The sequence below is a fragment of the Mucilaginibacter gossypiicola genome (assembly GCF_900110105.1).
Classification (GTDB): domain Bacteria; phylum Bacteroidota; class Bacteroidia; order Sphingobacteriales; family Sphingobacteriaceae; genus Mucilaginibacter; species Mucilaginibacter gossypiicola.
Map to the genome: position 1 here is coordinate 1 of NZ_FOCL01000022.1, position 57,671 is coordinate 57,671.

General features: G+C 43.8%; 56 protein-coding genes (1 of these 56 running past the window's edge). 23 read left to right on the plus strand and 33 right to left on the minus strand.

Going from position 1 to position 57,671, the window contains the following annotated elements; translation table 11 throughout:
• Positions 1–295, plus strand: a 295-nt coding sequence (locus tag BMX50_RS33640) for an IS1595 family transposase (protein WP_143065332.1), incomplete at its 5' end; no start/stop codon positions are given.
• 122 nt (positions 296–417) lie between these two features.
• Here BMX50_RS33640 and BMX50_RS33645 read toward each other — a convergent pair.
• Entirely contained in the window at positions 418–1,953 is a 1,536-nt protein-coding gene (locus BMX50_RS33645; RefSeq protein ID WP_091222555.1) for a Do family serine endopeptidase, read from the minus strand.
• 192 nt (positions 1,954–2,145) lie between these two features.
• Here BMX50_RS33645 and dapF point away from each other — a divergent pair, with 192 nt between their 5' ends.
• Entirely contained in the window at positions 2,146–2,931 is a 786-nt protein-coding gene (gene dapF / locus BMX50_RS33650; protein WP_091222560.1) for a diaminopimelate epimerase, read from the plus strand.
• Positions 2,932–3,119: 188 nt separating this feature from the next.
• On the opposite strand, the gene BMX50_RS33655 is transcribed toward dapF, so the two are convergent.
• The 3 genes from BMX50_RS33655 to BMX50_RS33665 form a co-directional block, all read right to left on the minus strand.
• Entirely contained in the window at positions 3,120–3,533 is a 414-nt protein-coding gene (locus BMX50_RS33655; RefSeq protein ID WP_091222563.1) for a hypothetical protein, read from the minus strand.
• A gap of 175 nt (positions 3,534–3,708) precedes the next feature.
• On the minus strand, positions 3,709–4,587 hold the full coding sequence (locus BMX50_RS33660) for a DUF4349 domain-containing protein (RefSeq protein WP_091222567.1): 879 nt from the start codon (positions 4,585–4,587) through the stop codon (positions 3,709–3,711).
• 116 nt (positions 4,588–4,703) lie between these two features.
• Positions 4,704–5,030, minus strand: coding sequence for a nucleotide pyrophosphohydrolase (locus BMX50_RS33665; protein ID WP_091222571.1), 327 nt, complete (start codon positions 5,028–5,030; stop codon positions 4,704–4,706).
• A 141-nt stretch (positions 5,031–5,171) separates the two neighbouring features.
• On the opposite strand from BMX50_RS33665, the gene BMX50_RS33670 reads away from it, so the two are divergent.
• Positions 5,172–5,510: a hypothetical protein gene (locus tag BMX50_RS33670; RefSeq protein ID WP_091222575.1), complete on the plus strand. Its 339-nt coding sequence runs from the start codon at positions 5,172–5,174 to the stop codon at positions 5,508–5,510.
• Positions 5,511–5,567: 57 nt separating this feature from the next.
• On the opposite strand, the gene BMX50_RS33675 is transcribed toward BMX50_RS33670, so the two are convergent.
• Positions 5,568–7,991: an outer membrane beta-barrel family protein gene (locus BMX50_RS33675; protein WP_091222578.1), complete on the minus strand. Its 2,424-nt coding sequence runs from the start codon at positions 7,989–7,991 to the stop codon at positions 5,568–5,570.
• A gap of 114 nt (positions 7,992–8,105) precedes the next feature.
• Complete coding sequence (locus BMX50_RS34710; protein ID WP_167668176.1) at positions 8,106–8,279, minus strand: hypothetical protein; 174 nt, start codon at positions 8,277–8,279, stop codon at positions 8,106–8,108.
• A 169-nt stretch (positions 8,280–8,448) separates the two neighbouring features.
• On the opposite strand from BMX50_RS34710, the gene BMX50_RS33680 reads away from it, so the two are divergent.
• Positions 8,449–9,045: a Crp/Fnr family transcriptional regulator gene (locus BMX50_RS33680; RefSeq protein ID WP_091222582.1), complete on the plus strand. Its 597-nt coding sequence runs from the start codon at positions 8,449–8,451 to the stop codon at positions 9,043–9,045.
• Positions 9,046–9,159: 114 nt separating this feature from the next.
• The gene (locus BMX50_RS33685) at positions 9,160–9,747 is read left to right on the plus strand and encodes a DUF308 domain-containing protein (RefSeq protein ID WP_091222586.1); all 588 of its coding nucleotides are present in this window, start codon (positions 9,160–9,162) and stop codon (positions 9,745–9,747) included.
• A 181-nt stretch (positions 9,748–9,928) separates the two neighbouring features.
• Here BMX50_RS33685 and BMX50_RS33690 read toward each other — a convergent pair whose 3' ends face one another.
• From BMX50_RS33690 to BMX50_RS33775, 18 genes are all read right to left on the minus strand, one after another.
• Positions 9,929–10,288: an ApeI family dehydratase gene (locus tag BMX50_RS33690; protein WP_091222591.1), complete on the minus strand. Its 360-nt coding sequence runs from the start codon at positions 10,286–10,288 to the stop codon at positions 9,929–9,931.
• Entirely contained in the window at positions 10,288–10,923 is a 636-nt protein-coding gene (locus tag BMX50_RS33695; protein WP_091222594.1) for a flexirubin biosynthesis protein LolB2, read from the minus strand. Before BMX50_RS33695 ends, BMX50_RS33690 begins: the two co-directional genes overlap by 1 nt.
• Positions 10,886–11,500, minus strand: coding sequence for a flexirubin biosynthesis/transport protein LolA2 (locus tag BMX50_RS33700; RefSeq protein WP_208864858.1), 615 nt, complete (start codon positions 11,498–11,500; stop codon positions 10,886–10,888). The genes BMX50_RS33695 and BMX50_RS33700 overlap by 38 nt, the downstream gene beginning before the upstream one ends.
• A gap of 166 nt (positions 11,501–11,666) precedes the next feature.
• Positions 11,667–12,437: a polysaccharide deacetylase family protein gene (locus BMX50_RS33705; protein WP_091222601.1), complete on the minus strand. Its 771-nt coding sequence runs from the start codon at positions 12,435–12,437 to the stop codon at positions 11,667–11,669.
• Positions 12,431–13,480 (minus strand): beta-ketoacyl synthase chain length factor, encoded by a 1,050-nt coding sequence (locus BMX50_RS33710; RefSeq protein WP_091222604.1) that lies wholly within the window; start codon positions 13,478–13,480, stop codon positions 12,431–12,433. The genes BMX50_RS33705 and BMX50_RS33710 overlap by 7 nt, the downstream gene beginning before the upstream one ends.
• Positions 13,481–13,483: 3 nt before the next feature.
• The gene (locus BMX50_RS33715) at positions 13,484–14,683 is read right to left on the minus strand and encodes a beta-ketoacyl-[acyl-carrier-protein] synthase family protein (protein WP_091222608.1); all 1,200 of its coding nucleotides are present in this window, start codon (positions 14,681–14,683) and stop codon (positions 13,484–13,486) included.
• A gap of 3 nt (positions 14,684–14,686) precedes the next feature.
• Complete coding sequence (locus BMX50_RS33720) at positions 14,687–14,950, minus strand: phosphopantetheine-binding protein (protein ID WP_091222612.1); 264 nt, start codon at positions 14,948–14,950, stop codon at positions 14,687–14,689.
• 284 nt (positions 14,951–15,234) lie between these two features.
• Complete coding sequence (locus BMX50_RS33725; protein ID WP_091222615.1) at positions 15,235–15,867, minus strand: hypothetical protein; 633 nt, start codon at positions 15,865–15,867, stop codon at positions 15,235–15,237.
• A gap of 39 nt (positions 15,868–15,906) precedes the next feature.
• Entirely contained in the window at positions 15,907–17,157 is a 1,251-nt protein-coding gene (locus BMX50_RS33730) for an NAD(P)/FAD-dependent oxidoreductase (protein ID WP_091222618.1), read from the minus strand.
• Between the two features lies 1 nt (position 17,158).
• The gene (locus tag BMX50_RS33735) at positions 17,159–18,298 is read right to left on the minus strand and encodes a beta-ketoacyl synthase N-terminal-like domain-containing protein (RefSeq protein ID WP_091222621.1); all 1,140 of its coding nucleotides are present in this window, start codon (positions 18,296–18,298) and stop codon (positions 17,159–17,161) included.
• A 12-nt stretch (positions 18,299–18,310) separates the two neighbouring features.
• Positions 18,311–18,736, minus strand: a complete 426-nt coding sequence (locus BMX50_RS33740) for an acyl-CoA thioesterase (protein ID WP_208864859.1) — start codon at positions 18,734–18,736, stop codon at positions 18,311–18,313.
• A 12-nt stretch (positions 18,737–18,748) separates the two neighbouring features.
• The gene (locus tag BMX50_RS33745; protein WP_091222624.1) at positions 18,749–19,393 is read right to left on the minus strand and encodes a hypothetical protein; all 645 of its coding nucleotides are present in this window, start codon (positions 19,391–19,393) and stop codon (positions 18,749–18,751) included.
• 8 nt (positions 19,394–19,401) lie between these two features.
• Positions 19,402–19,827, minus strand: coding sequence for a hotdog family protein (locus tag BMX50_RS33750; protein WP_091222627.1), 426 nt, complete (start codon positions 19,825–19,827; stop codon positions 19,402–19,404).
• Positions 19,824–20,702, minus strand: coding sequence for an LpxL/LpxP family acyltransferase (locus tag BMX50_RS33755; RefSeq protein WP_091222630.1), 879 nt, complete (start codon positions 20,700–20,702; stop codon positions 19,824–19,826). The genes BMX50_RS33750 and BMX50_RS33755 overlap by 4 nt, the downstream gene beginning before the upstream one ends.
• On the minus strand, positions 20,702–20,959 hold the full coding sequence (locus BMX50_RS33760) for an acyl carrier protein (protein WP_091222634.1): 258 nt from the start codon (positions 20,957–20,959) through the stop codon (positions 20,702–20,704). The genes BMX50_RS33755 and BMX50_RS33760 overlap by 1 nt, the downstream gene beginning before the upstream one ends.
• A gap of 11 nt (positions 20,960–20,970) precedes the next feature.
• Positions 20,971–22,191: a beta-ketoacyl-[acyl-carrier-protein] synthase family protein gene (locus BMX50_RS33765; RefSeq protein WP_091222637.1), complete on the minus strand. Its 1,221-nt coding sequence runs from the start codon at positions 22,189–22,191 to the stop codon at positions 20,971–20,973.
• A gap of 526 nt (positions 22,192–22,717) precedes the next feature.
• Entirely contained in the window at positions 22,718–23,446 is a 729-nt protein-coding gene (fabG, locus tag BMX50_RS33770; RefSeq protein WP_091222642.1) for a flexirubin biosynthesis SDR family reductase FlxB, read from the minus strand.
• 32 nt (positions 23,447–23,478) lie between these two features.
• A complete protein-coding gene (locus BMX50_RS33775; protein WP_244281168.1) occupies positions 23,479–25,050 on the minus strand; it encodes a flexirubin biosynthesis tyrosine ammonia-lyase FlxA in 1,572 nt (523 codons plus the stop codon).
• A gap of 181 nt (positions 25,051–25,231) precedes the next feature.
• Between BMX50_RS33775 and BMX50_RS33780 the strand changes: the two genes are divergently transcribed.
• The 8 genes from BMX50_RS33780 (at position 25,232) to BMX50_RS33815 (ending at position 37,154) form a co-directional block, all read left to right on the plus strand.
• The gene (locus BMX50_RS33780) at positions 25,232–25,762 is read left to right on the plus strand and encodes a hypothetical protein (RefSeq protein ID WP_091222647.1); all 531 of its coding nucleotides are present in this window, start codon (positions 25,232–25,234) and stop codon (positions 25,760–25,762) included.
• 200 nt (positions 25,763–25,962) lie between these two features.
• Positions 25,963–27,159 (plus strand): DUF2062 domain-containing protein, encoded by a 1,197-nt coding sequence (locus BMX50_RS33785; RefSeq protein WP_091222650.1) that lies wholly within the window; start codon positions 25,963–25,965, stop codon positions 27,157–27,159.
• A 3-nt stretch (positions 27,160–27,162) separates the two neighbouring features.
• Positions 27,163–31,017, plus strand: a complete 3,855-nt coding sequence (locus tag BMX50_RS33790) for a trifunctional MMPL family transporter/lysophospholipid acyltransferase/class I SAM-dependent methyltransferase (protein WP_091222654.1) — start codon at positions 27,163–27,165, stop codon at positions 31,015–31,017.
• Complete coding sequence (locus BMX50_RS33795) at positions 31,018–32,532, plus strand: phytoene desaturase family protein (protein WP_091222657.1); 1,515 nt, start codon at positions 31,018–31,020, stop codon at positions 32,530–32,532. It abuts the gene before it with no gap.
• Positions 32,525–34,207, plus strand: a complete 1,683-nt coding sequence (locus BMX50_RS33800; RefSeq protein ID WP_091222661.1) for a C45 family autoproteolytic acyltransferase/hydrolase — start codon at positions 32,525–32,527, stop codon at positions 34,205–34,207. The genes BMX50_RS33795 and BMX50_RS33800 overlap by 8 nt, the downstream gene beginning before the upstream one ends.
• Positions 34,204–34,581: a holo-ACP synthase gene (acpS, locus tag BMX50_RS33805; protein ID WP_091222668.1), complete on the plus strand. Its 378-nt coding sequence runs from the start codon at positions 34,204–34,206 to the stop codon at positions 34,579–34,581. Before BMX50_RS33800 ends, acpS begins: the two co-directional genes overlap by 4 nt.
• Positions 34,578–35,879: a flexirubin biosynthesis putative acyl-CoA ligase FlxY gene (locus tag BMX50_RS33810; RefSeq protein ID WP_244281169.1), complete on the plus strand. Its 1,302-nt coding sequence runs from the start codon at positions 34,578–34,580 to the stop codon at positions 35,877–35,879. Before acpS ends, BMX50_RS33810 begins: the two co-directional genes overlap by 4 nt.
• A gap of 24 nt (positions 35,880–35,903) precedes the next feature.
• Positions 35,904–37,154 (plus strand): cation:proton antiporter, encoded by a 1,251-nt coding sequence (locus tag BMX50_RS33815; RefSeq protein WP_091222674.1) that lies wholly within the window; start codon positions 35,904–35,906, stop codon positions 37,152–37,154.
• Between the two features lie 216 nt (positions 37,155–37,370).
• On the opposite strand, the gene BMX50_RS33820 is transcribed toward BMX50_RS33815, so the two are convergent.
• Positions 37,371–38,063 (minus strand): Crp/Fnr family transcriptional regulator, encoded by a 693-nt coding sequence (locus tag BMX50_RS33820; RefSeq protein WP_091222678.1) that lies wholly within the window; start codon positions 38,061–38,063, stop codon positions 37,371–37,373.
• 49 nt (positions 38,064–38,112) lie between these two features.
• Positions 38,113–38,346 (minus strand): hypothetical protein, encoded by a 234-nt coding sequence (locus BMX50_RS33825; RefSeq protein WP_091222681.1) that lies wholly within the window; start codon positions 38,344–38,346, stop codon positions 38,113–38,115.
• Positions 38,347–38,514: 168 nt separating this feature from the next.
• Here BMX50_RS33825 and BMX50_RS33830 point away from each other — a divergent pair, with 168 nt between their 5' ends.
• Positions 38,515–40,371: a chloride channel protein gene (locus BMX50_RS33830; RefSeq protein ID WP_091222685.1), complete on the plus strand. Its 1,857-nt coding sequence runs from the start codon at positions 38,515–38,517 to the stop codon at positions 40,369–40,371.
• A 56-nt stretch (positions 40,372–40,427) separates the two neighbouring features.
• Here the strand turns inward: BMX50_RS33830 and BMX50_RS33835 are convergent, their stop codons facing one another.
• A complete protein-coding gene (locus BMX50_RS33835; RefSeq protein ID WP_091222689.1) occupies positions 40,428–42,695 on the minus strand; it encodes a CRTAC1 family protein in 2,268 nt (755 codons plus the stop codon).
• 277 nt (positions 42,696–42,972) lie between these two features.
• Between BMX50_RS33835 and BMX50_RS33840 the strand changes: the two genes are divergently transcribed.
• A complete protein-coding gene (locus BMX50_RS33840; protein WP_091222764.1) occupies positions 42,973–43,254 on the plus strand; it encodes a DUF4242 domain-containing protein in 282 nt (93 codons plus the stop codon).
• A 58-nt stretch (positions 43,255–43,312) separates the two neighbouring features.
• Here BMX50_RS33840 and BMX50_RS33845 read toward each other — a convergent pair whose 3' ends face one another.
• The 4 genes from BMX50_RS33845 to BMX50_RS33860 all read right to left on the minus strand — a co-directional run bounded on the left by BMX50_RS33845 (position 43,313) and on the right by BMX50_RS33860 (position 50,080).
• Positions 43,313–44,407, minus strand: coding sequence for a phosphatidylinositol-specific phospholipase C1-like protein (locus BMX50_RS33845; protein WP_091222692.1), 1,095 nt, complete (start codon positions 44,405–44,407; stop codon positions 43,313–43,315).
• A 74-nt stretch (positions 44,408–44,481) separates the two neighbouring features.
• Complete coding sequence (locus BMX50_RS33850; RefSeq protein ID WP_091222695.1) at positions 44,482–46,110, minus strand: RagB/SusD family nutrient uptake outer membrane protein; 1,629 nt, start codon at positions 46,108–46,110, stop codon at positions 44,482–44,484.
• Between the two features lie 20 nt (positions 46,111–46,130).
• Positions 46,131–49,124: a SusC/RagA family TonB-linked outer membrane protein gene (locus BMX50_RS33855; RefSeq protein WP_091222699.1), complete on the minus strand. Its 2,994-nt coding sequence runs from the start codon at positions 49,122–49,124 to the stop codon at positions 46,131–46,133.
• A 341-nt stretch (positions 49,125–49,465) separates the two neighbouring features.
• Complete coding sequence (locus tag BMX50_RS33860) at positions 49,466–50,080, minus strand: hypothetical protein (RefSeq protein WP_091222703.1); 615 nt, start codon at positions 50,078–50,080, stop codon at positions 49,466–49,468.
• Between the two features lie 336 nt (positions 50,081–50,416).
• On the opposite strand from BMX50_RS33860, the gene BMX50_RS33865 reads away from it, so the two are divergent.
• A complete protein-coding gene (locus BMX50_RS33865; RefSeq protein WP_091222707.1) occupies positions 50,417–51,580 on the plus strand; it encodes an MFS transporter in 1,164 nt (387 codons plus the stop codon).
• Between the two features lie 223 nt (positions 51,581–51,803).
• Here the strand turns inward: BMX50_RS33865 and BMX50_RS33870 are convergent, their stop codons facing one another.
• The gene (locus BMX50_RS33870) at positions 51,804–52,844 is read right to left on the minus strand and encodes a DUF4097 family beta strand repeat-containing protein (protein WP_091222711.1); all 1,041 of its coding nucleotides are present in this window, start codon (positions 52,842–52,844) and stop codon (positions 51,804–51,806) included.
• 154 nt (positions 52,845–52,998) lie between these two features.
• Positions 52,999–53,484, minus strand: a complete 486-nt coding sequence (locus BMX50_RS33875) for a peptide deformylase (RefSeq protein WP_091222715.1) — start codon at positions 53,482–53,484, stop codon at positions 52,999–53,001.
• Positions 53,485–53,677: 193 nt separating this feature from the next.
• On the opposite strand from BMX50_RS33875, the gene BMX50_RS33880 reads away from it, so the two are divergent.
• From BMX50_RS33880 to BMX50_RS33910, 7 genes are all read left to right on the plus strand, one after another.
• Positions 53,678–54,250, plus strand: coding sequence for a Crp/Fnr family transcriptional regulator (locus tag BMX50_RS33880; RefSeq protein WP_091222718.1), 573 nt, complete (start codon positions 53,678–53,680; stop codon positions 54,248–54,250).
• Between the two features lie 109 nt (positions 54,251–54,359).
• A complete protein-coding gene (locus tag BMX50_RS33885; protein ID WP_091222721.1) occupies positions 54,360–54,893 on the plus strand; it encodes a YceI family protein in 534 nt (177 codons plus the stop codon).
• Between the two features lie 29 nt (positions 54,894–54,922).
• Complete coding sequence (locus tag BMX50_RS33890) at positions 54,923–55,141, plus strand: tautomerase family protein (protein ID WP_091222767.1); 219 nt, start codon at positions 54,923–54,925, stop codon at positions 55,139–55,141.
• Between the two features lie 4 nt (positions 55,142–55,145).
• A complete protein-coding gene (locus BMX50_RS33895; RefSeq protein ID WP_091222726.1) occupies positions 55,146–55,880 on the plus strand; it encodes an SDR family NAD(P)-dependent oxidoreductase in 735 nt (244 codons plus the stop codon).
• Position 55,881: 1 nt separating this feature from the next.
• On the plus strand, positions 55,882–56,334 hold the full coding sequence (locus BMX50_RS33900; protein ID WP_091222729.1) for a nuclear transport factor 2 family protein: 453 nt from the start codon (positions 55,882–55,884) through the stop codon (positions 56,332–56,334).
• A 10-nt stretch (positions 56,335–56,344) separates the two neighbouring features.
• Positions 56,345–57,421, plus strand: coding sequence for an NAD(P)H-dependent flavin oxidoreductase (locus tag BMX50_RS33905; RefSeq protein ID WP_091222732.1), 1,077 nt, complete (start codon positions 56,345–56,347; stop codon positions 57,419–57,421).
• Positions 57,418–57,671: the beginning of an MBL fold metallo-hydrolase gene (locus BMX50_RS33910; protein WP_091222737.1), read on the plus strand. Its footprint extends 496 nt past the window's final position; 254 of the gene's 750 nt are visible here — the first part of the coding sequence; the start codon lies at positions 57,418–57,420; its stop codon lies off the right edge, out of view. Before BMX50_RS33905 ends, BMX50_RS33910 begins: the two co-directional genes overlap by 4 nt.

The window sequence follows — 57,671 nt, forward strand, 5'->3', positions numbered from 1 at the left end:
TGCTGATGCAAAAGTAGTAACAGATGGCTTTGGAGCTTATAGGGGATTGGATAAATTACATCAGGAGCACCACGTTCTAAATAAAGAGAAAGAAGAGTACGTCAAAGGAGAATACCATACAAATACTCTTGAAGGCTTTTGGACTCTCCTAAAACGTGGAATATATGGCCAATACCATAAAGTGTCTTCTGAGCATCTGCAAGCGTATCTCGATGAGTTTACCTTTAAATACAATAACAGGACAAATAAATCAAACTTCGCATTATTGATTCAACGAAGTTTGACCTTTGTCTAATGATGGGCTATTACTCTCTCAAGAGGGGAATCGCGCAAGGCTGGTGCTTTTTATAAACCCAAAAAGAAAGCCCCGATCTAAAAAAGATCAGGGCTTCCATATAAAAATCACTTAAAAAAAGCTTATTGAGCCGGGAATGCGCTGCTGAAGTGCGAACCATCAGGGTAGATACCGGCAATAATAATGTTGCCTTGTATCGGTTTTACAATTGCCCTGTCAATGTCATCAATATTGCTGATCGCTATTTTATTGATGCTGGTGATCACTACGCCTTCCGGAATTTCGGCAGCGTCAAATAAACCGCCTTCACGTACCTGGGTTACCAGTACACCGCCGTTAACATGCAGCTTGGCTTTTTCGGCAGGGGTTAAAGCGTGGAAACTTGCGCCCAATTTGTTAAACAGCTCTTCGGCCGATTTTGAGGCTGCGGTACGGTTTGATGGTGCTACGGCATCGCCTTTAAGCGTTACCGCGAAATCTTTATCCTTACCATCGCGCAGCACAGTAACGTTGATCTTATCGCCGGGCTGTAAACGGCCTACACGTTCCTGCAAATCTGATGATTCATAAACCGGGTTGCCTTCAACCTTAACAATGATATCGCCTTTGCGTAAACCTGCCTGCTCTGCGCCACCGCCCGGTACCAGGTCGTTAACATATAAACCATTGGTGGTTGTTACGTCAAGTTTCTGGGCTACATCCGGGTTAAGTTCGGTGAAAGTAACTCCTACAAAGCCACGTTTTACGGTACCGAACTTTTTGATATCGTTCAATACTTTTTTAGCCAGGTTAACCGGAATGGCGAAACCATAACCTTCGTACGAGCCGGTGTGTGAAGCGATTGCGGCGTTAATGCCTATCAGCTCGCCACGGGTGTTAACCAATGCACCACCGCTGTTACCAGGGTTAATGGCTGCATCGGTTTGAATGAACGACTCGATAGCTTTGTTCAATTTAGGTGCAGTTTGCTGACGGGTACGCCCGAACGGGTTTTCGTCCGAATTATCTTCGCTGCCAATGATACCGATATTACGGCCTTTGGCACTGATGATACCCGCTGTTACGGTTGATGTTAAGTTAAAAGGGTTGCCTACAGCTAACACCCACTCGCCAACTTTAGCCTCATCGCTGTTGCCTAATTTAACAATAGGCAGGTTGGTAGCGCTAACTTTGATCAGGGCCAGGTCGGTGCTTGGGTCGGTACCGATAACTTTGGCGCTGTAAGTATGGTGGTCATTAGTGGCAACGGTGATTTTATCGGCCTTTTCAACCACGTGGTTGTTGGTTACAATATAACCATCGGGCGAAATGATAACGCCTGAGCCTGATGCCATTTGAGGCCCCTGCGGACGTGCTCGCTGACCAAACATATCGCCAAACATTTGCTCCAGCTGATCCTGGCCGCCACCGCCACTGGCCTTACTGCTGTAAGTAGTGCGGATGTAAACCACCGCAGGGGTAGCTACGGCTGCTGCCTGGGTAAAATCCAGATCGCCGGTTGATGAAACCGGAGCCGACGGATTACTTGTAAAATATACTTTTTGTTTGTCCTCAAAGCTCATGTTGTCTGAGTACTTATTTTCGATAACCTTGTACACGCCTAAGGCCATCGCACCCCCAACAAAAGCGGTTAATAGTGTTAAACCTATCTTTTTCATTTATTATTTGCCTTTCTTATTATTAAGTTTACTTATTTTACAGATCAAATTTAATACCATATAGACGAGATAATCAATGATAAGTTATTCCGTTTTATGTTAAAATTTGTTAAATAGATCATCGTTGGCGTTTTTGATTGTTAGCATGGGTTTTGCTAATACTAAAACGCTGACATTAAACAGCATTATACAGTGAAGTTACATTTTTATAAGTACCAGGGTGCCGGAAATGATTTTATTTTGATTGATAACCGCGATAATAGCGTTGATCATCATAATCCTAAGCTGATTTCGGGCCTTTGCGATCGCCGTTTCGGTATTGGGGGCGATGGCCTTATGCTGCTGCAAAACAAAGAAGGGTACGATTTTGAGATGGTTTATTATAATGCCGACGGCCAGCCCAGCAGTATGTGCGGCAATGGTGGGCGCTGCATTGTAGCTTTTGCCAAATTTTTAGGCGTTATTGAATCCGAAACGGAATTTTTGGCCGTTGATGGCCCGCATTATGCCAAAATTTCAGACGAGGGTGATTGGGTGAGCCTGCAAATGATAGATGTAAATGATGTTAGCAAAGATGCTGAAGCCTATGTGCTTAACACCGGTTCGCCGCACTACGTAAAATTGGTTGATGGGCTTGAGCAGCGCAACGTTTACCAGGAAGGGCATGCTATCCGTAATAATGCTACTTACCGGAAAAATGGGATCAATGTGAATTTTGTTGAACCTATGGAAGAAGGCTATTTTGTACGCACCTTTGAACGCGGGGTGGAGGATGAAACCTTTGCCTGCGGTACAGGAGTAACGGCTGTTGCCCTGGCTATGGCGCAACACAATGAGCAAACAGGGCATATAACTACCCCTATAAAAGTATTAGGCGGAAATCTCAACATTCGTTTTGATTACGATGGCAAAGCTTTTACCGATATCTTTTTAGAAGGTCCTGCCGTAAAGGTTTTTGAAGGAGAGGTGGTGATTTAAGCGGGCGAGAAGCAAGACGAGAAAGAAATCAGGATGACAAGAGGCAGGAAGCAAGAAGAAGTTCTGATCAAGCCAATATAAAACTATGTCATTGCGAGCGCAGCGTGGCAATCGCATGCTATACAGAGCCGCTCTGCTTCCGTGCGATTGCCACGCTGCGCTCGCAATGACATGTCGGGTAAACGGCCTTAATGAACCGGTTTCAATAAATTAAAAAACGTCCCGTCCATAATAACATTACCGATAGCGTCAAATACGCTTTTTCTGGTGGCTTCGGCTTTCATATCTTCTGCATAAAAAATATGGTCAACGCCTAATGTTTTCAAAAATGGATCAATTTTGGAGTGCCATTTATTTTTATAACAGCAAATCTTAATGCTTTTATACGCAGGGTTTGAGCTTAAGCGACGAAGGATCTTTTCTATATCCTGAACAAGGTAATCGTAATCGAGAATTAACAGATTGGGTTTGATATCATGTATTGCCGGAAAGATGGCTGCGGAAAGTGAAATATGCTTGAAAACCTTGTTATTGGGCAATACATCAAGGCCAACTACATGTGGTGCAACCAACAGTACAACTTTAGACCGTACACGGATCATGATCAATCAATTAGGTGCTTAAAAGTAGTTCTTAAATTTCTACTTGTCAAGCATTTATTAATTAATTTAATAAGAATCCTACTCTTAAAATTAAATCTTCATAAAGTAATACCTTTTATCACTTTCGGTTTTTATAATTTCAATGCTAAATTAACTTTTGCGATAATTTTTATACCTAACTTGTAATATTTGCTTTTCTACGCCTTTTCCAACGCCTGATTAATAGCAGAAAGATGATGGTACCCATCATTAAAGGCCACAATGCTATAAGTGCGAAAAACAGGTTTTGTACAACTTCCCAACCCTCGCCAAGTGCGGTTTTAAATTTATAGGCGAAACCGTTGCCGGTGTTTACTTCGCCGGGGTGCCGGGTATAAAAGCTTATATCAAGCGAACTGTAACTAACCTGGCTGCTCAGGTAGTTAAGTTGCCCCTGCGCCGAATCAATTGTTGTACGGATACTGGCCAGCTTATCTTCTATCGCCAGCAGGTCGGTCATTTTGGTGGCTTTTGCAGCCAGCTGCAAGTAACGTTGTTCTAACTGTTTGTTATTACTGATCTCGGCACGAACGTCGATAAACTGCGTGGTTACATCACGGATGTGGATATTCTTTGAGTCGATATGATCAGTACTGGAAGTTAAGGTGCTTAAAAAAGCATCAAAATTTTTGGAGGGTATCCTGATTTTGAGGCTATACTCTTTCTGATTGGTTTCGCCGCTGTTGGTTTCATTTTCTTCGGCGAGATAACCGCCTAACTTTTTCAGAGAAGAGACAATGTTTTGCCTGGCTGCCTTCGGATCGCCGGTTTCAAAACGGATATCGCCTTCCTTGATGATCTTTTTGGCGGTGTTGGTAATAGAGGGGTTAGGTGCCGGTGGTTTATTAGCAGTACCGGCATCTTCCAGTTGATCGGCTGCTGCTATGCTTTTTTCCTCCGCGACAGGAGCAGGGGATAACACAACATCTTGTATCCTTGCTTTTTGTTCTGTATCATGCTTGCATGAGGTAAGTACGAGCAAAAAACTAATCGACAGAAAAAAATAGGTTTTCATAATAAGGCTGTTTAATTGTTTTAGATTAAACGCTTGTTGCCTTATTTAATTGTATTTAACTTGATTTTTAAGGAATTTAATTCTGTTTAATTGAAATAAATAAAATTAAATTTTATTTATTTCAATTTTTCATTGTTTTTATGCCGTTCGGCGTCACGAATACTTTTCTTCTGCATGTTTTTTTCCAGGGCTTCGGTAAGGTCGATGCCGGTTTGGTTTGCCAGGCAAATGAGCACAAAAAGTACATCGGCCATTTCATCAGCAAGATTAACCTCGGTATCCGATTTTTTAAACGATTGCTCGCCATACTGTCGGGCCATAATGCGGGCTACTTCGCCAACTTCTTCCATTAAAATGGCGGTGTTGGTAAGCTCGTTAAAATACCGGATTCCCATTGTTTTTATCCAGTTATCTACCAGTTGTTGCGCTTCGCTGATCTGCATAAAATAGTTTTAGTGTGGCCGAATTTCATGAAATTTTTTGAAATGAGGCGAATAGGTATCTACCGAAAACAAAATGAAAATACTTTGTAAGGTTTCATTGCCCGGCACGACAAAGGGGCAAACAACTTAAAAAAATCAAACATGAAAACCAGATCAATCATTTCAGGCGCCCTTATCGCCATTTTTGCTATCGCAGGCCTTACGGTTAATGTACAGGCAAAAACACCGGCTCCTTTGCACAATACCGTTTTACTTAGCGATACCGGCAAAATGAAAAAGGATAAGATGAGTAAAGATAAAATGAGCCATGATAAAATGGGTTCGGATAAGATGAGCCATGATAAAATGGCATCAGACAAAATGGGCGCAGATAAAATGTCAAAAGACAAGATGGGTTCGGACAAAATGAGCCACGATAAAATGTCCAAAAGTAAAATGGGTAAAGGTAAAATGGGCAAAGACAGCTCGGGTAAAATGTAACCTTGCTTTTGCTTTGTGATTGTTTAAAGGGAGCCCGCAGGAGTTCCCTTTTTGCTTTTAATGAATCCTGCCTTTCTCATCCTGGTTGCCCGTATCCTGTTTCTCCGCTTTAGCCTGGCTGTTACCAAAGCGATAGCTGATGCCCACCAGGGCATACCTGTTGATCTGGAAGTTGGTGTATTTTTGCCTTACCCCATTTACCACCGTGGTTACTGCCGATGCGCTGCTTCTGAAAACATCGTTCATCACAAATGAAACATCTACTTTCTTCTTTAAAACGGATGCTTTAAGGCCGAGGTCGAGTTTATAATAAGCATCACTTCGGCCAATGTGATCTATCTCCGGGAACTGGTACCAGAAATTTACCGCTCCCGAAAAGGATTTATCGGCATTGAAATAAATATTGTTATTGGTAGCGATATAAGCCCCGAACCCGCTGATGCCCTTTATCGCGCTGATGGCCGATTTGGCATCGGTATGATAAAAGGTGAACTGGTTGTTATTATCAAGCCAGCTCAGCAATTGCATCGAATAATTTTCGGAAATGCCCACCCGGTAAGCTTTAATAAAGTTGAGCGGCGTGGTATAAACCAGGTTGGTATCCGGTCGGGCTATAGTTACATTATTAAAACCATTGTTCGTTACATTTAAAAATATGGCTGATGTAAGCCGGTTTTTGTAAGTATCCGCTATCTCAAAATTGGTGTTGTACTCAGGCTGGAGGTAAGGGTTGCCCTCGCCATAGCTATAAGCTGTAAACAGACTTTTGAATGGATTAAGGTTCCAAAAAGTAGGCCTGTTAATCCGCCTTCCAAAATTGAGCGATAAGCTGTGATCAACTGCTGCCTGGTAACTTACCGTTGCAGAAGGGAACAGCCTGGTGTAATTGTTGATAGTGGTTTCATTGAGGGTATGCGAAAAGCCTTTGGTTTCGGTACGTTCAACCCGCAGGCCTGCCTGGTATTTCCATTTGCCATCCTCGCGGTTGATACTGCCATAAACAGATTGGGTGTTTTCGGTATAAGTAAATTCATTGCTCAGGTTCGGATCATACTTTAGCGAGTCGTTGGCCGTCTTCTTAAAATAAAAAGCATTGCTGTAATTGTTGATAAAACTTAGTTTACCGCCAAAAGCAAAACGGGCGTATTTGGTAGGGACTATAGCATCTGCTTTAAAAGTATAAATGTTGATATCCTGTTTATTGGTATCATGATAACGATTACGGCTGGCGGCATTTAATGAGCCATCGGTAAGGTAGGTGTTGCTTTCAAAGTCCGACCGGTCCGTTCGGTAATAGTTAAAATAATCGGCGTTAAGCACCAGTTTTGCGCCGGAGGTATCCAGGCTGATAGTGCCGTGCAGGTTAACCGCATTGCTGATAGCTACGGGATGATAAGTGGCATAAGTTTTCAGGGTGGAATCGATGCCTCCGGTGCTGTTATTAACGATTGGATTGTTTACATGATCCGATCCGTCATAAGTGTTTTTCCCGCCCTGATAATTTACCCCGGCAGTTACTTTTGGGCTGAACCTATAATCGGCACCGGCAACGAAATTTAAATTATGGTAGCGGTAATTACCCGTATCGGTTTGCAGCCAGGTTTGCTTAGGATAGTAAATATCAGTTTCAAAGCCTTCCAATTCATGATCATGATCAACGTTTACACTGGCATAGGCCGATAGTTTGGCCGTGTTATAGTTGATATCGCCGCTTGCATTAAGCCACCAATAGTTACTGGTACCATAAACGGAGGCCGGGCTGTGCAACCATTGCTTTTGATTGACTTGTATACTGCCCGAATAGCCTTGCTTTTTACTGTGTTTTAAAGTTATATTGATAAGCCCTGCGTTCCCTTCGGCGTCATAGGCAGCTCCGGGGTTTTTAATAACTTCAATAGTGCCAACCTGGCTTGCCGATAGCGACCGCAGATAGCGGAGCAGATCGGTACCTGCCAGTTGAACCAGCCTTTCATTTACCATTACCTTGATGCTACCTTTGCCAACAATGCTGAGGTCGTTATCGCCAACCTTTATGCCTGGCACCCTGCCAATAACCGTAAGCGCATCGGCCCCGGCTGATGTTGCACTTGTGGATACGTTGTAAACCAGTTTATCGCTTTTATTTTCAATAGAAGCTTTACTCGCGGTTACTTTTACCTCATTCAGTTGCGTGGTGTTATCCATAAGGGTAACGGATAAGGTGGTATCATGCTGAAGGCTTAATTTAAGCAGGCTTGTTTGGTAGCCGGTATAAGTGACAGTTAGGCTGTAGTAGCCTTTATCAACAGCTGTAAAACTGAATATGCCAGCCGAATCGGTTTGCACCGCCCGGGTTTGCTCGGAGTTTTGCTGTTGCAGATTAACAACGGCAAAGGCTACTGGATTTTGGGAAACGCCGGTTACTTTACCGGTAACTTTTACCTGGGCAAACAGGCTGCTATAAATTAAACTGAAAAACAGAACGTTGTAAATATGTTTCAAACCAGGAGCAGGTTGGGGTTTATAATGTTTGTAAAATAAATAAAAAACCGCCGCTAATTGTTTAGCGACGGTTCTATTTTATTTTCGGATGCGGCTCCGGAGACTGGGCTGGTATTAGACTTCGCTTTTTACGTGTTCCAATCCCCCGTTTTCGGTAACATAATATTCAGAACGCAAATGCGCGTCAGGGTTAATGTTACTGCCTTTCTTTTTACTTTTTTGTGGGCCCGACACCGCCAGGATAATGGCTGCCAGGAAGAGGGTTATCTCTATCAAACTCACTAACATGGGGAGATGTATTTATATTCTTCATGATGTTGATTGATTGGGTGATTGTTTTTTGTTCAATTTAGTTTGATTGTAAAATAAGAAAATAAAACCTGATATTATTAACCCAGGTGAAAATTGGTGTGGTTTTTTGTGCCGATATTTGAATTGATTACGCTTTGTTAACAGTATGGAATCAAAACAGGAAGTATTGAACGATTTGCTTGGCAAGTTTGCCGACCTCTCGGCCAACGATGTCAACGTTAGTCTGCCTTACTGGCGAACCCGTAAAATAGCCAAAAGCGATTTCTTTAACATGCAAAACATTGTATGTACCGATCTTGCGCTGATCACCAGGGGGCTGTTCCGCATCTACTATGTACATCCCGAAACGCAGGAAGAAAAGAATATCTACTTTTTCTCCGAGCGACAGTTCCTGGTGTCGTTCCGAAGTTTTATAAATCAGTATCCATGTGCTTATTTTATCCAGGCCATGGAAGATGCCGAGATCATATCTATCAATTACACCGATCTTCAATATCTGTATGGCACGCCAACCGGCTGGCAACGTTTTGGTCGCCTCATTGCCGAGCTGTTTTTTAACCAGTCGCAAGCCCGCACCGAGGAGTTTTTGTTCAATACGGCCGAAGAACGTTATTTAAAAATGATAACCCAGCACCCCAATATTGTAAGCCGTATCCCTGCGTATCATATTTCATCTTACCTGGGCATCAAAAACCCATCGCTCACCCGCATCAAAAAGCGGCTATCGCAGCAAAAGCCCTAAAAACGAAACTCTGCTGACAAATGCCCATCGCGGTTTTCACCTAAGTGAAAATTGCCGGCTTGTTTTGTGCGCAACTTTGCTTCATCAAACAAAACGAAATAAAAATTTAAAGTCATGTCAGCAAATAAAACATTAATCATAGAAACTTCAGCCGTGGCTAATACCGCCGCTGCATTGCGCAAACTATATTTTATAAGAGTAGCATTTTCGGTTTCCTGGGTAGTATTGGTATCCTTATTAGCTAAAACTTCATTTACGGCAGCTACCATTCTGCTTGTGATCTATCCATTGTGGGATGTTGTTGGCACTTTCCTCGATATCCGCGCTAACCAGGGCAACGGTACATCTGTAACACCTCAATATGTAAACGTTGCTATTAGTGTTATTACAACCCTGGCGGTAGCTTTTGCTATAACTAAAGGCGTGCCTGCAGCATTGATTGTATTTGGTGCCTGGGCGTTATTAACCGGACTGATCCAATTGGTATTGGGCTTAAAAAGGCGGAAAGAGTTTGGCGGCCAATGGCCAATGATATTAAGCGGCGGCCAGTCAATGCTTGCAGGTGTATCATTTATAGCCATGGCACATTCGCCCAACATGGGGATTGTGAATTTGGCAGGATATTCTGCCTTTGGCGCTTTTTATTATTTATTGGCAGCTATAAGGCTGGGAAAAAGCGCGAAGGCGGTTGTGCAGAATTAAAATATTAGATAAAGGATTGGGTGTGATTGATGAGCCCTTGGTTATGGTGAACCAGGGGCTTTTTTAATAACCATATTTATAACCATATTTATAACCATGTCATTAAGGTGTTTATGCACAGCTACGAGATTGCCACGTCGCGCCCAGCGCTTCGGCCCTGCAGCTCCTCGCAATGACATTTTTATTTAAACACCCCCTTAAACTTCAAAAACACAATTCCTTCATTTACCAGTTGTGCATCTATCTTAACCTGTTCCTCAACCATACCCAGCTTAACCTCCAATCGAACCTGTAGGTGTTGATTAGGATTGACAAAAGATAAAAACTTAATATTATCAGCCTTAACCAGTTGTAGTTTTTTATCCAGATGATCTTCAAGAACCTCTTTGATCATTTGCATCATACATACGCCGGGCACAATAGGGTTGCCCGGAAAATGCCCTTTGAAAATATCATGCGCCGGGTTAAGGGTAATGGTGGTTTTAAGCAAACTACCATCAATTTCAGGAGGGCTGAAAGTAAAAAAAGTATCCTTGAGCATTATCGTTTAAGACGTTTGAGGCCGATATTGAATTTGAAATTTTTATGGCTGATGCCAATAGTATCAGGAATGCCATTGTGAAAATCATGCATTATGGCCTGCACTACCGGCTTGCGGTCCGACGAGCGCTCCATGCGGATCAGCTCTGTTCCGGCCTTGTTGGTAATATAGTAATTGGCACCTTTTTCCTGCGGAAAAACATAATACAGGAAGCTATCATCCTGGCGCATATAGCCCGTTTCCGGGTTTTGTTTACGCATCATCACCAGTTCAAAATCTTTTTGCAGGGTGATGATCACCGGGCGCTTATCCATTTGCTTAATGATGTAATATACCTTAAAGCTACCGTCGGGTTTAAACTCAAAATCAAAGAATTTGAACCCCATCTCATTGCTGAACACCATACGCACGCTTTTATCGGGCAGGGTTTTGATCAGCAGCAGGCCGCTTAAATGATGGCCGCCAATTACATCAACCTCGGTTTTATAAAGTACATTGGTAAAATCCGGCGCGAATTTTTTGATTTCGCGTACGTTACCTTCGGCCGGTTTCAGGCTTTTGTAAACCGAAGTGCAGCTGGTCAGGATGAACAGGCAGCTACTTAATAGCAAAAAGCGCGTCCGGGATATTGGCATTGATCTCTTTATTAGTAAAATGCAAAGTGGTACTATCGCCAGATCCTTCCAGCATTTCAATGGTGTTTACGGAATAATCTTTCTTATCTACGGTGATCTCAATGGTTTTAAAAAAATCGCTCAGCTGCTTGTTAACCGGAGAAAGCGAAACGAGGTATGTGCCCTTGTTTTCATAAACAGCCGACTTAAAATCGCCACTGTTAAGGGCTGTTCCCTGGATGCAGTCCACCACAATTTTGTTGATTTGCTTGAATACTTTGTTGGAGCGGGTGGATACTTTGTTTTCCTTTTGGCCGTCCTTGATATACACATTATCCTTGTTCAGGATCATGAGGTAGCTAAAGGGTTGGGTATATTCCATTCGCAGCATATTTGGCTTGCGGTACCAGAATTTTCCTTTCGAGGTGATTTTTTCTGATAGCATGCTCAGGTTTTTATCCTGTGTGAAATCACTTTTAATGCTGTTTGTTTTTGCAGCAACTTCGGCAAATTGCTGTTTGAATTTGGTAAGATCGGATAGTTGGGTGTAGCCTGCATGCTGGGCATGGGCAGTGATAGACGAGCAAGTAATCACCATCAAAATCATTACGAATTTGAAAAGCAAGGGCCCGCGCGAATCCCCTCTTGAGAGGGGGGGAGGGGTGTGTTTATGCTTTGATAAGCCAATCGCAGAAACACACCCCTGCCAACGCTCATTGCCATCGCGCCCCCTCTCAAGAGGGGAGTTTAGTGTCGTTATTACTTTACGCATAAGCCTGTAAATTTAGCATTTTATCCAGTCGCACTATTTCGTATCCCTGTGCTTTAGCCTGTTCAATAAACAGGGGTAAAACCGAAATTGTTGCGGCCCCTGTATCATGAAACAGGAAAATAGCGCCGGGGTTTAACCGGCGGGTTATCTTACTTAACAGTTTTTGATTGTCTTTAATAACAGTATCCATCGAGCGTACGCTCCAGCCTATCGGTACCATCCTGCTTTTTACAATGGCCTTTTTCAAATTGGGATTGATCACCCCGTAAGGCGGCCTGAATAACTGCGGACTTAAATTGATGGTTTGCCTTACCAATTGGTTTGCCTTAAGGATATCATCAAGCATTTTGGCCGATGAAAACAGATCGAACCAAAAATGATGCGAAAAACTGTGGTTACCGATAATGTGCCCCTGTTCATGAATGAGCTTTAGGGTTGCCTCATTACCTGCAATCCGGTTGCCGATGCAGAAAAATGCTGCCTGGGCGTTATGCTGTTTTAAAATATCCAGTATTTGAGGCGTAGCTGCGTTTGGCCCGTCGTCGAAAGTAATGGCTATAACTTTTTTACTAGTTTTGAGCGAGCAAACCACCCGCATAAAAAAATTGGAGCCGATATAATAGCAACCGTAAAATAATATCAGCGAGTAAATAACAATAAGTGCCAGGTAACTCCACAATGATACCCCATCTGTAATATGCTGCCAGATTACTAACCCCAGCAACCCAACAAAAAGGATATTGGTGTTCCTGAAGTTTAACATGCCGAGAGCAGGATTAACGAATGGTGAATATTTTGGTAGTGATTGTAGATCAACACTTTTTTTAACGGAATTTGGTTGCTCTGCGGCACAAATGAACAAACACCGTTTTTAATTTCATGGGCAGCCAGCCACATTGCAAATGCAGATGAGGTTGGGTATTCACCGCACAGAGCCTTGTAGTTGATGGCAGGAATATTGGCAAAATCATATTGCTGCAATTGACCGTAAACTGTGTCGTTTTTTAAATCCCCGTTATTGCCTGTTATCACCAGGTCAATTTCGTTAATATCGATATGCCGGGTTAACAAAAAGGTGTTGATATGCTGTTGTATTTCGGCTATGCTGCGCGGTTTGTAAAAGCTGGATACCCCTTCAATTTTAGCCCAATCATTACCTGATGCTTCCTGGCTTAACATAAAAAATGCCGCCCCTTCACCTGCCATTGTCCCTTCACCCGGAATGTTAAGCAATTCAAAGTTTGATACCGGGAACCTGCGATATAAGCCCATCCGTTTTAAAATAGCATGGCTGTTAGCCGTGATTTCGTCAATACCTCCAACCAGTACATTAGCTGCAGTCCCCTCATACAAAAGCATCATGGCATCAAGCAGGGCGTTTTCAAACGAAGCGCCGCCGTTCACGAATGTATTGTTGTATTGATGGCATTGAAGCAACAGCGCTATCTGCGCACTGATAGTGTTATGGGTGGATTGGATAAACGGGGTAGGGGAAAGTGCGTCCTCGTTTTGCTGCACCATTTTACTAAGAAAAGTGTTGGTATCCGCTAAGCAGCCGTAAGCGGTTCCGGTAATGATGGCATCCGGCGCATTGATCCCCGCCTGGTGAAGGCAATCCATCCCTGTCGCTACTCCCATTTTAATGATGCGGCTCATGCGGCGGATGAGTTTGGGATCAATCAGAGTTTTATACTCCGGTTCGATACACGTTAGCTGTTCGCCGGTGTATTCGGCCAGCTCCGAAAGATAAGGCTGATTACCGAATGTGTTTTGAGGCGATATGTTGCTTGCTGCTTTGATGTACATCGCCTATAGTTTTGAAAATATTAATGATGAACAATTGCCGCCAAACCCGAACGAGTTGGATAACACATGTTTGATCTCCGGCTGCATTGAAAAGCGGGTTTCCGGCGTAAATGGAAAACCTTCCATCTGCTTTTCAAATCTCAGATTGGGATATAACAAACCACGCTGTACAGCCAATGCCGAAAATACGGCTTCAATGCCACCACTTGCCCCAAGGGTATGCCCGGTAAAAGCTTTGGTAGAACTCATTTTGGGAGAATACCCGGCAAATAACTTGCCGATAGCTGCCCCCTCCGAGCTATCATTATTTTGTGTGCCTGTACCGTGTAGATTTATATAACCGATGTCGGCCGTCTGCAAGCCACTTTTTTTAAGTGCCCCCTCCATGGCCAGTAACGATCCTGTTCCTTCGGGAGATGATGCCGTTTGATGATAGGCGTCGTTGGTATTGTGGTAACCGCTTAACGAGCAATACAGCTCTTTTTTAAGTGCAGAAACTATCCGTTTAGAAACCAATACAACGTAACCGGCCCCTTCGCCAAGGTTAAGGCCGCGGCGGTTGGCATCAAAAGGCTGGCAGGGTTGTTTATCCAGTATCATGAGGGTATTAAAGCCATTTAGCGTAAAGCGGGTTAAGGCATCGGTACCTCCGGCTATTACCACATCGAGCATATTGTTTTTGATGAGCCTTGCTCCATACATGATAGCGTTGGCCGATGATGAACAGGCCGTGCTGATGGTGCCGACATAATGCCGGATCCCTAACTGATCTGCAACTAAATTGGTGATGGCGCCACACTCGTGGTTAACCACGTTGCGCAATCTGCCTTTGGTATTGTCGCTTAAAAAATCTCTGAAAAAATTTTCGGTTTTATCCATGCCGCCAACGGTATTGGCCGAGATAAAGCCTGTTCTTAAACCTGCAAGATTGGTAATTCCGGTATCTGTTAAAGCCTCCCGCGCCGCAATTAAACTCAGCATAGCTGTGCGACTGATACCTCGTTTAAATCCCGATAGCCCGGCAAGCTCATCATTACTGAGCTTAACCTCTCCAACTGGAAATTCATCCCGGTGTTCGGTATCCAGGTATTGGATAGGGGCGATGCCCGTTTTTTCCTGTTCAAGCGACAGCCGGTTTTGGGCCACAGTGTTACCTATGGCCGAAATTACCCCCAGGCCGGCTATAAAAACAGGTTGATCCATCTTTTAAGCGTTTGGGATCTTGTTACTTTCAATAAATTCGGCAATAGTGCGTACCGAGCGGAAGATCTTCGGGCCGTCCTCCGCATTGGAAAGTTTTACCTTGTATTTCTGCTGTAACAACACAATGAGCTCCAACGCGTCTATCGAATCCAAGCCCAGACCATCACCAAAAAGCGGCTGATCATCACCGATATCTTCCGGTTTCACATCCTGTAAGTTCAACTGCTCAATGATCTGCTCTTTCAGATCGGCCATTAATTTATCCATTTGCTTAATTTTATAATCCCCCCTCTAAATCTCCCCCGATGGGGGGAGACTTTAAAAAAAGTCTTTTTAAACGCTCTCCCTTCCGGGGAGGGTTTGAGTAGGGCTGTAAATTTTATTAATATTTTTTGTTGGTGAAGTCCATCAGACTTCGTTGTTAGTATTATCTATTATTAAAATTCATTGCCGTTGGTTTTAACCAACGGAATATTCATCCGGAACAAAAGGGCTTTAGCCTAAATCCCCTATTCAATAATTGGGCTAAAGCCAGAACCTCTTAGTTTTTACTACCGTTGGTTAAAACCAACGGCAATGAAACGCTTTTCTATACCTGCCGCGTCGAAAAGTATAGCATTTTCCTTTTTGTCTTTTTCCACCAAAAACAAAACAGCTTTATAGCCTGTCGCCGCCATTTCCACCCAGCCGCAAATGCAGGCTTGTAATTGTCCTGTCTCCAATAAAATGGAAACATAGTTGTTGACGAAATCGGCATTAAAACCGTCAAAAATATAAAAAGCGTTTTCGCCTTTAAAATGATGACGGATACAGATCTCGCCAATAACAATATTGGGCAGCGTGTACACAAACAACGCCGGACTTGCTATGTCCTGCACCGACTCATAATACCGCTTATCGGCATCAAGGCTCGAACCTGCGTTGGTTAATACCACGCCGATGTCGGTCGGCTGATATTTAGCCTTGTCGAAATCTTTCAGCAAAACCTCGGTGGCCAGCCAGCCCAGTTTGGCCAGGTTATCCATTTTATAAAACTTAGGGTATTTTACCCCAAGATGCTGGTAAACCGACAGCAAAAAACCGGGAATATCAGTCTCCATACCCCCAAACACCACCTCGTTATTATAACGAACAATGTTGTTGCTGATGCTGCAATGAGCTGATATGTAATATTGATGGTTCAATTGTATAAAATCAAGCTTTTAGCTTTAAGCATTCCGCTTTTAGCTCTTATCCGCCGCTACCATATCCCTTAAAGTAATGGTTCGCGCCAGTTTATGTAATGCTGTTTCATGGTTTTTTACGTAGGGATTGTCCAGATCCCAAACGTAACCCGCCAATACCGAGCAGATTTGGCTTTTAACAAGCGGATCCTGGTTATCGGCAAAAAATATGGTATCCAAAACACCCTCATACCATGAGGTAACATATGAGCGGAAGGTGTTTACACCCTGCATCATGTGTTGCATATATTCTTTATCCCAGTCCACGGTTTCGCCGTTCAATTTGCGGATCACCAGTTTGGCAGCAGTTTGGCTCGATACCGTAGCCAGCGTTACGCCCGATGAAAATATCGGATCAAGGAATTCTGTTACGTTACCGGTAAGCACAAAGCCATCGCCATAAAACTTATCAGCAGTGGCCGACCATGACTCCAGCACCCTTGGCGCAAAGGCAAACTCGACACCTTCAAAACGTTCAGCAAAATATGGTTGCGACGCGATCAGTCCGCGCAAAATTTCTTCGTCGGTTCCCTCGTATTGTTTAAAAAACTCCGGGTTGCCCACAAAGCCCAACGAGGTAATGCCATTGGCAAAAGGAATGATCCAGATCCAAACGCCGGGCTGATGCACAACAATGGTTATGCGGTTGGGCTCATCGGCCATAGAACGTTTTTTATCAACGGTATGTACAAAAAGCGCCTTGCGCGGAACTTGTGTTGATGGCCTGTCGAGATTAAACAGTTTGGGAATCACCCGGCCGTAGCCACTGCCATCGATGATAAAACGGGCAGCAATTTCGGTTTTCTTACCGTCTTTATCCTCCACTGTAGTTACCGAGTTTTGACCATTGAAAACGATGTTGGTAACCGTGGTTTCGTAATGTACAGGGACACCCATCTGCTCAACGGTATTGGCCAATGTTTTATCGAAATCGGCACGGGGAACCTGCCAGGTCCAGTTCCAGCCGGGGGTAAACTGATCGGCAAATTGATAATCGCAGATCTTGCCATCTTTCACAAACTTGGCGCCCGCTTTTTGTTGAAAGCCTTTTTCGCTTACCGCGTCCACAAATCCAGCCTCTGCCAATGCTTCCATGCAGCGCGGCAACAGGCTTTCGCCAATTACAAAGCGGGGGAAAAGCTGTTTCTCTACAATTTTCACCTTAAAGCCTGCCTGGTGTACAATGGATGCGGCTACGGTTCCTGCCGGACCGGCACCTATTACCAATACGTCTACCTGTTCTGTATTCATGTTATGAAATATCCTGTTGTGATTTGGTTAAAATAATAGCCGCGTTGCATCCTCCAAAGCCCGATGCTATTTTGAGACAACTATTTAGCGGTTTTGATATCAATTGGCTGCAGACATTCACCCGGTTTGCATCGCCCTGTTTGCTAAAGCCTTTTGTTGGAATAATTATGTTTTGCTTAAGTGATTGTGCGGAAACGATAGCTTCTATTAGCCCCGAAGCACCCAAAGTATGCCCGTAAAAGCCTTTGAGACTGTTCAGTGGAACATCCTGCAAACCCGCCAGCGTTACAGCTTTTGCTTCCATTTCGTCGTTATAAATGGTCGCGGTTCCGTGAGCAGATATAAAATCGATATCCCCGGCTTGTAACCCTGCGCCCTTCATGGTTTTGTCAATGGCAAAGTAAAGTTCTTCGCCGGTGCGTGATGGCCCTGAAATATGGTTAGCATCATTACTTACTGCTCCCGAAGCCAATTCAATAGTTTCTCCGTCAGTTTTTTCTGCCGATAGAATAACAGTAGCTGCGCCCTCGCCTAAATTGATACCGTCGCGGTTAGCATCAAATGGCTTGCACAAGCCAGGACTAACAGCCTGGAAAGATTGAAAACCAGATAATACAAATTTTGAGATCACATCGGCCCCGGCAACAACAACATGGTCGTATTGCCCGGATTGGATTAACCGCATCCCGGTAATCATGGCAGCTAAACCCGAGATGCAGGCATGCGAAATAACTAAAGGTTCGTTTACAAAACCAAAATGCCGGGCTATTTTTTTTGCTGAAGTATGCAGGGCTATGCGCGCATCTAATTCCGGGCTTGGCTCTTCAGTTTCTAACAGGCTGATATTACCTTTAGTGGTAGAAATGATCAGGACAGTTTTTTTGTCGGATATATTTTTATCAACTCCATACAAGATTTCGGTTAACGAAGCGATGACGAGGTGCTCGAATTTTGTCCAGCACTTATCAGTTTGAAAATATCCTTTTTCAAATAACGATGCGAAAAAACGCTCGTCAGATATGGCTTTGTCATTGTGTTGCCTCACGCCCGTAACGTCGTTAACCAGGTGCTCAAAGTTTTGCGCAGTTGTAGCGCCCAGGGGCGAGGTAATATTATCGGCAACAAGGTAAACCTTCTTCATCACGGCGTTCTGTTATATTAAACCTTGTTGTTGCTTCCAATCCACAAAAAAATCCGGGTTGGTAAGTTGGAGTTCAAAATTATCACGGCGTACAAACACCTGTACTGTTGAGCCTTTAACAATGAGCTCGCCGGTTTGGGCGTTGAGCAACCGGTACGTGAAATTGATCTTGGCCGATTCGGTAGGAGTGTAGGTGGTTTCGATGATCACCTTATCCTCATATCTTAAAAAACGTTTATAATCACAGTTTACATTAACTATGGGCACAACATAGCCGGCGTTATACACGTCCATATAACCCAGGCCATATTGCTTGCCAAATGCCTCGCGTCCATCCTCAAAATAACGGATGTAGTTGCCATGCCAAACCACGCCCAGCATATCTACATCGCTGAATTTAACTTCAATTTCAATAGTACTTGTTAACGATTGCTGCAAAACCTTAGGGGCTTAATATTTTTTGAAAAGATCGAAATCCGAACCAAAATCTTTCAGGATCACGTACCATGGGTGAGCCCAGTAGTTTTTAAATCCAAAACCGAAGCTTTTGCCGGTACGGAAAATGGTATACAATACAGTTTTATCGTTCATGTTAACGAAAGTTACCCAGGCTCCGGCTTCTTTACGGCCTTTGTCCATCCCTTCAACAATAAGCAACATGCCGATGCCTTTGTTACCCATGAAATCGTAGTTTTTAACCAGTGCGTCAATATCTTTTTCGGTGAGCACCTTGAAATCGTTAGGGTTGGTATCGAAGAAATTTTTGGTAAGCGCGTTGTTTATTTTTTCGGTAACATTCATGGCAAAATGAACGCTATCACGGTGAACTGCTTTGGCCGGGTTGTATTTTTTTGGTTCGATGATGAAGAAATTAGCCCAGGCCGGAATGTATTTGCCAACAAATTCGGCATTAATCACCTCGCCTCTGTAAGCAGCTTCCGAGCCGATGAATTTCATTTGCGAAAAATCCATACCTAACCAGGTTATCGGTGTTTTTTTGTCGAATACTTCTGCCTTGGTTTGGGCTGTTGCCGGTTTTAAACAAGCGGTTAATAAAAGTATCAGTAAACTCAGTTTAATTGTGGTTTTTTTCATGGTTGATATTATTGTTGGGGTTGTATAAATATTTTCATTTCGCATTGGGCCAATATATTGCCCTTGCAGGTAATTTTTCCTTTGATGATGGTAACATCGAAAACCTGGTTCTCAATTTTTACTTCGGTTTCAATAGTGTCACCAACTTTTGGCAAGGCAAATACTTCCAGGTTTTTTACTGCGCCAATAAAGCCTGGCTGCACAGGTGTACCCAATTGCTGAACGGTATATCCTGCACCTGCCGCGGCTGTTTGAGCAATGTTCTCCACCAGTCCGGCCTCGCTTAACTTGCCATCGCTTACCAAAACATTATCGGCTTGTATCAACAATGTAGTCAACGTGGTACCATCAGATGAGGACACCAGTGTGTCAACCATTACAAACGGCGGGCGCTGGGGTATTAATGCTAAAACATCCTGTGTAGGTAAGGTCATTGCCAAAAATTATAATAGTTGTACCACTGTTCGGGGTACGTTTTAACTTTGTTTTCAAAGCTGCTGATAAAATCGTCTGCCAGTTGTTCCATGCCCTTGCCTCTGCCTAAGTCCGAATAATCTTTTATCGGGCTGGCGAAGAAATGGTAGTGGAGGGCGCTCTCCTTAAGTGCATAAACAAATGTTACCGGCACTTTAAATTTTTCGGCCATTACAAAGGGCCCTGCCGGGAATTTTGCATCCTCACCTAAAAACTCCCTTGTTATGGTTTTATTGCCCTCAATGTACCTGTCGGCATGCATGCAAACCAGTTCATTGTTCTGGAAAGCTGCGTTGATCTGAAAGATATGCGACAGATCATTTTTGATCACAATGATATTTATTTTCCGCTCACCCGTTACCGACTCCATGTACTGCTTAATCTGTTTGTCCTCGCCATCAAACATTACAATATTGATGCGGGTATTGATATGATCGAGCAGTTCGCCTGCAATTTCCCAACTGCCAATGTGCGAGCTGAGCAGTAAGCCGCCCTTATTCATAGCGGCAATTTGCCTTAGGTTATCTATCCCGTCAAAATTAAAGGTGAATTTGTTGGGGATGCCCGACATGATCACCACCTTATCAATAATACTTTGCCCGAAAAGGTAGTAATTACGATAGAGCTTGAATATGGATTTTACCTTGCCGAAACCGAGCCGCTTATGAAAATAATAGTAAGTGCCCTTAGATGTTTGCCACGAAAACAAGAAATAGTAAAGCGCAACAAACCTCAGCATAAAATAAGCCGGCCTTACGCCAGCTGTTTTTAAAACGCTTACAAAAATGCGGTAGCCAAGGGTATTGCCTTTAGATTTTCCCTGCCAGGCGGGCATTATGCAAGCTCCTTAGGTTGTACGCGCGATAGTACGTAATCGTAAAAATCCTGGAAGGTAACGATGCCCGTAAAATCCTCGGGTTTTACTTTAAACCCAAAGTTGCTTTCAATTACTACAACAAGGTCGATATAATCAAGGCTATCCAAATCAAGGGTTTCTTTCAGGTTTGCTGTGGGTACCATTTTATCTGCATCAACCTCAAATTCTTCGGCCAGGAAGCTGTTGATTTTTTCAATGATCTCTTCAATTTGCATAACGGCTTAGTTTAAATATATTTTTTAATAATCAGGGACGAATTGGTGCCGCCAAACCCAAACGAGTTTGACAGGAATGTATCTATATTTTTCTCGACGGTTTCGGTAGCGATGTTAAGCTTTGCCGAATCTTCGTCAGGGTTTTCAAAATTAATGTTGGGTGCCACAAACGAGTTTTGCATCATCAGCATAGAGTAAACGATCTCGCTCGCGCCTGCCATCCAGCATTCATGGCCGGTCATGGATTTGGTTGAGCTTACGAGCGGCTTATAATCGCCAAAAACCTCATCAATAGCTTTAGCCTCGCTGGCATCACCGGCAGGGGTAGAGGTAGCGTGGGCATTGATATAATCAATTTCGGATGCTTGTATCCCCGCATCTTTAAGCGCCATATTAAGTGAACGCACCGGGCCTTCAACCGTTGGGTTTGAGATATGCCCTCCGTTTGAAGAAAAGCCGTAACCAACAACCTCGCCCAAAATAGTCGCGCCTCTTTTCAGCGCCGAATCCAAACTTTCCAATATCACGGTAGCTGCACCGCCGCTTGGAACCAGTCCATCGCGGTCGCGATCGAATGGGCGGGAGGCTTTAGCCGGATCAGCTTCATGTACTGAAAAAGCCGAAAGCGCATCAAAACTGCCCATTGAATAATGGCTCAGTTCCTGCGCACCACCGCAAATGATGCAATCCTGCATGCCGCTTTTAATCAGGTGGTAACCCATACCTATGGAGTGAGAACCGCTGGCGCAAGCCGCGCTGATAGTGAAGTTAACACCCCGAAGCTTGAATATGGTAGCCAGGTTCATGGTAACAGTGGAGTTCATGGTTTGAAAAACCGCCCCCGAACCAATGAGCATGGTGTCTTTTTTCTCGCGGATAATGTCAGTAGTTTCGATAACGGCTTTGGCTGTACTGTCGTTACCGTATAGAATGCCCACATCGGTTTGGGCAATATAATCAGCACCAATACCGGCCTGCTGCAATGCCTCTACAGTGGCTATGTACGCATATTCACCCTGCTCGGGCAGCATAATGCGCGCCCGGCGATCAAGTGTGCCTTTAAGGTTTGGCTTTTCAACCGCACCGGTAAGGCCTGAACGGTAACCAAAATCTTTACGGATAGCATCGTATACAATGCCCGACCTGCCGGTATAAAGGGATTCCTTAACTTCATCAAGATTTTTCCCAATACACGAATAGATCCCCATCCCTGTTATCACAACCCTATTCATATCTGAGCAAAAACTGATAGTACATAGTCAACAAAATGTGATAAAAATACAAAAAAATAGAACTTTATGGTTTTTGTATGTATATCGGTTCTTTAATGTTTCAAATTTCGGCCTTTAAAATACCTGTATCTTAATAGCTTATAATTAAGTTTATATTAAGAGTTAAATACTCTTGTGTTTGTTACTGTTTTCTTCCTTTTCGAGTGGAGGAATGTGCGATTCCCCTCTTGAGAGGGGTGGAGGGGTGTGTTTCTGCTTTTGCACATCGCTTGCATAACACACCCCTGCTTTTGCTCATTCCTCCGCGCCCCCTCTCGAGAGGGGAGTTGCGTTTCGCTTTTCTTCTTGCGCACGTTTGCAACGTGTGCTTAATATGGTTTGGCGATTGTATCGCCCGTATCGCGTTGTAAACGCTATCCCAGTTTAAGCGCTCGTTGCAAACGAGCGCAAGCTTATATTTTCGTTTCGGCGGCCAGAGGCCGCTTGATAGTTGCCACTCGGCTGGAGCCGATCGGCGGCGATAGGTTTAGGAATACAATCCGCCGTTTATCGAAAGCACCTCTGCCGTAATATAAGCCGCCTCCGGCGAGGCCAGAAAGCCTACAGCATGAGCAACCTCTTCTGGGGTGCCGAACCTTTTTAGCGGTACCATCGCTTTCAATTCCTTTTCATCAAGACCGGCAGTCATATCGGTAGCGATAAAACCCGGGGCCACGGCATTAACCGTTATCCCGCGCCTGCCAACTTCCTGGGCAAGGGCCTTAGTAGCACCAATAACCCCGGCTTTGGCCGCCGAATAATTTACCTGCCCCGGCAAACCTTTCAAGCCTGAAAGCGAAACCACGTTAACAATGCGGCCGTATTTTTTTACCAGCATACTGTTAAGCACTAAACGGGTAACGTAAAAGAATCCGCTCAAGCTGGTGTTCAGCACGCCATCCCATTGCTGATCCGTCATCCACATCATTAGGCCATCGTCTTTAACGCCGGCATTGTTTATCAAAACTTCAATGTACTTTTCGGTATTGGTTTCTATCCAGCCACCTAATTTTTGCTGGATATCGTTTTTATCGGCTACATTAAATTGCAATAGTTCGCCATCGCCGCCGTTGGTTTTGATCTGAGCGAGGGTGTTGTTTGCTTCATCAATGTTGCCTTTATAGTTAATGAGTACATAATAACCCATAGCGGCCATTTTGTAGCAAATGGCCCTGCCAATTCCTCTTGAGCCGCCGGTTACTAATGCACATTTCATATGATATTTTTGGTATTAAAAGGTTTAACAATTCAGGAAATAAGTTCGGCTGTTTCAAAATAGGCTTTCACTTGCTGCAGGTCCTGGTACTTGGGTTTATCCTCAATAAATGTAGGAAATATAGCCCTTAAGTCTGTATAAACTTTGTTGGTTTGGGTAGAGAGCCTGTTTGCACAATCAAGGTAATCAACAGCTTGCAGCAAGGTCATAGCCTGTATGGCCAGTACCTCGAAACTGTTATCGATCACTTTTTTAGTTAACAATGCCGCATTACAGCCCATACTTACAATGTCCTGGTTATCATTATTATTCGGAATACTGTGTACGTACATCGGGTACGAAAGGGTTTGGTTTTCGGCAACGGTTGAGGTTGCTGTAAACTGCATACCCTGCATCCCGAAGTTAAAACCAAGCACCCCCAAATTTAAAAACGGCGGGAATTTTTGGTTCAGCTTATCATTCAGCAGGTAATTGAGTTGCCTTTCGGATAACATGGATAACCGGGTAACAGCTATCTTCAGTTTATCCATCTCCAGTGAAACATAATCGCCGTGAAAATTACCACCGTGAAAGATGTTATGATTTTCGTGATCGATAACCGGGTTGTCGTTTACCGAGTTAAGCTCGTCTACAACTACATGCTCTGCCTGGGCGATGGTATCATACACCGGACCTAAAATTTGTGTAACACAGCGGAGCGAATAATATTCCTGCACTTTATCCTCAAATACTTCCTGGTCGATGTTTTCGGGATTGTATAAATGCTCAGAGCGGCTGCGGGTCATTTGACTATCCTTCAGGATTTCTCTCAGTTGTTCGGCGATGGCATTTTGCCCTGTATGGTGTTTTACCCTGTTCAGCTCGTTCGAGTAATGATCATCAAAAGCACCCACCACCTCGTTGATCATGGCCGAAAGCATCACCGACCACCCCAATAGCTTTTTAGCGCGGATGATATTCAGCAAACCAATCCCTGTCATAGCCGAGGTACCGTTGATAATGGCAAGACCCTCGCGGATATGGATTTGCAATGGCTTGATGTTCAGTTGTTCAAAAACTGAAGCTGTTGATTGTACTTCGTTATTATAAATTACTTCGCCTTCGCCAATGAGTACAAGCGCCAGATGGGCTAATTGTACCAAATCACCGCTGGCGCCTACGCCGCCGTGTTCAAATATGCAGGGATAAATGTTTTTGTTAATAAGTTCGGCAAGGAGGTTTACCAGTTCGGGATGTACACCAGAATGCGCCTGCATAAAGCTGTTGAGCCGGGCAAGCATTAAGGCTTTTACCAGTTGTGGCTGCATCAAATTACCGCCACCTGAGGCATGGCTGCGAATGAGATTGTACTGTAACTGCAACCGGTTTTCATCGCTCACCTTGTATTGCGCCATCGGGCCAAAGCCGGTATTGATACCATAAATTAACTTATTGGATGAAAAACTGCCAAGAAAATTAAAGCTGGCTTCTACCTTTTCGAGCGCCTGTTCATCAGGAACAACGGTAGTGTTTTTAAAAATTACCTGGTAAAAATCATCCAGCGTAAGGGTTTTTCCTCCAACCGGTAGTATGGGCACAGTAGTTTTATTTAATAAGGTTTCCACAAATCAGGGCGAAAATAAGGTAAATGTTCGGATTTGAAAATAACACAGCCGCTGCTCGCCTCCGGACGAGCGGCAATTATTAAACGGCCTCCGGCCGGCGGGTATTGTGAAGCCTATTAAAAGCTATTTGTTATTTATAATTGAAAAAAATAATAGTTTTGATAACACCGCTTATTACTTAATGAAAGCAGCTAAGACTCCCAAACCATTTATTCGATACGAAACCCTCAAAGCTTGGGAGGTTGTTATTGTTGTGATTTATGCGCTGATAACGGTAGTCATCGCGATGTCTCGATTGGTTTTAAATTTATCATTTAGAAGAGACGCAATCATTTTTTATGCTGCAGTGCCTCAGTTGTGTTTCTTGTTTTTTCTTTATGTGTCACTGAGAAACTTTAGATTTTACTTGATTTGGTTATGTTTCGGAGTGATGCATTTTATACTTTTTTTATGTTTTAAAGGCCCGTCTGAATTTCAAATGATTGGAAATCCATCAGGATTACTTGCCAATACGCTTCCATTATTATTTCTTTTTCAAGCGTTAAGATATTATAGTGTTAATATACTACACCGGGAGTTTGTTTCTCCCGCCAAAGGCGAGGATGGCGATTTGATTGAAAACAAAAAGCCAACAGGGACTGACTATTTAATTTCTGTAATTTATTTCGGAACATGGTTTGCGCTTACTATGTTATCGGCAAGTCATAGTTAAATAAATTGCGTATATGCATATTGGGTGTGCTTCTGTACGGCTGCCACGCTATCAATCTTGATGACGTAATACTTTACTTCCACACAAAAATTTAACGTTTAATTTAACCCGAAACAATAACTTTGTAAAGCAGTAAACGTAAACCCATAAACCACATTGATAAAAACCTGGACTGAAGCCGGTACGTGCGATTGATTGATATGACGGATAACTTACAAATGATACAGGCAAAGTTTAAACAATTACAGGTATGCGTTATTATACCCACTTATAATAACGAGGGCACGCTGGCCGCTGTTATTACCGATGTTTTGGCTTATACCAACCAGGTTATTGTTGTAAACGACGGCTCGACCGATAGCACGCAAGCCATTATCCAGTCATTCCCGCAAATACAATCTGTAAGCTATACCCAAAATGCAGGCAAAGGCTGGGCTTTACGCAAGGCTTTCGAGTTTGCTATCGAGCAGGGTTATCAACACGCCATTACCATCGATTCGGACGGGCAGCATTTTGCTACTGACCTGCCTGCTTTTATAGAAAAACTGGAACAGGAACCGGATTCACTGATCATTGGTTCGCGAAACATGGAACAATCGTCGGTGCCGGGAAAAAGCAGTTTCGGGCATAAGTTTTCTAATTTTTGGTTTTGGGTGGAAACCGGCATTAAATGTCCTGACACGCAATCAGGCTACCGCTTGTATCCAATTCACCTGCTCAAAAATACCAAATATGTTACCCGTAAATACGAGTTTGAAATAGAGGTAATTGTACGTGCTGCATGGAAAGGTATTAAGATTGGTTGGGTACCGGTTACGGTTTATTACGCCCCGAAAGAAACGCGCATCTCGCATTTTCGCCCCTTTCAGGATTTCTCCCGCATCAGCGTATTGAACACCATATTGGTCATCATAACTTTTGCTTACATCAAGCCCCGCGATTTTTTCAGGACGCTTTTTGATAAAAAAAAAGCGAAGCAGATGCTCAAAAACCTGTTCTTTAACCCTGAACACTCACCACAGCTTAAAGCTAAATCTGTAGCATTTGGCGTTTTTATGGGGATAGTGCCCATTTGGGGTTTCCAGTTGTTGGTGGCTATTTCGCTGGCATTCTTGTTCAGGCTCAATAAGGCCATAGTGGTTACGGCGGCGCATATTAGCGTAGCGCCCATGATCCCGGTAATCATTTTTTTGAGTTACAAAACCGGCCGCCTCTGGATGGGCGGCAAGGATGTGGATATACCCCTGGATAAAATTTCACTCAAATCCATTGGCGAGCATTTGGAACAATATCTTTACGGCAGCATCTCGCTGGCAATTTTTGCAGGTATTATAGCAGGATTGCTCACTTTTGCGTTATTAAAGCTGTTTAAGCGGAGGCCTGTCCCCGCGCTGTAATTCATGGAAAAAATCCTGGTAGGCATCTATAATTATTTCAATGCCCGCAAACCGCTGTTTTATACCGTGTTTGCGTTAAGCTTTGTGTTTATAGGTTTTTTTGCTTCGCGGATCAGGTTTGAAGAAGATATCTCCAAAATACTGCCGAAGGATAAAAAGATAGAGAAGCTCAACTACATTTTCCAAAACTCCAAGTTTGTTGATAAGCTGGTGGTGATGGTATCGCTAAAAGATTCCATGCAGCAGCAGCCTGATAGCCTCATTGCTTTTGCCGATAATTTTACGGAAACGGTTCAGCAGAAACTACCCGGGTACATCAGGAAGATCAATGCAAAAGTTGACGATGGGCTGGTGCTGGCGCTTTTCGGCACCATTAATAAAAACCTGCCCATTTACCTCAATGAGCGCGATTATTTAAATATCGATACACTTATCCGCCCGGATCAGGTAAAAGAAACCCTTGCCCGCGATTTGCGTACGCTTACCTCGCCCGCGGGATTGGCGCTAAAAAGCATGATCAGCAGTGACCCGGTTGGCATCTCATACCTCGGTCTCAAAAAATTACAACAGCTGCAGTACGACGAAAATTTTGAATTGTACGATAGCTATGTGATGACCAAAGATCACAAGAACCTGCTGTTGTTCATTACGCCAAAATATTCGCCCAATAACACCGGCGAGAATGCGGTGATGCTTAAAGGCGTTGATCAGGTTATTGATAGTCTGCAGGCTAAAAATTTCAAAATCATTAATTGCAGTTACTTTGGTACCACAGCGGTATCGGTTGGCAACGCCCTGCAATTGCGTAGGGATTCGATGTTTACACAGGGGATTACGGTAGTGTTCCTGATTGTTTTCCTGGGATTTTATTTCAGGAAGAAGCGGGCACCTGTGGTTATCCTGGTGCCGGTTTTGTTTGGCGCATTGTTTTCGCTGGCAGTAGTTTACTTTGTAAAAGGCAGCATTTCGGTAATTGCCCTGGGCACAGGTTCGGTGGTACTGGGCATCGCGGTTAATTATTCGCTGCATGTGTTTAATCATTACCGCCATACCCGCAGTATTGAACAGGTGATCCGCGACCTGGCTATGCCGCTTACCGTGGGGAGTTTTACAACCATTGGTGGTTTCCTTTGCCTGGAGTTTGTGAAGTCGGAAATGTTGAAAGACCTTGGTCTGTTTGCTGCCTTTAGTTTAATCGGCGCTTCGTTTTGCTCTCTGGTGTTCCTGCCGCATTTTATTGCCTCTAAAAAAGAACAGGATCAGCATACAGCCCAGCTATCGTGGATTGATAAATTATCAGCCTATAACCCTGAGTATAATAAATTCATTATTTCGGCTATTGTTATTCTCACTGTGGTATTTAGCTATACCGCCCGGAACGTGAGTTTTGAAACGGACATGAACCGCATGAATTTCATGACCGACAAGCTCAAAGCATCCGAAGCTAAACTGAACGCAATTAACAAATATGCGCTTCAATCGGTTTATTTCCTTGCCGAAGGCAAAACGCTTGATGATGCGCTTCGGACTAACGAAAAATTATCGGCTCAGATTGACTCGCTAAAGGGAAAAAATATCGTTAAAAAATACTCCGGAGTATCATCGCTCATCATTTCCGACTCGCTGCAAAAAGCCCGCATTGCCCGGTGGAATAACTACTGGACACCTGCAAAAAAACAGCAGTTGATGGCTGTTTTGCTTAAAGAAGGCGAAGCCCTGGGCTTCAAGTCCTCTGCGTTTGATCATTTTCAGGAGCTCATCAACAGAAACTTTAAACCGGTTGGGCAGGATGAAATGGCCGGCATCCGTAAAAGTTTGCTGGACGATTACATTACCGAGCGACCGGGACGGGCGGGTGTTATTACACTGGTAAAAATAGCCCAGGGGGATAAAGCCAAATTGTATAGCCTGTTCGAAAATTCGGCAAATGTTACCGTTGTTGATAAGCAATACCTAACTAATCGTTTTGTAGGTATCATCAATAATGATTTTACGAGTATCGCGGTGATGTCGTCGTTACTGGTGTTTTCGGTATTGCTGCTTACTTACGGGCGTATCGAACTTACGTTGGTTTCTTTTATCCCGATGTTTATTTCCTGGATCTGGATTTTGGGGTTGATGGGTTTGCTTGGTATCCAGTTCAATATCGTAAACATCATTATATCAGCCCTGATATTTGGTTTAGGCGATGATTATAGCCTGTTTATTATGGATGGACTGCTGCAGGAGTACAAAACCGGCAAGAAAAACCTGTCGTCGTACAAATCATCTATATTCCTGTCGGCCATTACCACGGTGGTAGGTTTGGGTGTGCTGATATTTGCTAAACACCCGGCTTTGCGTTCCATCGCCTTGATCTCCATCATTGGGATAGTTTGCGTGGTGGTAATGGCCCAAATCCTGATCCCGTTTTTATTTAACCTGCTGATCCGGAACAGGGTGGAGAAAAAACGTTTCCCCTGGACGCTGAGCGGCTTTGTGATCTCGGTTTTCGCATTCACGTACTTTGTAAGCGGCTGCCTGTTGTCATCTCTTATCGGTTTGCTATTGATCAAGCTTAATCCCTTCAAAGGCGAAAGGAGCAAATATGTTTACCATGCTATCCTGTCTAAGTTTTGTTGGTCGATGATGTACATTATGCCCAACCTGCGTAAGCGTGTGGTAGATAAAGATAAGTTTGAAAAACCAGCCGTGGTGATCAGTAACCATCAATCGTTCCTTGATATTTTGGTGCTGATCATGCAGCATCCAAAGCTCATTTTGTTTACCAATCACTGGGTATGGAACTCGCCGGTATTCGGGGCTGTAGTGCGCATGGCCGGGTACTTCCCGGTGGCTGAAGGCGTGGAGCAGAATATTGATGAACTGGCCGAAAAAGTAAAGCAGGGCTATTCGATGGTGATTTTCCCTGAAGGTAGCCGCTCGCCCGATGGCAAAATGAAGCGTTTTCATAAAGGCGCGTTCTTTTTGGCCGAACAAACAGGAATGGATATCCTGCCCATTGCGCTGCACGGCACCGGCTACAACATGACCAAGGGCGATTTTCTGTTGAAGAACGGAACTATCACCATCAAATACCTGCCACGTATAGCAGCTGACGATATATCTTTTGGCAATGGCTATGCCGAACGCACCAAAAACATCAGCCGGTATTTTAAAGAAGAATACCAAAAGCTAAGTACCGAGATTGAGCAGCCTGCTTACTTTAAAGAACAGCTGTTTTATAACTACCTGTACAAAGGCCCGGTACTGGAATGGTACATGCGCATTAAGCTGCGGCTCGAAAAAAATTACCAGGTATTTCACGATCTGCTGCCCAAACAAGGTAAAATGCTTGATTTGGGTTGCGGCTATGGCTTTATGCCTTATATGCTGCACTTTGCAGCACCTGGGCGGGAATTTACCGGGGTTGATTATGATGAGGAAAAGATAGAAGTAGCTAACAATTGTTTCAGTAAAACGACTGAGATCAATTTTGTTTATGCCGATGCGCTTGCCTTTGAAATGCAGCAATACGATGCCATTATCATAGCCGATATGCTGCACTATTTGCAACCCGTTGAGCAAAAGCAATTGATTGAGAAATGTATCGTTCATTTAAACCCTGCTGGTATACTTGTTATCCGCGATGGGGATGCCGATCTGCAGCAAAGGCAAAAAGGTACAGCTCTAACCGAGCTTTTCTCCACCCGTTTGCTGGGCTTTAATAAAACGGGCAAAAAAGGCCTGTCGTTCATTTCTGGTAAAGTACTTCGGGATCTGGCCGCCGCACATGGTATGTTATGCACTCAAATTGATGATAGCCGGTATACCTCAAATATTATTTTTGTGATCAGAAAAGAAAAGAAGCAGGACTAAATGGACGATAAGTTTGATGTATTGATCATTGGCAGCGGCATGGGTGGTTTAGTTTGTGCCGATATGCTTGGCCGCGAAGGTTACCGGGTTTGCGTTGTTGAAAAGAATAAACAGCTTGGCGGTTCCCTGCAAACCTACGTGCGCGACAGGGTGATCTTTGATTCGGGGGTGCATTATTTGGGCGGGCTCGACAAAGGGCAGAACTTATACCAGATCTTTAAGTATATAGATATTATTGATAGTCTGAAGCTGGAAAAACAAAGCCCTGATGCCTTTGATAAGATCATGATAGATAACGACCCGGTGGAGTATCCGCAGGCGCAGGGCTATGAAAATTTCATTAAACAATTGCTGGTTTATTTTCCGGATGAGGAGTCTGCTTTACGCACTTATTGTGCCAAACTAAAAGAGGTTTGCGATAAGTTTCCGCTGTATAATTTGCGCTCGTCGGATGATTTTTATGAAAAGGCCGATGTGCTGGAGGTAGATACCGAAGCATTCCTGACATCCATCACCAGTAATAAAAAATTGCAGCAGGTACTGGCCGGCAATAACTCATTATACGCCGGACAGGCCGATAAAACACCGTTGTACGTTCATGCGCTCATACTTAACAGCTATATTGAAAGCTCATGGAAATGTATTGATGGCGGTTCGCAGATTGCTAAACTGATAGCCCGCAATATCCGCGACAGGGGAGGCGTTATCATCCGTAATAAAGCCGTGAAAAAACTGGTGGAGCAGGATGGAAAAATATCATACGTTGAACTGCAGCATGGCGAAAAGCTGTATGCCGGTCATTTTATCTCCAACATTCACCCGGTAAAAACGCTGGAAATGACGGATTCATCCGTGATAAAAAATGTGTACCGCAACAGGTTAAAAAGCCTGGAAAACTCGGTATCGTCATTCACCATCAATATTGTATTTAAAAAAGATTCGTTTAAATATTTTAGCCATAACGTTTACAGTTTTAAAGATGGGCAGGTATGGCACATGGCCGATTATACGCAGCAAAACTGGCCGCTGGGCTATGCCGTGTTCATGACACCCTCGTCAAAAAATAAAGAATACGCCGATGGCATGACCATACTGGCCTATATGCGTTATGAAGAGGTTAAACCATGGGAAGATACTTTCAATACGGTATCTGACGAAGCTTACCGCGGCGAAACCTATGAGCAATTCAAAAAGCGCAAAGCCGAAGTATTACTGGATGATGTTGAACTGAAATTCCCGGGTTTGCGGGAGCAGATCTATTCATACTATACGGCAACACCGCTTTCATACCGCGATTATATCGGTAATGATGATGGCTCGCTTTACGGCATAGCCAAAGATTATAAACATCCGCTTAAAACCTTTATTTCGCCGCGTACCAAATTGCCTAACTTGTACTTTACCGGCCAAAACCTTAATTTACATGGCATTTTGGGTGCTGCCATGAGCGGAATAGTAACCTGTTGCGCTTTGTTGGGTAATGATGAACTGATAGATAAAATAAGAAATGCGTAACAGGAAATTTAGCTGGAAAAAGTTCGGGAAAAGATTACTGTACACAGGTCTTGTTTTTGTAGGGTTGCTGCTGATCGGCTTTATTTACCTTTATTGTGTAGCTATTGATTATCCACCCAAACCAGCAGACCTAAGTAGTTTGCAATTGCAACGCAAACAACCATCACCGGGATTTTATACCATTGGTGATAACTGGTTCCGGAAAAGCAAGAGCGGTTTGTTTGAGATGTATGTAGAGGGTAAGCCTTTTGAACGAGGGGTAATTAACGGGAAGCTGAGCAAAGAGCTGGTGGTTAACCAGGAAGTTTATTTTACCGACCAGATCAACAAGATCATTCCTTCAAAATCCTACCTGTCTTTCCTCAAATATTTCATAGCCTGGTTTAACCGCGATCTGGCTAAAAATGTAAGCGAAGAATATAAAGAGGAGATCTACGGCATCTCGAAATCGGCGTCGGATAAATACCAGTTTATAGGCTCCAATTATCAGCGGATTCTGAACTACCACGCGGCGCATGATATTGGTCACGCTTTACAGAGCATGGCGCTGGTGGGTTGTACCTCGTTCGGTACCTGGAACGATCGCTCGGCCGACGGTACCATGATTGTTGGTCGTAATTTTGATTTTTATGTGGGCGATAATTTTGCGCATGATAAGATAGTGGCGTTCTTCAACCCAAGTGAAGGGCATAAATTCATGACCATTACCTGGGGCGGCTTTGTGGGTGCCGTATCGGGCATGAACGAAAAGGGCCTGAGTGTTACCATTAATGCCGATAAAACCAATATTCCATCAGGCTCGGCTACGCCTGTATCTTTAGTGGCCCGCGAAATTTTGCAATATGCCCAAAACATTAATGAGGCCATCGCGATAGCTAAAAGGCGCAAAATGTTTGTGTCGGAGTCGTTCCTGGTAGCCTCGGCCGAGGATAATAAAGCCGTTGTGATCGAAAAAACACCAGATACGCTGGATGTATATGATCCGCATCAAAACTATATTGTATGCGCCAATCATTTTCAAAGCAAGGGACTGGCACATTCAAAAGAAAACCTGGTGCAACTGAGCAACAGTGCATCGCCGTACCGTTATCAGCGCTTAATGGAACTGCTGAATGCCGAAGGAAAAAACACGGTGCAAAAAACAGTCGATATTTTACGTAACCGCCAGGGCCTGCATGGCGAAGATATTGGCATGGGCAACGAAAAAGCGCTGAATCAGTTAATCGCCCACCATTCGGTAGTGTTTGAGCCGCAGAAGCTGCTGGTTTGGGTATCTACGTCGCCATGGCAATTAGGGCAATTTGTGGCCTACGATTTGAAAAAGATCTTTGCCATGAAAGGCATGCAAACCGATCACGAAATTGTTGATACGGCGCTGACTATTAAACCGGATACGTTTTTAAATACCAAAGCCTATCATGACTTCATAACTTTCCGCTCGCTAAAGCAAAAAGTATACGATGGCGGAGAGATCAACCCCGATAGTTTGGTAGCCAGTAACCCGCAGTTTTACCATGCCTATGTTATTGCCGGTGATTATTCATTTAAACATAGTGACTACAAAAAAGCCATTGGGTATTATAAAACAGCTTTAACAAAAGTGGTAGCTACGGTAAACGAGGAAAACTATATTAAAAAACAGGTTGAAAAATGTACTAAAAAACTAAGCTCATGACAGTTGCAGGTGTAGGTATTGATATGATAGAAGTGGAACGCGTGCAAAGCAGCATCGCCAAAGAACAGGGCTTCCGTGAGCTTGTTTTTTCGGAAAGGGAAATAGCCTATTGCGAGAGCAAGGCTAACAAGTATCAGCACTATGCCGCCCGCTTTGCCGCCAAGGAAGCTTTTTTTAAGGCGCTGGGTACCGGCTGGCTAAAGGATACCGCCTTTAACGAAATTGAGATCAGCAATGACGAAAGCGGTAAGCCATGCCTTGAACCCATTGGCGAAAGCGCAGTGGTGATCAACCGCAACGGTCCGCTGAAAATCTCCGTATCATTAACCCATTTAAAAACAATGGCATCTGCCGTGGTAATTATTGAAAAGTGATAGTATCTCCGCCTAAATCATTAGCATACCAACCCAGACACGAGGTTGTTAACATACAGGAACAAAAACTGCAGGAGTTATTGGCCTACCTCAGTCAGAATTCGCCGTTTTATAAAGACCTTTTTGCTAAACATGATATCGATATCAGCCAAATCAAAACCCTTGATGATCTGCGGTTGATCCCAACTACCACCAAAGAAGACCTTCAAAAACGCAATGATGATTTTTTATGCGTTGAACGGGGGAAGATCATCGAGTACAGCTCTACTTCGGGTACTTTAGGCAGCCCGGTAACCATAGCCCTTACCGAGGGCGACCTGGAGCGGCTGGCCTACAATGAATACAATTCCTTTACCTGTGCCGATGGCTCTCCTGTTGATCTGTACCAATTGATGCTCACGCTCGACAGGCAGTTTATGGCAGGGATGGCTTATTACTCCGGCATCCGGAAAATTGGCGCGGGCATTATCCGTTTAGGCCCGGGTGTGCCGTCGTTGCAATGGGAAACCATTTTAAGGCTGAAACCTACGGCTATAGTTGCCGTACCGTCGTTTATTTTAAAACTGATCCAGTTTGCGCAGGAGCATAGCATCGATATCAATGCATCGTCGGTTAAAAAGGCGGTTTGTATTGGCGAGAATATCCGCAACACAGATTTTAGCCTGAACATCCTCGGCCAAAAGATCACCGAAGCCTGGGATATCAAACTTTATTCAACCTATGCTTCTACCGAAATGCAAACCGCTTTTACTGAATGCGGTGAGGGTAGGGGCGGCCATCACCAGCCCGAATTATTGATAGTAGAAGTATTGGATGAGCATAACAACCCCGTTGCTCCTGGCGAATCCGGCGAGGTTACCATTACCACGCTTGGCGTTGAGGGAATGCCGTTGCTCCGTTATAAAACCGGAGATATCTGTCATTATTTTGATGAGCCCTGCGCTTGCGGACGCACCAGTATCCGGCTGTCATCCATAGTTGGCCGTAAAAAGCAGATGATCAAATTTAAGGGCACCACACTTTACCCGCCGGCTTTATTTGATTTGCTGAACGGTATGGAAGAGATCAAAGATTTTGTGGCCGAGGTATACTCCAATGACATCGGCATGGATGAGGTGTTACTGCACCTGCTGCCTGTAAGTTATACCGATGAGTGCGACCGGAAGATTCGCGCCAATTTACAGGCCCGCTTAAGGGTGAGCCCGCATATTACTTATCTAAAGCACGATGAAATGCAGAAATTACAATTCCCCGAAGCAGTAAGGAAGCCGGTTAAATTTATCGATAAAAGAAAGTAAGCTATTATGTGCTAACTTTGCTATATGCATAATGCCGATATCCTGGGCCGGTTAACGCAGCAGTTTGAACTGCCGTTTAGTAACCCGGTGCTTGTTTTTTCGCTGATATTGTTGATCATTTTACTTGCGCCTATTGTTATGGGCAAGTTCAGGTTTCCGGGCATCGTAGGCTTTATTTTGGCAGGGATAGCTATCGGGCCGCATGGGTTAAACCTGCTCCGGAAAAACTCGGCTGTTGATCTGTTCTCTACCATTGGCTTGTTATATATCATGTTCATTGCCGGTGTTGAGCTCGATCTGAACGAGTTCAAACAGAAAAAACACAAAAGCCTGGTGTTTGGCTTTTTTACGTTTTGTATCCCGATACTCATTGGCTTCCCGATATGTTATTACCTGCTGGGATATCCGCTGATCACATCGGCCTTAACTGCCAGTATGTTTGCTACCCATACGCTGGTAGCTTATCCTATTGTAAGTAAATACGGCATGGCTAAAAATGAAGCGGTTGCCATTAGCGTTGGCGGTACTATCCTCACCGACACCGCAGTGCTGATATTATTGCCTGTAATTATGGGGGCAAAAAGCGGCGGCCTGGGCTTTAGTTTTTGGCTGCAGCTGATGATCTCGCTGTCGATATTCGCTTTTATTATGTTTGTGCTGATCCCGCCATTGGCACGCTGGTTTTTTAACCGCTATCGCGATAACAAAACATTGCCGTATGTATTTGTGCTATTCATTGTATTTCTGTCGGCTTTTCTTTCGCAGCTGGCCGGGGTTGAGCCTATTATCGGTGCTTTTGTTGCCGGGCTGGCGCTGAACAAAGCGGTACAACAATCGCAGCCATTAATGCACCGGATCGATTTTGTGGGCAACGCTATATTCATCCCATTCTTCTTGATCAGTGTAGGGATGCTGGTTGATTTAAGGGTACTTACCCGTGGCCCGCAGGCTACCATTGTGGCGGTGAGCCTTACGCTTGGCGCTTTGTTAGGTAAATGGCTGGCTGCATTATCCACTCAAAAAATATTCAAATATTCGGCTACGCAGCGTACCCTTATTTTCGGGTTAAGTAGTGCACATGCGGCGGCTACGCTGGCCATTATACTGGTTGGCTTTAAAGCGCAGATCATTGATGATAATATTTTGAATGGAACAATCATCCTGATATTGGTTACCTGTGTAGTGGCCTCATTTGCCACTGAGCGCGCCAGTAAGAATCTGGTTAACCAACCCGGTGAGCAGGAAGCTTTAACGGAAGAACAGCCTGTTGGCTAATCTAAAAATATCATTTAGAGCAGGGGTGGACTAAGAGATGGGGCGAAAGAGAAATCTTCTACATCATACTCTGCAATTATACCTGTAAAAGAAGTGCGTACAAGATTTCTCCCTCCCCCTGGTGCGAAAGCCCCTTCCTTGGGTCGTCGAAATGACGCTTTTATATAGGCCGTTGTTGGTATTGTCTCCAACAACAGCTCCGTAGTTTTATCCCGCCTACTGTTCCTCTTCCGTTAGTTTCAGCAAAGTGGTTTCATTTTTTATGCGGATGCTTTTGCCGGATATTTCGATGATCTGCTCGTCGATAAAATCATTTATGGTGCGGAACAGTGATTCATAGGCCGCCCCGGTAAATGAGGCCAGGTCCTGCCGGGTAAGTTCAATATTGATAAAACCTTCTTCGTTAAGTCCGAATTTGTTTCTGAGCGAAATGAAAGCCTGCGCTACACGGCCTTTAACCGGCATGTGCGCCAGGTTGCGCATGCGTTTTTCTGACTCCTGCAGTTCGTTGGCAAAAAAACGCATCAGCTTAATAACAAAATTATTGTTAACCTGCAGGGTGCTTTCAAAAAAAGACATTTCGATATAACAAATTATACCTGCCTCAATGGCCGTGGCCGAAACCGGGTAAAACTCGGTACTGCCTAAGCCAAGGTGACCAACAATATCTCCTTCGCGGGCAAAACGGAGGATGAGCTCTTTTTCCTTATCCCACTTTTTATGAACCTTTACCGTGCCCGAATAAACAAAGTAAATGCCGGTAACGGGATCGCCTTCTTTAAAGATCTGCTGCCCTTTTTTTACAACGATATTTTTCCTTGCGGCGCTGATGGCCGGGATCCAGTCGGGCAAACAATGAGTGCATAAAAAGCAGGTTCCCAAATCGCATTTATCTTTGTTTTTTACCATTTACTGTAGTTGTATTTAAGCCGGTGCTTTTATAAAATGTGCTAATTTATTAAAAGCGGCGACCTTTTGGCTGTTCCCAGGTAGCCATGTTGAAAATAACTCCGAGGCTTAACAGTACCGCACCTCCAAAAACAGGCCATGGGAATGACCGGATGCCATTAATGTTAATGCTCCAGGGGTGAGAGTCGAACGGATTAACGGTATTCAGGTTCCTGAACAATAATAATCCGGCAATGATGCTTACGGCACCTAAAACAGAAAGGATGATACTTGTAATTTTCATGACTATTGTTTGTGCAATGATTTTTATTAAAAATTAAGCAAATGTTGAATAAAAATATTGCATGTGCAATATAAAATTGAAAATAAAATTTATTTATGCTGCTTTAAGTATTACCTTTGCAAGAAAAATAGTACAGTCCCCTAAAAATGGAGCGGGACTAATCAAAACATGGAAACAAAACAGAACGCCATCCCGGTTTCACCCTCCTTAAATGATCTTTACAATTTTAAATCCGGCTTAAAAGGTACCCGGCAAATGAAAACAAGGCTGATCTTTATATCAGCAGTTTGTATCCTCATTGCATGCCTCATCAGTATAATTGCCAAAGGACTTGTGTATCTAATAAATGTTGTTACCAATATTTCATTTTACGGAACACTGGATGCCAGCTTCCATAGCCCGGCCAACAACCATTTGGGTTTATGGGTAATTGTGATACCGGCAATAGGCGGTATTATAGTGGGCTTTATGGCCTTGTACGGTTCAAAGGCCATCAGGGGGCACGGCATACCCGAGGCCATGGAGCAGATACTGGTAAATAAGAGCAAGATAAAGCCCATTATAACATTTTTGAAGCCAGTATCATCGGCCATTGCCATAGGTACCGGTGGTCCTTTTGGTGCCGAGGGGCCAATTATAGCAACCGGCGGCGCACTTGGTTCAACTTTTGGACAGTTATTCAAAATATCGCCCAATGAGCGTAAAATCATTTTGGCGGCGGGGGCAACGGCGGGTATGTCGGCCATATTTGGTACGCCCATAGCCGCGGTTTTTTTAGCTATTGAACTGTTGCTGTTCGAGTTTTCGCCCAAGGCAATATTACCTGTGGCGTTGGCTTGTATTACAGGAGCGGCGGGGCATCATTTATTGTTCGAATCCGGCCCGGTATTCCCGATGCCTGATGTAGATACCCCTTCAAACACTGCACTGGCTGTTTACAGTATTATTGGTTTGCTAATTGGCTTCATCTCCTTGGGATTAACCAAAATAGTTTATCTGATTGAAGATTATTTTGAAAAGCTGCCTATCCACTGGATGTGGTGGCCTGCAATTGGCGGTTTAGCGGTAGGTGTTATAGGTTATTTTGCTCCGCATACCCTTGGGGTAGGGTATGATAATATCATTACTATCCTATCGGGCACATTGTCGGTGATGTTAATTGTGCGTTTGTGTTTTTTCAAATTCCTCTCGTGGGCTATTGCGCTGGGCAGCGGCACATCTGGTGGTACGCTGGCTCCTTTGTTAACCATTGGCGGCGCGGCCGGTGCGGCTTTTGGCGCGCTGGTACAGTTAACATTTCCTGATGCTGGTGTAAGCGTTCCGATAGCTGCACTTATTGGCATGGCGGCCATGTTTGCCGGCGCTTCAAGGGCTTATTTAACCAGCATCACCTTTGCGCTGGAAGCCACCATGCAGTCGCATGCCTTGCTACCCCTGCTTGGTGCCTGTACAGCATCATACCTGGTATCATTTTTCCTGATGGAGAATACCATCATGACCGAAAAAATTGCCCGTCGTGGCGTGTACACACCGGATTCGTACGAGCCTGATCTGCTGCAGGTATTAACTGTAGCTGATGTTAACAATGAAGTAGGTATAACATTAAACAGCAAGAGCACTATAGCCGAAACAAGGGCCCTGCTTACGGGAAATGACACTACCCAGAGCTTTTTTATTGTTACCGATAATGATGGCTCTTATGCCGGGATGGTTAGCCTGGCCGATATTTATAACCATAGCACTGCTGCCGAACTTACCATTGGTAGCATCACCAGGGCAAGTAAACAGGCTGTAAAGAGCAATGATCCGCTGAAACGTGCTATGGAGATTATGGCCGAAGAATCGGTAGAGGTACTTCCTGTAATTGCAGAAGGAAATACTATAGCCGGGAAAATATCCTACAAAGAGATCCTGAATACCTACTATCATTATATTGATGAGAACAGGCAAAAAAATACGCAGATCTCCCTTAAGCGGCGCAGGCTCAAAATGGCCGCTAATGGTCGAAGCAAGGCTAAATCGTAAAAACGCTTTTGTTTAAATTAATGTGAACCCCGTTTGATGTAAGGTCAGGCGGGGTTTTAGTTTTTAACCTGCGCGGTTAGTGAAACCGGGAGGCAAACCGTTGTTCCTGGTTTAATTTTAAATTCAAGCGGTTTTAATTTTATGGGGTGAGGGGTGTTATCGCCTTCGGTTATGTGTAAAAACTGGTTGGGTGTTATGTTTCTGAAATATTGCTTTTCTGCAGTTCCGGCCCATTTTATCTCTATTTCGGCAATTGATTTGGCCTGGCCTATGCCTATTTCTTGTTGCAGTGGCGATGAGCCGAAACTGCCGCCCGAGTTTACATCTTTATAAACGCTGCGTTTTACACCATTTTCAATAAAGGTTAACTTAATACGGCTACCAATGGCTGCTTTGTTGGCTTTGGTGCCTTCCAGTTTCAGGCTTATCCAATTGTTATTGTTTTGGCCGGGGTTTACATACAGCGGGTTGGCATATGAGTCACCGTTAAAGGTGCCACCCATTTCTTCGTAAATATCCTGTTTGCCAACATTCCTGAAATCGGCAAAGGCAACACCGTGGCCTTTTTGCAGGTTGCCAACCCTGGCCGATGTGGTTACATCGGCAAAACGTTTGCCATCCATGTTACGGAAAAGCTTATTAGGTACCAGCGAACGGAAATCGGGGTTCCCGGTACCGAAATACATGTCGGGGTAGCCATCATTATCGATATCGCCAAAGTTACAGCCCATGGCAAACACCACTTTGGTGAGCCCGGCTTCGTCTGTAATATCTGTAAAGGTGCCGTTTTTGTTGTTCCTGAACAGGAAGATATTGCCAGCCCCTTTTACCGGCTTGCCTAAAGCTTCAGCGGCGGCAAAGTAGCCAAGGGTGGTGGTATAGCTTTTAAAATTAAAGTTACATGCCACAAGGTCAAGATAGCCGTCGTTATTGTAGTCAAAAAACCAGGTGCCAAAGGTTGCGCTTACATTGCCTGCAAAACCTGCTTTATCGGTTACGTTTTCGAAGTTTACGTTTTGGCCGGGCTGTGTGATATTATGAAGCAGGAATTTTTTTCCGTCGATACAGGATACAAAAATATCGGGCTTGCCATCGTTATCATAATCGCCGGAGGTAACACCTTTAATAAAGCCAAAAACATCGCAATGAGCTTGCTCGGCCACGTTTATAAAGCCGTTACCATGATCGTTGATGTATAAGGCGCACTTTTCAACATCCTCTGGCGTTTTGCTTTCATAACCTATGAAAACATCAAGCCAGCCATCGCCGTTAAAATCGGCCCAGGTAGCAGTTTGGGTTGAGTGATAAAAAAGAAGCCCCATGGGTATTGTTACATCTGTGAAAGTACCATCGCCATTGTTGCGGAGCAGGGAGCTTGGCTGATTGCCGAACCCCTTATCAAGCCAGGCGCCACGCAAAACAAAAATGTCGGGCCGGCCATCATTATTGTAGTCGGTTTGCTGAATGTTGAGGCCGCCGGTTATTCCCTTTAGGCCGCTGGTTGCTGCAATATCAGTAAAAGTGCCATCTTTATTATTCCTGAAGTAATGCATTACATCATCAAAGCCCATGCCCGATGTGATGATATCGATATAACCATCGCCGTCAAAATCATCGGCAATAGTGCCTCCGGCCTTATTATTAACGCTTAAGTTAAGACTGGGACTGGCATCAACAAAAGGTTTTACTTTATAACCGGTATCGACATTGAGATTGGGGATGAGTAAATCATGCGGTACTTCCTGCGGATATTTGCCCAAAGTCATAAAAGCAATGTTTAGCAGCCACCTTGATTCCAGATCATCAGGGTTTTGTTTTAGGATTTGCTCATAAACTTCGATAGCTTTGGTTGATCCTGTTTTAATTACATGTATACCTTCATCTTTGATTGGAAATACACATGATGACCCGGTATGATTAAGCATGCAATTGGTACGTTCGCCAACGCGCATGTAGGCAATAGCCACCTCCGGGAGCATTTGTTTGCTCACTGCCGGGTCCATCCTATCGAGCAGGTTTTGATAAATAGATGCTGCTTTTTCTTCCTGCCCAACCCTCACCAGTAATGATGCTTTTGCATAGTTCAGGAAATTGATGTTGCCCTGATCTGTTACCGTACGCAGGTCCGAATCGCAGTGCAGTAGCTGAGCTTCGGGGCAGTTTGAGTTAAGTCTGCTAAATGTCCGTTTACCTTCGTTATCCAGGATCCTGACCATCTGTTCATGAGACGATTCCCCGCATGAAGAAAATAACCCTGCCGAAAAGATCATCAGCATAAATAAACAGCTTTTTACGGCACTAATAGGTGTGTATTGCAAAAGCATAACAGGTTAAGTAAACAGTTTAAATTGGCAAGAACCGGTTGCTGGATAATTAACACATCAACCTGGTTAAAATGGATGTTCCCATTTCAAATAGATATAAAAGTACTTAAATAAAGTTAATATTTAGCATTAAGCAATATTGATATAGACGTTATGTATTATAGCGATTTTTTATCTATATCTTTGATTAAGATATTGTTATGGCGATTGGATGGTGCCCTTTAGCCGTCACTTAACTGATAGAGATAAACCAATTACTAACCCTAAATTATTTCCCATGAAAAAATTTGTTATTGAACGGGAGTTGCCGGGTGCCGGAAACCTGTCGCCCGAAGAATTGCAGGCAATTTCACAGGCATCATGCTCGGTTGTGAATGAATTGGGTAAACCATATCATTGGATCCAGTCGTTTGTTACTGCCGATAAGATCTACTGCATCCACATTGCCGAAAGTGAAGATGTTGTGCGCGAACATGCCTTGAAAGGAGGCTTCCCGGTAACCAGCATTGCCGAAGTTAAAGCGATCATTGATCCGACAACAAGTACCATGACCGTATAAAACAAAAACGGCCCGGGTTTAAAACCCGGGCCGTTTTTTATATGTGTAGTTTTATGGTTTACTTACCTACCGAAGCCGAAGCTGTTGTTTTAAACAGCGGATCGGGCTTAAAATAATTGCCTCCTGCAAAACTGATCACATAATCAGATTTAAAGTGGGTGCTTTTTTTATAATAATCGGTACTGATGATCTGTGCGCCTGATTTTTGCGCTGCTATAAATGAGCTCATATCATTTGCACGGGCCTCTTCTGTATCCGAGTCGGCACGGGTACGGATAATGTAGCCTTTCTTAACCAGTTTCTGAATTGCTGCCAGGTCCTTTTTAGCGTCGTTCATGATGTGGATGGCTGCTTCGGGTGTGCCGGGTTGTGCGTCGGCAAATAATACACGGCCTTTCAACGATGGATGCCCAGCGATATAGGCAGCCCTTTTTTCACCTTTTTCATCAAGAATAAAAATGAATTTGCCTTTGGCTGCTTTTAAAGTTGGCCAGTTGTTATGCAATACTGCGGCTTCAAGGGTTTTGTATGTACCGCGTACATCATCTGGTGTAATTAAATATTGTTTACCAAGGTTATCCAATATTGCCTTATCCAGATCGGCAAAAGTTTTTGCTGTAAATTTCTCGGGAACGGTGAAGCCCGGTTTATCTGAGGCTTCGTCTTTGGCGTTCATGGTGATATAGATCGGGTTATGATCCGGGTGCTCATCGCTCCATTTTTTCAACTCCTGCAGGCAAAGCTTAAAAGTAGCGCAGTTGCTGCGGAAATCAATATCCTCAATATGGAAAACCTTAAAACCAGGTTCCTTCATTACGCCCCTGGTGTCAAATGCCGGTTGGCCAGGTACCCAATCCAAACCTTTTGGATGCGCATATTTGCCGCCCTTGGTATCGGCATAAACATCTATTTCCAAAGCGTTGAGGCCTAAGTTAAGCTGATCGCTAAGGCTGATATGCTCATAATCGATCTTGCTCATGCCAACAGAATCGCGCTTTTGCAAAAAATGGAACAGTTTAGGATCAATAGCCTGTTTATAGCTGTTATGTGACCCTATTACCTGGAAATGGTTGATGGTTTGATTGTCGTTATCGTTCGTAAGCGTTGATACGGTGAGAACAATACCGGCAAGTAATCCGCCTATAAGTTTCATTGTTTAATTGGTTTTATTGTTTAACAAAAAAGGCGCAAAAGATTGTTCTTTTGCGCCTTATAAAAATGGTTTTATTAATAACCTGGGTTTTGTTTCAGGTTAGGGTTGGTTTTTAATTCGGTAGATGGAATTGGGTACAACCTGCGGGTTGGATCGGTGTTCATTTTCAGGTCATCCGTTTTACCACCTGCAACCGGCAGCGGATATTCCTTTTCAAACAATCCATAACGGATCAGGTCATTACGACGCCATGCTTCCCATGAAAGTTCACGAGCACGTTCGTCCAGTAACCCATCTAAATCGATAGAGGTAGCAACCTGCGCATGGGCACGGGTACGTAATTTATTTACCAGGGTAAGCGGAGATTGGAAGTCGCCGTTTATAGTTGTTGGAGTAGCGCCGCGTAAAATGGCTTCGGCCTTCATCAGGTAAATATCAGCCAAACGGAATACCGGTACGTCGTTACTGTTTAAACGCGTAGCCTGGATGATATTAACATCCGGGTAGTATTTGATTGAACGTACACCTTCAGATTGTGCGTTAAGTACATCGTTACCTAAGTCCATTGGTTTTAAACCGGTAAGTATCAGATCGGGTTTGATGTTGATCTGTGTGTTTGCCGGAACGCCCGCGGTGCCGGTAGGGTAGTAAACCGGCTGACTGGTAAAGCCGCCATTGCCATCAGGGTAATATTGCGGACCGGCCAACCATGTTTTAGTGCGGTCATCGCCAGGGATGTTAAAGCGGTTATAAAACTCAGGGGTAGTGCTCATGGCAATACTTAAACCTACGTTAAAGCCGTATGCCTGGGCCAGGTAATAAAAGAAACCAAAACGGGTGAACTGGTTACCCGGAATCTGCTGATCATAAGGAACTGCGAAGATAGTTTCATTGATCTGCGGACCATTTGTTGGTAAAAATATGTCGCGGAATTTAGCATCCAGGAAATAGTTGGTATTGTTTTGAACACTATCACACATGGCTACAGTTTCCTGGTAGCGGTTTGAGTTAATGTATACACCCGAGTTAAGGTACATTTTTGCGAGCAGGGCAAACACCATGCCTTTTGTTGGACGGCCGTATTGAGATACGTTTGTTGCAGCGTTGCTGCTTTTGGCCGGTAATAAAGGTAAAACAGCTTTTAACTCGCTTTCAATAAACTCGTATACTTTAGCACGAGGCTGATTGGCAGGTTGTGTAGTTACCGGGAAATCGGTAATGATTGGTACGTTGCCATACAAATCCATCATGAAATAAAGGTACAGGGCGCGCATTGCTCTAACCTCGGCAATTGAAGATGCCTTTTTTGCCGCTGTTGATGATGATGCATTGATAACGGTAATGATACGGTTACAGGTATTGATACCGCCAAAGCCCCATTGCCATACGCTGATAACGTTAGGGTGGTCAAAAGTCCAGGTGTGGTAGTGTAACTGGCGGTATTGGCCACCGTCGTCAAAGTTACCGTCACGGGCAGGTAGGATAGCCTCATCTGTCGACATATCCTGCATACGCCAGTAAGGCACTGCGTAGCTTGACGAAAGGTTTGAATAAATAGTACCCAACAATGCAGTATAATCGGCATCGGTAGTTGGGAAGTTTGATTTTACGTATTGTGATTCAACAGGTACATCTAATTTTGTACATGAATATGTGCCAATCATGGTAGCGAAAGCGGCACATGCTAAAAATATCTTTTTCATCTTTTGTCTTTCTGAGTTTATTAGAATTGTGCAGTTATACCTAAGCTGAACGTGCGTGTTTTAGGATAAAAATCGCGGTTATCAATACCCGGGGTTAAGCCGCCGATGTTAACTTCAGGATCAACACCGCGGTATTTGGTGATGATGAAAATGTTATTGCCCGAAGCATAGAAGCGCAGGCTTTTAATAGCCTGGATATGCGGTTTAATGGTGTAACCTAAAGTAGCGTTATCCAAACGCAGGTATGAACCGCTTTCAAGGAAACGATCAGAGATCAGGTATGCATTGATATCCTTAAATGATTCGCCTAAAGTAAACCTTGGGATGTTTTGCAACTTTGAGTCGGCAGGGTTATTCAATGAAGCAAGGGTTGCATTCAGGATCTTGTTGCCATAAACACCACGTACCAGGAAGTTTAAGTCGAAGCCTTTATAAAAGAAACTGTTGCTCCAGCCATAAATCAATTTAGGCTGTGCATCATATTTAATAAACTGATCTGTAGTAAGTGGTTGTGTAGCAGTTGTTGATCCGTCGGCTTTTTCATAGGTACTTACGCCGTTAGCGTTTTTACCTAAATAATGCCACAGGTCAAACGTACCGATAGCATAGCCCGGTTGTATGATCTGGCTGTAGTTGCCCGATTGACCTTTACCACCTAACTGTGCAGTTTGAATAAAGTTAAGACCGAACTGGCTGTTTGATAAGCTTTGAACAACGTTTTTGTTATGCGAAACGTTGAATGAAGTACGCCATGTAAAGGCCTGTGATTTTACAGGAACCGCGTTTAAAACAACCTCTATACCGCTGTTTTTGATTTTACCTACGTTAGCAGTGTAAAACGGATAAAAATACAGGGTGGTTGATACCGGGTAAGTATAGATCAGGTCGGATGTTTTTTTGATATAGTAATCTACCGAACCGGTTAAGCGGTTGTTAAACAAACCAAAGTCCAAGCCGATGTTGGTAGTAGCAGTGCTTTCCCATTTCAGGTCCGGGTTATCGTTACGTACCGGGCCAATAGGGTTAACAATGTTACCATTGCTCAAAAATTTACCACCACCCGGAGGCACACCGTAAATTAAACGTGCAGTAAAAGCATCGAAACCTAAGCTGTTACCAGATACACCGTAACCAGCCCTTAATTTCAGGTCGCTAATTACAGGGATCGATTTGATGAAATCTTCGTTGATGAGCTTCCAGCCCGCAGAAGCAGCCGGGAAGTAACCATGACGCTGGTTAATACCAAATGCCGATGAACCGTCTTCCCTTAATGAAGCCTGTAGCAGGTATTTATCTGAAAATTCGTACTGACCACGAGCGTAGAATGATACGAACCTCAATGTTGAGATGTAGTTAGGGTTGAAAACTATCTGTGAAAGCTGGGTTGGGTTTGACAACGCCAGGTAGTTATAAGTTAAGGCATCATTTGAAAAGCCTTGTGTTTGTACGCCAAAGCCATCATTATTACGGTCCTGCTGGTAAGAGTAACCTCCTAATAATTTCAGTGAGTGTTTACCGAAAACACGATCATAGTTAAAGTAAGCTTCAACAACGTTGCTGGTATTGGTATAGGCACTGCGTACAGCTACACCACCGGCATTAACATAAATACCCGATTGACTGGTAGAGTAGGTGTTAACGTTATTTTGTTCTTTTTGGGTTGATCCGGATACGGTGAACTTTAAACCTTTCAAAATGTCCAAAGATGCAAAGCCATTGATCAGGGTTTTGTTGTTCTCTGTCCTGGTAAAGTTGTTGTTGATTAATGACAACGGGTTTAAAGGACCGCTACCTGTACGGCTGTAGTTTTCTTTATAAGTACCATCGGCATTATAAGGGCTAACTGTTGGCAGGTAGAATAAAATACCTGATAATACCTGGCTTTGGAAAATGTCGTTGTTTTTAGTAGCGCTGTTAGTAAGCGTGATACCCAATTTTAAACGATCATTAAAAAAGCGCTGATTGATATAGCCCTTGTAAATAGTACGCTCAAGGCTGGTATTATTCAGGATACCATTGTTTTTCATGTAGTTTACACTTGCACCATACTCTGAATTGGTACCTGCGCCACCGTATGAAAGGTTGTGGTTTTGTGAATAGCCGGTTCTTTCGGCAAGTTTTTGCCAGTTGGTATTTGAACCGTCATCGTCGGCTGCGCTTAATTTAGGTACGCCGTTGTCGGTTAAATATTTACGCAGTTCATCGCCTGTAAGCACATCGATGTTTTTTGATACGTTTTCAACAGCAGCATAAGCGCTGTAAGTTAAACGGGTTTGGCCGGCTTTAGCCCTGCGGGTAGTAACAATGATTACACCATTAGCCGCACGTGAACCGTAAATAGCGGTTGAAGATGCATCTTTCAATACGTCGATGCTCTCGATATCAGCCGGAGCTAAAAGGTCAATAGATGCGCCCGGTACACCGTCAATTACATAAAATGGTTGCTGAGCAGCACCTTCACGCAATGTTGATGGTCCCCTTAAAATGGTGGCTGGTTGTTTGTTAGGGTCACCGCTTTTAGTGATGTTTAAACCGGCCACTTTACCTTGTAGTAATTCGGCAGGAGTAGTTAGTACACCGGCGTTAAAATCTTCTGCTTTAACCGAAGTGATAGCGCCTGTTACGTCCTTACGGCTTGCGGTACCGTAACCGATAACCACAACATCTTTAAGTTGTTTGGTGTCGGTAACCATGGTAACGTTAACAACTTTTTTGTCGCCGATGGTTACTTCTTTCGGCAACGAACCTAAAAAAGTAAATTTAATTACATCGTCCGAACCGCTTACAACAACCTGGTAAATACCATTGGCGGAAGTTGAAGTGGCTTTTCCTGTACTTTTTACCGTTACTACTACCCCAGGTAACGGCAGGTTGCTTTCGTCGGTAACAGTACCTCTGATTGTACGTTGCTGCGCGAAGGCCGCTGATGAGGCCACAAGCATCAGCATAAAAAGGCAAATCGATTTACCCGATCTTTGCCATAATCTAAGAATAGATCTGTAGTTTTTTTCCATAGTTTTTAATTAATGATAACCCCTTTTAATAGCTGCCTAAGTTGAGCATAGGCGGGCGATAAATTGCTGCAAAGCAACGGTTGTTTTATTATCAGGAAATAAATACGGAGTTAACTTATCTATTAATTAAAATTGGTGTTGCTTTTTTAAAATGTGCTATTTTAAGCTGATTATCAGCTTTTTGCTTGCCGCAAACAAATTGACTTTGTTAATAAAGGGTTAAGGGTTTTTAAATTTTAGTGTTTTGTAAAAAGCTTGTTGTTGGGCAACTGTAAAAGTGCAAGGCAAATTTTATGCTTTTTACAATCGATGGAAAAGGAGTTGAAGATGTATTGGACAATTTACCGGTAGGCCAGCGAAATCATAGTATAACTGTCGTTGGTTTGGATGGTAAACATGAATTCATTGTTTTGATAAATCTTGCTTCCGGGTTTTGAGTAAACGATGTCTCTGAAGTCGTGATTTTCAAGATAGTCCTGGAATGAACGGTCATGTAATGCCGGGCACATGTACAGGAGTTGTTCCATCCTGACAGCGAGGGCTGTTTTTCGTTTTTTATTTTCCCACCGGTCTTTATCCTGGTCAAAAGCCCATCCCTTGTTGATTTTATTAAGTTCGGTAGTATAAACGCCGGGCCCTGCTTTCATCAACAGGATCATATCGGCAGGGGTTATTTCTCTTTCGGCTATATTTAATTTATGTTGATGCCAGTAATATAAAGCTCCCAGGATAACAGCGATGCTTAATAAAGCAGGCCACCAATAATTTCGACGCTTATCGGGCTCAATAAATTCAGGATATTCATCTGGAAACAATTCATGTTTGATTATTGCAACTGTACGCTTTGCCTCGGCACGTGTAACCCCTTCTCCAACCAACAAAGCCTCAATTTCATGGTCGGTATTGCCATCGGCAATCATCCATTTTATCTGGTCGGTAATTTGTTGCTTGTCCATTGGTAGTGGTGATGGGATTAGGTTTAGTTTTGAAACTCAAGATACATATTTTTATGAGAGCAATATAACAGGAAATAAAAACGCAAATGAAATCGCTTTTATAATAGGAGTCGTCAATGAAGCAACCCCGTAGCTATGGATATCGGTCATGCATTGACTACGAGATTGCCACGCTGCGCTCGCAATGACATGCTTTTTTATCATTTAAAAAAGAGCGACAATTTCATTTTCCGAATACCTGCGGTTCTCCTGCTGAAATGAAAGGGTCAAAAAGAGCGACTTTCTTAAAGCATAGTTTATAACTATTATTGTGCGCCTTAAAGCAAGGCTAAACCAATGAAACGTATCCTCCCTGTAATTGTACTTTCCCAGTTTTTTTGTACCTCGCTGTGGTTTGCAGGCAACGCGGTTATGGGCGATATTGCTAAACAATTGCAGCTTGAACCATCATATCTGGCTTACCTGACAAGCGCGGTTCAGCTTGGTTTTATTACCGGAACCCTTGTTTTTGCCATCCTGAGTATTGCCGACAGATTTTCGTCGGCACGTGTGTTTTTTATTTGTGCACTTATTGCCGCTTTTATCAACGGGTTGGCGTGCTTACCGGGTACGGACGCTACTACCATGCTGATATTAAGATATTCCACAGGTTTTTTCCTGGCAGGGATTTACCCGGTAGGCATGAAAATAGCCTCCGATCATTATCCGCAGGGATTAGGAAAAGCATTGGGTTTTTTGGTTGGCGCTTTGGTGTTAGGTACGTCATTTCCGCATCTGCTTAAAAGTTTAATGTCGGCATTGCCCTGGCGTTACGTTATATTGTCAACTTCGGTATTAGCTGCTTTGGGCGGATGCGCCATGGTATTGCTTGTGCCCGATGGCGCAGGGAGAAAACAGGGATCGGCGCTGAATCCGGCGGCGTTTGTTAAAAGTTTCGGTAACAAACAATTCAGGGCAGCGGCTTTTGGTTACTTCGGGCACATGTGGGAACTTTATGCCTTTTGGGCTTTTGTACCGGTCATATTAAGCGCCTATAATACCCGGTATACTGAAGCTGATTTAAATGTGCCACTATTATCCTTCCTTATTATTGGCGTTGGGGCACTGGCCTGTGCGGGTAGCGGTACCCTGTCTCAATATAAGGGGGTGAAAAATGTGGCAGTGTTAGCATTGGCAATTTCATGTATCTGCTGTTTAGTATCGCCGCTGTTTTTGTTTGCCGGTTCGGCGTGGATATTAATAGTGTTTTTATTGGTTTGGAGTATTGCTGTTATTGCCGATTCGCCATTGTTTTCAACCCTGGTTGCACAAAATGCCGATCAGCAATTAAAAGGGACTGCGCTCACTATTGTTAATTGCATTGGCTTTGCCATTACCATTGTAAGTATTCAACTCATCACTGCTTTGCGGACAGTTGAAAACGAACGATATATTTATCTGATACTGGCCGTAGGGCCGGTATTGGGATTGGTGGCTCTGGCCGGAAAGAAGAAGATCTAAGAAGCCGTTTATATTGGTTGTTTTAATTGTAGAGACGCATCACATGCGTCTCCTGCTTGTAAATTACGGCAGCAAAATGGTTATAGGCTGCTTGTCCTACGGGAGACGCATGTAATGCGTCTCTACGTTGAAAAAAACAATACCTGATTTAACCAGCCACTAATAAAAACAAAAAAGCTCCTGCCTGTGAAACCGGAGCTTTTTACTATACAGAAGTAATTGCTTACCGGAATTTAATATTAACGCTGCCGCCAGATGCTTCAGCTTTAACCGGGATACCGCCGCCGTTGTATTTGCCGTTAACCCGTTCCTTTTCCCATTGTCCGTTAAATTTAGCAACAGATGATGGTGATACACCTTCACCACGCAGGTCGAGATCATAGCCCTGGTTTTGCGGAAGTTCGATATCAACATTACCTGCGCTTGATTCAAATTTAAGGTATTTGCCAACTTTAAGCATCTGGGCATACAAGCCACCGCCGCTTGTTTCGGCACTAACGCTGCCTGCCATGCGTTTAAGGTCGATGCTGCCGCCTGATGTACTGGTAATGAGCTCGCCGCTGATATTATTGCCATTAACCCCGCCACCGCTGGTTTCGGCATTGATAGTGCCTTTTAGGTTTTCTAAAGTGATGCCACCGCCGCTGGTTTCAAGTCTGATTTTTCCGCTGCAGTTTTTGGCCTCAATACCGCCGCCGCTGGTTTCCAATGAGATGTCTTCGCCGGAGTTTGAAACATGAATTCCGCCACCCGAAGTATTACCGCGAATGGTGCCATAAAGCCTGTCAATTTGTAAACCTCCTCCGCTGGTGCTGAACTTTTCGTTACCTTTTAAGTTATCAAGGCCAATGCCGCCGCCACTGGTTTCCAGGTCGGTTGAGCATTGTTGCGGTACATAAATGCGGAACGAGATGCTTAGTGAGCTTCTCCAGTTAAAAAAGCTTTGGCGTTTGCTTTTGGCAATGGCCTTAACCTCATGTCCGCTAACAGATATATCGAGTGTATAATCTTTATCAAGGCGTTTTTTGATCTCTTCTTTTGAAAGTTCGCTGCCGTTATTGCCTTTAATGTAAACTTCCACCCGCGGGGCCTGTCCCGGTTGGCCGCTAACTACAATACCGCCGGCCGATGTACGTACTACAGCACTGGTAATAGCATCATTGGCTAATGATTTGGTGAGGTATAATGAACGGCTATCGCCATCCTGCGCTGCCGCCACAGCAGTTTGCCCGGCAAGCAGAAGGAGTAAAATATAATTTTTCATAAAAGGGGTTTTAATGTGATACAGCTATGACCCTCCTTTACCCCTATACGTTACAGGTGTTTTAATATTTATTATTTAAGCTGAAAGCTGAACGCGAAAGCCCAAAGCTAAAAGTGATTTTCAATTACAGAATTAGCTTTATCCGAAAGATTTATTATGGACGCCATTTAAACGACATGCTATCGATGGCGCGCATGGTACATAAAATGCCATTTAAATGGTCATGCTCGTGCTGCATCAGTTCAGACAGGGCATCGTTCATTATCCACTGTTGCTGTTGCCAGTTTTCATCGAGATAATTTACCGTAATGGTTTTATGTCTTTTAACTTTTACCAGCAGGTTCGGAAAGCTCATGCAATCGTCCCAAAGCTCAAAGAGTTCGTCGCTGGCATCCTGTATTTCAGGATTAATAAAAACTACCGGCTTATCAATGTTCATGTAAACAAGGCGTTTCATGATACCCAGTTGCGGAGCTGCTATTGCCCGGCCAAAGTTGTATTTCTGCCTTATTTCCTGCATTACATTGTGCATGTCGGCAATCCAGCCGCTTAGCAGTGGCAGTTCTTCTTGTAGCACAGGATCGCAAACCTGGTACAGGCGTTCATCGCCAAGCAGCAAAATATCAGTCAGTTTTTTCATGCTATGGTAAAAGTAACTTTTTTATCTGCCGGATGCTTGTATTAGCTCATATTTGAGTTAATTTTATACTTGCCAATTGAACCTGTTGTTTTGTGAAATAACGAAACTAAAATAAGCGGAAACCGTATAAACGAGAAAGTTAAGTATTGACTTTCCTTATCCAAATTAAGTTTTGTAGTTATTTTATTATATCATGCAACCAAAAGAAATTTTAAAAGAACACGTAAGTAAGACCATCACATTAACCGACGATCAGTTCGATTATTTCTTTTCGCATTTTACCTACAAAAAATTTAAAAAAGGGCAAACTATAATAGGGGAAGGCGATAAAGTAGACTGTGAGTATTTTGTACTTTCGGGCTATTTGAAATCGTTTTTTATTAATGATGACATGAAAATGTTCATCCTGCAGTTTGCCATGCCTACCTGGTGGGCTTCGGATTACAATGCGCTTTATAGCGGCGACCGCGCTACAGTTAACGTTGATTGTATTACAGATGCCGAAGTACTTTGTCTCACCAGCCAGGACCGTGAAAAGCTTTGCAAAGAAATCCATGAGGGCGAACACTTCTTTCGCTGGCGTACCAATAAAGGCTATGTGGCTACACAAAAAAGGCTGCTATCATTCATGAATAATGATGCCAAACATCGTTATGAAGAGTTATTGGCGCAATATCCAACACTGTATAATATAGTTCCAAAACAGTTAATCGCCTCGTATTTGGGTGTTTCAAGAGAAACATTGAGTCGCTTATACCATTCTTAAAATGTGACGTACATCACATAAACAGGACGGTGTTTCGATTGTGATGTAGGTCACACAGTTTCCGGGCGGTTAGTACGCAACTTTGTATTGTCATTAAAGACATAACAAAATGGAAACTCAAAAATTTGAAATCATCAGCGCAAAAAGTAATATCGACTGGATTGGTCGTAAAGTTACAGGCGCACACAATGGTACCATCGCTATAAAAGAAGGTTCTTTAACTTTTGCAGATGGACAGCTAACAGGCGGTAAATTCGCTATCGACACCACCTCTATTAAAATACTTGACATAGCTGACCCGGCTACCAATGCCCAGTTTGCAGGTCACCTCGCTTCTGACGACTTTTTTAATTCTGAAAATTATCCTGAAGCTCAATTTGTGGTTACCGCTATCAACAAAGAGAGCAATGATGCTTATGGTATCACCGGAGATCTGACTATAAAAGGGATTACTCATTCCGTAAGTTTTGACGCACAGGTTACTGCCGCCGCTGATACTGTTAGCGCAACCGGTAAAGTTGTGGTTGACCGTACTAAATACGGCATGAGGTTCCGTTCAGGAAACTTTTTTAAAGACCTGGGCGATACCCTGATCTACAACGATTTTGACCTTAATGTAAACATAACCGCAAAAGCTGTTTGATAAACAGCTTTTGCTTAAAAACCAAAGCCATGCCATACGTAAAAATTGAACTGACCCGCGAAGGTGTTACCCGCGAGCAGAAACAAACCCTGATAAAGGGCGTAACCGATTTGATTGTCAATACCCTGAACAAAGATCCGCATTTAACCCACGTGGTGATCAGTGAAGTTGAGTTGGATGATTGGGGATATGCAGGCGAACAGGTATCAGTACTAAGAGAAAAAGGCATCACTGCCGATAAGAAGTAAAACAATGAAAAAGCAAACAATAATCGTTACCGGGGCATCATCCGGTATCGGTAAAGAAATAGCCCGTCATTTTTTAGAAATGGGCGATAATGTAGTAATCAATTCAACAACAGCCGATAAACTGGAAGCCGTTTACCAGGAACTTGGCGCAGGCGAAAACCTGGCCATGGTTGCAGGTAGTGTAAGTGATAAAGCAACAGGCGAAAAGTTGGCCCAAACAGCTATTAATAAATTTGGCGGCGTTGATGTATTGATCAATAATGCCGGGATTTTCGAAACAAGGCCGTTCCTTGAGGTTGATGAGGCATACCTCGATCGTTTTTTAGATACCAATCTTAAGGGTACTTACTTTACTACCCAGGCGGTAATCCCTCAAATGATTAAACAGCATGATGGCGTAGTGATTAACATAGGCACACCCTTGGTTAACCATGCGCTTAGCGGGGTTCCTATTACAGCCCAAATGGCTTCAAAAGGAGCGGTACATGCGCTTACTATACAACTGGCCGGCGAATTTGGTAAAGATAACATCAGGGTAAATACCATTGCGCCAGGTACTATCCGTACGCCAATGCACGGCGACAATGCCGATCAAACTGCAGGCTTACACTTGTTAAACCGTGTTGGCGAAGTTGAAGATATTGCACAAATGGCTTACTCTGTTGCCAAAAGCAATTTTATTACCGGCGCCATTATCAATGTTGACGGTGGCACCGCTGCAGGCCGTAACTTAAATTAAGATGAAAACCCTTTTATTAACAGCTTTTATGCTCTGCACGTTGCAGGGCATAAAGGCACAAAGCAAAAGCAAAATGGAAACTAACAATCAAGACAAAGCAGCCATTGAACAGGCGCTTGAAACTTACTACTTCAAAGGGATTTATGAAGGTGATGTGGATTTGTTAAAACAGGTGATGAATACCGGCACCCTGCTTTTTGGCGATGTGAAAGGACAACCCTATGCAAAAACATTAGATGTTTATCTGGACGGTGTAAAAAACAGGCAAAGTCCTAAAGATTCGGGTAAACCGTTTGAAGGGAAGATTATTTTTGTTAAAACAGTAAACTCAATTGCCGTTGCCGAAGTAACGGTGAAAATGTATGATTTTAACTACTATGAGTTTTTATCGTTTCATAAAATTGACGGTAAGTGGCTCATCGTAAATAAAATGATCAGCGATACAAGCAAATAATAATAAAATCATGTGGTATAACACAAAAGCAACAGAGATACTGGGCATAGATTATCCGATTATGCAGGGGCCTTTTGGCGGCAATCTATCGTCGGCCGAATTGGTGGCCGCGGTATCAAATGCCGGCGGTTTGGGTGGTTATGGGGCGTATACCCTCAGCGCGCCTGAAATTGTTGAGGTTGATAAACAGATCAGGGCGGCAACCAACAAGCCGTATAATATCAACCTATGGGTTTCGGAAACCGATGCGCCCAATGGCGAAGCCACTGATGAACAGTATGAACATGCATCGCAACTGTTTAAGCCATATTTTGATGAGGCCGGAATCCCGATACCGCCAAAACCGGCGCCATTTAAGTTGCGGTTTGAAAATCAGTTGCAAGCTATTCTTGACCTGCGCCCAAAAGTTTTCAGTTTTATGTTTGGCACATTGCCCGCCGACATCATGGAGCAATGTCGCAGGTTAGGCATTGTCACCGTTGGTGCGGCTACTACACTGGATGAGGCCATTGCTTTAGAAGCTACCGGCGTAGATATGATCATCGCATCGGGCTTTGAAGCCGGTGGTCACAGGCCATCGTTCCTTGCCCCGGCAGAAGCATCAACTACCGGCACTTTTGTATTGCTGCAGCTGATCAAAGACAAAATTAAAACCCCGGTTATTGCGGCAGGCGGCATTGCCAATGGCAGGGGAGTAGCCGCTGCCTTAACGCTGGGCGCTGATGCAGCGCAAATAGGCACTGCATTTTTAGCCTGTGATGAATCGGGCGCGCTTCCAATCCACAGGCAAATGCTTTTTTCGGATGCGGCTAAGTATACCACTTTATCCCGCGCGTTTACCGGCAGGCTTGGCCGTGGTATTACCAGCCGGGTAGCCAAAGATCTGATTGGTAAAGAAGCGGGTTTTTTACCATTTCCATTACAAACAACCTTTATGGCCCCATTAAGAAAAGCCGCGCTTGAACAGCAAAAATGGGATATGATTTTATTCTGGGGTGGGCAGATAGCGCCGATATTGAAACATAAAAAGGCTGCCGACTTGATGCAATCCATAATTGAAGATACTACCAAAATCATGAACCCATGAAAAATGAAGTTAATGTAACCTACCTGGGCGGCCCTACCGTTATTTTAGAGATCGGTGGTTTAAGGCTTATGACCGACCCAACACTTGACCCGGCCGGTGAGCAATTCATGATCAATGATAAGCCCGCCTACCATAAAACCGAAGGCCCGGCTACTACCGAGATTGGTAAAATAGATGTGGTTTTGCTAAGCCATGACCAACACGGTGATAACCTCGATAATGCAGGGCGGGAGTTGCTGAAGCAGGTTGA

Coding starts and splice junctions, on each gene's coding strand:
- BMX50_RS33820 (WP_091222678.1), bottom strand. CDS start 38,063: ATGGTAAAAAACAAAGATAAATGCGATTTGGGAACCTGCTTTTTATGC.
- fabG (WP_091222642.1), bottom strand. CDS start 23,446: ATGAAATGTGCATTAGTAACCGGCGGCTCAAGAGGAATTGGCAGGGCC.
- BMX50_RS33685 (WP_091222586.1), top strand. CDS start 9,160: ATGTCAGCAAATAAAACATTAATCATAGAAACTTCAGCCGTGGCTAAT.
- BMX50_RS33860 (WP_091222703.1), bottom strand. CDS start 50,080: ATGGACAAGCAACAAATTACCGACCAGATAAAATGGATGATTGCCGAT.
- BMX50_RS33710 (WP_091222604.1), bottom strand. CDS start 13,480: ATGTACATCAAAGCAGCAAGCAACATATCGCCTCAAAACACATTCGGT.
- BMX50_RS33665 (WP_091222571.1), bottom strand. CDS start 5,030: ATGCAGATCAGCGAAGCGCAACAACTGGTAGATAACTGGATAAAAACA.
- BMX50_RS33715 (WP_091222608.1), bottom strand. CDS start 14,683: ATGGATCAACCTGTTTTTATAGCCGGCCTGGGGGTAATTTCGGCCATA.
- BMX50_RS33825 (WP_091222681.1), bottom strand. CDS start 38,346: ATGAAAATTACAAGTATCATCCTTTCTGTTTTAGGTGCCGTAAGCATC.
- BMX50_RS33735 (WP_091222621.1), bottom strand. CDS start 18,298: ATGAAGAAGGTTTACCTTGTTGCCGATAATATTACCTCGCCCCTGGGC.
- BMX50_RS33835 (WP_091222689.1), bottom strand. CDS start 42,695: ATGCTTTTGCAATACACACCTATTAGTGCCGTAAAAAGCTGTTTATTT.
- BMX50_RS33720 (WP_091222612.1), bottom strand. CDS start 14,950: ATGGATAAATTAATGGCCGATCTGAAAGAGCAGATCATTGAGCAGTTG.
- BMX50_RS33755 (WP_091222630.1), bottom strand. CDS start 20,702: ATGCCCGCCTGGCAGGGAAAATCTAAAGGCAATACCCTTGGCTACCGC.
- BMX50_RS33800 (WP_091222661.1), top strand. CDS start 32,525: ATGCGTAACAGGAAATTTAGCTGGAAAAAGTTCGGGAAAAGATTACTG.
- BMX50_RS33815 (WP_091222674.1), top strand. CDS start 35,904: ATGCATAATGCCGATATCCTGGGCCGGTTAACGCAGCAGTTTGAACTG.
- BMX50_RS33845 (WP_091222692.1), bottom strand. CDS start 44,407: ATGAAACTTATAGGCGGATTACTTGCCGGTATTGTTCTCACCGTATCA.
- BMX50_RS33780 (WP_091222647.1), top strand. CDS start 25,232: ATGAAAGCAGCTAAGACTCCCAAACCATTTATTCGATACGAAACCCTC.
- BMX50_RS33790 (WP_091222654.1), top strand. CDS start 27,163: ATGGAAAAAATCCTGGTAGGCATCTATAATTATTTCAATGCCCGCAAA.
- BMX50_RS33705 (WP_091222601.1), bottom strand. CDS start 12,437: ATGTTAAACTTCAGGAACACCAATATCCTTTTTGTTGGGTTGCTGGGG.
- BMX50_RS33830 (WP_091222685.1), top strand. CDS start 38,515: ATGGAAACAAAACAGAACGCCATCCCGGTTTCACCCTCCTTAAATGAT.
- BMX50_RS33905 (WP_091222732.1), top strand. CDS start 56,345: ATGTGGTATAACACAAAAGCAACAGAGATACTGGGCATAGATTATCCG.
- BMX50_RS33785 (WP_091222650.1), top strand. CDS start 25,963: ATGACGGATAACTTACAAATGATACAGGCAAAGTTTAAACAATTACAG.
- BMX50_RS33880 (WP_091222718.1), top strand. CDS start 53,678: ATGCAACCAAAAGAAATTTTAAAAGAACACGTAAGTAAGACCATCACA.
- BMX50_RS33870 (WP_091222711.1), bottom strand. CDS start 52,844: ATGAAAAATTATATTTTACTCCTTCTGCTTGCCGGGCAAACTGCTGTG.
- BMX50_RS33670 (WP_091222575.1), top strand. CDS start 5,172: ATGAAAACCAGATCAATCATTTCAGGCGCCCTTATCGCCATTTTTGCT.
- BMX50_RS34710 (WP_167668176.1), bottom strand. CDS start 8,279: ATGTTAGTGAGTTTGATAGAGATAACCCTCTTCCTGGCAGCCATTATC.
- BMX50_RS33700 (WP_208864858.1), bottom strand. CDS start 11,500: ATGGTGATTACTTGCTCGTCTATCACTGCCCATGCCCAGCATGCAGGC.
- BMX50_RS33900 (WP_091222729.1), top strand. CDS start 55,882: ATGAAAACCCTTTTATTAACAGCTTTTATGCTCTGCACGTTGCAGGGC.
- BMX50_RS33865 (WP_091222707.1), top strand. CDS start 50,417: ATGAAACGTATCCTCCCTGTAATTGTACTTTCCCAGTTTTTTTGTACC.
- BMX50_RS33885 (WP_091222721.1), top strand. CDS start 54,360: ATGGAAACTCAAAAATTTGAAATCATCAGCGCAAAAAGTAATATCGAC.
- BMX50_RS33680 (WP_091222582.1), top strand. CDS start 8,449: ATGGAATCAAAACAGGAAGTATTGAACGATTTGCTTGGCAAGTTTGCC.
- BMX50_RS33795 (WP_091222657.1), top strand. CDS start 31,018: ATGGACGATAAGTTTGATGTATTGATCATTGGCAGCGGCATGGGTGGT.
- BMX50_RS33875 (WP_091222715.1), bottom strand. CDS start 53,484: ATGAAAAAACTGACTGATATTTTGCTGCTTGGCGATGAACGCCTGTAC.
- BMX50_RS33765 (WP_091222637.1), bottom strand. CDS start 22,191: ATGAATAGGGTTGTGATAACAGGGATGGGGATCTATTCGTGTATTGGG.
- BMX50_RS33690 (WP_091222591.1), bottom strand. CDS start 10,288: ATGCTCAAGGATACTTTTTTTACTTTCAGCCCTCCTGAAATTGATGGT.
- BMX50_RS33890 (WP_091222767.1), top strand. CDS start 54,923: ATGCCATACGTAAAAATTGAACTGACCCGCGAAGGTGTTACCCGCGAG.
- BMX50_RS33645 (WP_091222555.1), bottom strand. CDS start 1,953: ATGAAAAAGATAGGTTTAACACTATTAACCGCTTTTGTTGGGGGTGCG.
- BMX50_RS33660 (WP_091222567.1), bottom strand. CDS start 4,587: ATGAAAACCTATTTTTTTCTGTCGATTAGTTTTTTGCTCGTACTTACC.
- BMX50_RS33850 (WP_091222695.1), bottom strand. CDS start 46,110: ATGAAAAAGATATTTTTAGCATGTGCCGCTTTCGCTACCATGATTGGC.
- BMX50_RS33895 (WP_091222726.1), top strand. CDS start 55,146: ATGAAAAAGCAAACAATAATCGTTACCGGGGCATCATCCGGTATCGGT.
- BMX50_RS33855 (WP_091222699.1), bottom strand. CDS start 49,124: ATGGAAAAAAACTACAGATCTATTCTTAGATTATGGCAAAGATCGGGT.
- BMX50_RS33760 (WP_091222634.1), bottom strand. CDS start 20,959: ATGCAAATTGAAGAGATCATTGAAAAAATCAACAGCTTCCTGGCCGAA.
- BMX50_RS33745 (WP_091222624.1), bottom strand. CDS start 19,393: ATGAAAAAAACCACAATTAAACTGAGTTTACTGATACTTTTATTAACC.
- BMX50_RS33730 (WP_091222618.1), bottom strand. CDS start 17,157: ATGAATACAGAACAGGTAGACGTATTGGTAATAGGTGCCGGTCCGGCA.
- BMX50_RS33655 (WP_091222563.1), bottom strand. CDS start 3,533: ATGATCCGTGTACGGTCTAAAGTTGTACTGTTGGTTGCACCACATGTA.
- BMX50_RS33840 (WP_091222764.1), top strand. CDS start 42,973: ATGAAAAAATTTGTTATTGAACGGGAGTTGCCGGGTGCCGGAAACCTG.
- BMX50_RS33695 (WP_091222594.1), bottom strand. CDS start 10,923: ATGCCAATATCCCGGACGCGCTTTTTGCTATTAAGTAGCTGCCTGTTC.
- BMX50_RS33750 (WP_091222627.1), bottom strand. CDS start 19,827: ATGACCTTACCTACACAGGATGTTTTAGCATTAATACCCCAGCGCCCG.
- acpS (WP_091222668.1), top strand. CDS start 34,204: ATGACAGTTGCAGGTGTAGGTATTGATATGATAGAAGTGGAACGCGTG.